We start from the raw sequence: 57,671 nt of genomic DNA, 5'->3' as shown, positions 1-57,671 counted from the left end.
TTTGAGCAAACAAGAGCTGTACAAGAGTTTAATTTGCTACAAAAAATGTCTCAGGAGGGATTACCTATCCCTCGTCCTATTGCAGTAAAAATTACTAAAAAATGTTGTTTTTATTCAGCCGATATTTTAATTGAAAAAATCGAAAACGCTCAAGATCTTAGTCAATTTTTACAACAAAATAGGTTATCTTCACAGCAATACATTGAGATTGGAAAACTGATTAAACAACTTCACCAACACCAAATTCACCATAGTGATTTGAATATCCATAATATTTTATTTGATGAAAACAATAATCAGTTTTGGCTCATTGATTTTGATAAATGCGGTATTCAGCAAGGGGATGATTGGAAGAGTAGTAACCTTGAAAGATTACTACGATCTTTTAATAAAGAAGTACAACGCTTGAATATTCGTTTTGATAAACAAGATTGGCAGAGTTTGTTGGTTGGGTATAAGAGTTAAAGCGTCCCTCCAACACCTTTAAATTTTTCCACAAAAGTGGCTATTTTCTGGAAAATAGCCTGTTTTTTTGTTAAATACTTAGGATTTAAAGGGCTCATTTTGGGTAGAATATCATTTAATTCAGTCCCATTTTCACTGGCATACTCACGTTTTAATGACGTTTTAATATAACGTTTTGTGGCTTCTTCATTTAGATTTTCAGCGTCAATTAGCTCGTTAGCTTCTCGTTGTTGTTCTTGTTGTGCAAATCGGAAGAATACTTCAATAATCATTGTTTTATCTATTATTTCATCTAAATTAGTGTGATTGATAAAATCAACGATTAAACTTTCTTTTGCACGATGCCCAAGACTTGAACGAATTATACGACGAATTTCTGATATTAAAGCAGGTTTATTTTGAGTTATTTTATGCTGTTCAAAAATCAGTTCTAAAATATAGTCTAAATTTATTTCTTGTGACTTCAATAAATCAACTTCAAAGGTAACATCATCCCAATCAATAGTAAGTTGCTCTTGTTTAGAATTTGATTTTTCTTGACGCAACCATTCTCTAATATCGTTATAAGTTGAACGATAATCTTGGATTTCACGCTCTGTTGGAATAAGTGTATTCTGCATTTCTATTAGCTTTTTATGAGATACGCCATATTTACCTTGGCATTCTTCTACTAAATTTACATTGCTAGAATCAAGAGTTTGTGCTTTTTGTAATGCACTAAATTCATCATAATTTTGCAAAATATTTTCTACACGTAAGTATTCACTAAATAGTTTTACAAATTCTTTTTTGTCTGCTTCTGTTTTAATTTTTTCAGGAGCGGGAAAATGTTGTTTTAATTCTTCAATAATGGCTAAATAACCACGCTGGAATTTTCCTGTAAGATTATCTTCATAGCCTTGCATATACTCTTTATAGCTTTTTTCAAGAACAACATTTTTGGTGTTCTTATCACCAAATAGAGTAATGGCATCAATGGTAGCTTTCTCTAAATTACGGAAAGTAACAATATTTCCAAAAGATTTAGTTGCATTATAAATACGATTGGTTCGTGAATAAGCTTGTATAAGTCCGTGAAAACGTAAATTTTTATCTACAAATAATGTATTTAAAGTGACCGCATCAAACCCCGTTAAAAACATCCCGACCACAATGAGTAAATCAATTTCTTGATTTTTTACTCGTAAGGAGAGATCTCGATAATAATTTTGAAAAGATTTGCTCTCTACACTGAAATTAGTTTGAAATTTACGATTATAATCATCAATCGCCATTGTTAAAAATTCTTTACTACTTGTATTCATTGCCGTGACGTCAAAACTTTCATCTGCAATATTGCCCTTTGCATCTTGCTCTTCATTAGGTGTGAATGAAAAAATAGTCGCTACTTTTAGTGGCTTATGGGCAGTTTTTTGTAATCTTTTAAATGCGTCATAATACAGTTTTGCAGCCTCAACAGAACTTACTGCAAACATTGCATTAAACCCTTTTGATTGTGTGGTAAAGCGGTGGGTTTTTTGATGAAAATTACTTAATATATAATTTGTGATTTCATTGATCCGTTGAGGATGGAGGAGTGCTTGTTTATTTTCATAAGTTGTTAATTTTTGCTCATCTATTTCATTTTCAAGCAACTGGAACTGTGGGCGAACATTGTTATAATCTACTTTAAATTTTAAGACTTTTTCATCGCGAATAGCGTCAGTAATAGTATAAGAATGTAATTCGCATCCAAATACACTTGCAGTCGTTTCACTGCCAAGCGCATTCTGTGGGAAGATTGGAGTTCCAGTAAAACCAAATTGATAATATTTTCTAAATTTTTTCTTAATGTTTTTTTGTGCTTCACCAAATTGGCTACGGTGACATTCATCAAAAATAAAGACAACCTGCCTTTTATAAATATCTAAATTATCTTCACTTTTTATTAAATTATTGAGTTTTTGAATAGTGGTAACGATAATTTTATTATCATCTTTTTTTATATTTCGTTTTAGCCCTGCCGTGCTTTCACTACCATTGACACTATCTGGTGAGAAATTTTGATACTCTCTCATTGTTTGATAGTCTAAATCTTTTCTATCAACCACAAAAAATACTTTATCAATAAATGTTAAATCTGTTGCTAATCGAGCTGCTTTAAAACTTGTTAATGTTTTGCCCGATCCTGTAGTGTGCCAAATGTAACCGCCACTTTCCGTATTACTCCAATTTTTGGCATTGTAAGAGCTTTCAATCTTCCATAAAATGCGTTCTGTTGCAGCAATTTGATAAGGTCGCATAATTAAAAGGGTGTTATTAGTATCGAAAACACTGTATTTTAACAATACCTTTAAAAGCGTATTTTTTTGAAAGAATGTCGCTGTAAAATCTTTTAAATCCTTAATAAGTTCGTTGTTTGATTTTGCCCAGTTCATTGTAAAATCGAAACTATTTTTATCTCGTTTTGTGGTATTGGCAAAATAGCGGGTATCTGTTCCGTTTGAAATGACAAAGATCTGCAAAAATTTAAAGAGAGAATGTTCACTATTAAAACTTTCCTTGGTGTAGCGATGAATTTGATTAAAAGCCTCTTTAATTGCCATCCCACGTTTTTTCAGTTCAATTTGAATAAGTGGTAAGCCATTGATTAAAATAGTGACATCATAGCGATTAGTATGCTCACCTCTTTGTTCAAATTGATTGATAACTTGTAAGGTATTGCGTGTTATATTTTTCTTATCTAACAAATAAATATTTTGGATATGTCCATCATCAAAAACAAAATCATAAATATGGTTATGATGAATTTTGCAAGTTTTATCAATAATCGTATCGCTTGGTTTGTCTAAATATTCACTTAAAAAGCGTTGCCATTCATCATCACTAAAATTCATCTTATTTAAGTTTTGTAATTGTTTACGAAGATTAGCGAGTAGTTTATCGTTTGAATTTAAATCTTGGCGGTATTCGTATCCTTGATTAACAAGATCAGAAATCAATTCTTTTTCTAAATCACTTTCAGTTTGGTAGCTTCCAGATTGTTCAATAGGGCTATATTTATCTAAAATGATAAAGTTTTTTGATTCTGTGATGGGTTTTGTTGTAGTCATATTTTTACCTTTATACTCTTTTAATCATCATCTAATTTAGATTGATACATTTTATTTAATTTTTCTACTAATCCTTTTAAAACTTTTTTATCATTTTCTGATAATTCAACGGTTTCTTCACTAGAATGTTTAGAATGACTAGAAAAATTAATAATTCTTGCTTCATAAGGGTTTGGTAAACCATCATTATTCTGAGGTAACAGTTCTCCCCAAGTTTGATAACCTAAAAACGTGGATGTCTTTTCTAAAATATTCCTTAAGAAATTAAAATGATATTTTTTTAATTGATTATTTTCAATCGCTTTTTCAATTTCTTTTTTTAAATAAAGGTGATAAGAAAAAGGTGAGTCATTCTGTTGTTGTATCAGTTCGTATGTACCGTCTTCTCGTTTGTTTAATTGATATTTATATAATTCTTTCTTTTTATATTTGTTAGGCTTATCATCGCGATTGAGTTCATTGTGTAATATATTATAAAACAAAGGATTGTGTGTTGTAATAATAAATTTGATTTCTGATTTACTTGATTTAATGAGTTGTGCTAAATCTACAGCTAATTGAATTAGATGGTTTTCATCTAAAGAGCTAACGGGGTCATCAATAAAAATATATTCTAATTCATCGAACTGATTTGTTGAACGGTCTTCTGGTTCAGCCGTATTGAGTTCTGATATAACTAATTGAATCAGAGTATAAAAAATACTCCAGATGAAATTACTTTCTTCTCCTTTCGATATTTTAATATTTTCTTCTAATGAATCATCGCCACGAGTAAAGGAGAACGTAATTTTTGAAAAATTTTCATCAAAACGAGGTGTTAATTTATCGTTAGTATAATATTGAAAATTATCAATGACATTTTGATCTTGCCCTTGCTCTTTCAACACCCATTCAGTAAAAGTATTTAATTGGATATTTAGTATAGGTTCGGCATCATTATTTAAATCATTATTCCAATAAAATAAATCTTCAGTAAAGGCATTGTAGTAAAGAATTTTTGTACGAGCTAACTGAATTTGCTCCACATTTTCATCAGTATTATGTTTGGGAAAAATAAGTTGTTTAAATTCACGAGAAAGCCGTGTTTTTCCAGAACCATTAAAAGCATAGATTAGCTGTACTTTTTTCTCTTTGTTTTTTAAGTGTTGGGCAATATCTTGTAATGTACCTTGTAATTCTAATTCATCCATATTTATCCTTTGCTCTAAAATTTATTTTTTATTTCTAATTGAATCAAATAGTAATAGGCGGTTACATCCTAATCAGAATTTGCAAAAAACTATAATAATCTTACCGCTTACTTATCAAAGTTTAATAACAAATCCCTATAATATTCATACTGTTTTTGTCTAAGATCAATTTCTTTTGGCAACCCTTCGGTAATTGAGTTGGTTAAGCGGTCAAATTTATCTAAAATTTTGACAATCCGTTCTTGCTCATCAAGTTTGGGAAGGGGGATTTGTGATTTTTTTAAAGTTTTCATAGAAATACTTTTTACTGTACCCCCTTCTGCTTTTTTTAAAAATTCACTTCTAATATGTGAACTAGTAAACAAGAACCTTAAAAAATCTGAAAGTATTAAATCTGCTTTAGGTTTAATTGCATAAACCCCTTCTTTAATATTCCAATTTGTTGGTGCCTCTTTTATCACGGCAGTTTCTCCAATCGTTCCTGTTCCAGAAAAAAGGATATCTCCAATTTCTAAATTCGAACGATTATTGCAAAGTTTTAATGCTTCATCATTTATTCTATCTGTTTTTTCAGTTGGCGATATAGAGCCATTACGAATTTCTTTAATAGTGATATAAAAGTTTATCGCATCTTCCGTGTTTAATTGAAAAAAACGGCGTGGATTTAATCCAGTATTAAGAGAGTAAATAACATCTCCCAATCGAACCCATTCACATTGATTTCCCCCCCCCTATCAATTCTCCAAGGTTCAATAGCCTATCTCTATAGTAGTTATACTGTTGATCGCGCAACGCAAGCTCTTTCGCAAGCTCATAGCATATATTTGTCATTCTGTCAAGTGTTTTTGCTATTTCTTGTTGCACATCAAGTGGCGGGATTGGGATTTTTAAATTTGAAAAATTGCTAATCCATTGGCGTTTATGATCCGTATTTTTACCAATATTTGGTAAAGTATTTATCCAATGATAAATATATCTTAATAAATACTGCTCTTCATCAACTGACGAGATTATTTTCATTGCAGAAGATTTTACTTTAAAATCAAAATCTACCCATTTATTTGCCGTTGTGAAATCATCAAAAATAATAACAGGATTTTCTGTGGCCTGATAAAGTCCATCTGTTTCATCGGTATAGCCTAAAATAAATGTTTTTCCAGCGGTTAAAACTGGCGTTTTAAAACTATCATTATAATTTGTTGTTTTTACTAGATAGGGGGTGGGTTGTTGGTAGTTAGTTATCTCACCAAGTCTTTTCCACTCAACTTCTCGCCCTTGTAATAATTTTTCTATATAGTTATGTAACATTTTATTTTCTCATTTAATATTTGATAAATAGATCAAATAAAGCGTAGTTGATATAAAAATTTTCTCGCCCAATTTTTTCTTTTTTCAATAATCCAATTCGGCATAATTCATCAAGGTAACGCTTTGCTGTTTTATCACTGACACCAAGATGATTTTGAATAAAGGCTATTTTTGAATAAGGGTGCATAAATAATTGATTGAGCAAATCTTGGCTATAAATTTTCGGTAATTCACTGCGGAATTGATTTTTGAAATTTTGCATTAAAATTTTAATTTGTTTGACTAATTCAATGGTTGATTGAGCTGTTTCAATAATTGCATTAAGGATATATTGCACCCAATCTTCCCAGTTTTGAGAATCTCTAACTGCTTGTAAAAGAGTATAATAGTCTGATTTATTTTCAATAAGGTAGCGACTTAAATATAATATTGGAATATCTAATAAATTTTCCTTTACAAGATAAAGAATATTTAAAATTCGTCCAGTTCTGCCATTACCATCATAAAAAGGGTGAATACTTTCAAATTGATGATGAATAATCGCCATTTTAGTTAAAGGATCAAGTTCAAAGCGATCTTCTGTATTGATAAATTCAATCAAATTTTCCATCAATAAAATAATGTCATTTTTATGTTGTGGTGGAGTATAAACAACTTGTCCTGTGTAGGCATTTTTTAATGCTGTTCCTGATATGGCACGTAGACCTGCATTATTATGCTCTAATTGTTCTTGAACCATCAAAAGTGTGTTGAGACGAATAATTTGTTCTTGTTTAATGAGATTAAATCCACTATTTAACGCATAACTGTAGCGTTGTACTTCTTTAACCGCAGGATTGAATGTGGAAAATTCTGATAAATCTGCTTGGTAAAGTTCATCTTGCGTTGTAATAATATTTTCAATTTCACTACTGTGTTTAGCTTCTTGTAGAGAGAGTGTATTAATTAAAATAGTTTGATTAGGAATAGACTGTACAACACCTTTTAACTCTGCAAGAGAACGGTGTGCTATCGCAAGTTTTTTTAGTATTGCTTTTGTTTCAATTTTCTCAAAAATCTCATCAAAGGGTAATGGTTTTACTGGACAATCAGGGGTTAAATTCATATCTTTTCCTAAAATTATCTCTTTCTTCCTATATTCTTACAATAACGGAAGAAAATCAATGTTTTCTTCCGTTATTGTGTCTATATATAGAAGAAAATATCATTTTTCTGCCTCTATTTCCGCGACAATCTTATCAATTTCATTACGCAAAGCGGTAATGTTTTTCACTGTTTTTGCAATTTCTTCATTTAGCTCATCAATATTGATTACTTCTTTGGTATCTTTTGCTTCAATATAAGAGTTAACAGATAAATTGTAATCATTTTCCGCAATTTGATTATTTTCAACAGATTTTGTTAGATGCTCAATATCTTTTTTCTCACTAAATAATGTTAAAATTTGTTCAATATGTTCATTGGTTAAGACATTATTATTTGTTTCTTTTTTAAAAATTTCAGTGGCATTGATAAATTGGGTTTTAGTGTTCGTTTTATGTTTAGAAAGTACTAAAATATTTACCGCTATACTTGTGCCATAAAATAAATTAGGTGCAAGTGCGATCACGGTTTCAACAAAGTTATTATCCACTAAATATTGGCGAATTTTTTTCTCTGCACCACTACGATAAAAAATACCTGGGAAAGTCACAATAGCAGCTCTTCCTTTGGCAGATAAATAATTTAAGCAGTGCATAACAAAAGCAAAATCCGCTTTTGATTTTGGTGCAAGCACACCAGCAGGGGAAAAGCGATCATCATTGATTAACGTTGGATCGTCATTACCAATCCAATTGACAGAATAAGGAGGGTTAGAGACAATCGCATCAAAGGGTTTATCATCTTTAAATTGAGGTTTTAAAAGCGTATCGCCCAGTACAATATCAAACTTATCATAGTTAATATTGTGTAAAAACATATTCATTCGTGCCAAGTTATAGGTTGTATGGTTAATTTCTTGACCAAAAAATCCCTCTTCAATAATATGATTATCAAATTGTTTTTTTGCTTGTAATAAAAGTGAACCACTACCGCAAGCAGGATCATAAATTTTATTCACATTTTTCTGACCTAATAGTGCAATTTTAGCAATCAATTTTGATACACTTTGTGGAGTAAAAAATTCGCCTCCTGATTTTCCAGCATTAGCGGCATAATTTGAGATTAAAAATTCATAGGCATCACCAAAGAGATCGATTTGATTATCTTGAAAATCCCCAAAATCAAGATCAGCCACTCCTTTTAATACTGAAACTAATCGTTTGTTTTTATCCTCAACAGTATTGCCAAGGCGGTTAGATGTTGTATCAAAATCTGCAAATAATCCTTTGATATCGCGTTCTGAGTCAAATCCAGTCGCACTACTTTCAATACTTGAAAAAATTTGAGCAAGATGCGTATTTAAATTATCGTTCTTGTGTGCATTTTCTACAATATTTTCAAATAGTTGGCTAGGATAAATAAAATAACCTTTGGTTTTAATGGCATCAATTTTTATTTCATTAGTGATAATATCATCAGATAAATTTGCATAATGAATACTTTCATCACCGGCTTCAATAAAATAGGTAAAATTTTCACTGATAAATCGATAAAATAATGCACCTAAGACATATTGTTTGAAATCCCATCCATCAACTGCACCACGCACTTCATTTGCAATTTGCCAAATTCTACGCTGTAATGTCGCTCTTTGTTGAATGCCTACTGTCATAAAAACTCCTCAAATAAATATGGGTGAGATTATACTGTAATTATAAGAAAAAACGAGAGCTATCTACGAAACTATATAGATAGAAAATCTAGGTAAGGAGGAGGTGTTAAATTTTAACCATCTGATGATTTTTAAATTTAGTATATAAGGTTTTTAATGTTATTTGGTTTGGTAATACTAACTCAGGCTCTAACTCATAAAGTGGCACAATCACAAATTCACGATTGTGCATATCGTAATGGGGAATGATTAAGCGGTTACTTGTGATCACTTTTTTACCAAAAAGCAAAATATCTAAATCAAGGGTACGCTCACCCCAGCGACGTAAACGGACTCGTCCTTGTTGATTTTCGATATTTTGTAAATAATCCAATAATTCCAATGGTTGCAACTCTGTATCAAAACTTGCAACCGCATTGATATAATCAGGTTGATCTTGTGGTCCAAGGGGTTTACTTGTGTAGAAAGAACTTACCTGAAAATTTGCAAATTTTTGTAAAGATCGTACCGCTTGTTTAAGTTGAACAAGCGGATTATTGAGGTTTGAACCCAAAGAGATGTACACTTTTTCCATTATTCTATGCTTGTTTTAGGTTTACTATTTTTGTAATAACGTTTACGGCGAGGTTTACGTTTTTTCTTCTCATCATCATTATGATGAGGGTGAACATTTTTGATTTGTTCTGAACGCTGTACTTCATTACTTAGTTGAAATTCGTGCCACCACGCACTCAGCTCAACTAAATCCCCTTTTTCAATTTCAGCTCGCATTACTAACAAATCAAATCCTGCTCTAAACTTAATATGTGCAAGGGTTTGATAAGGACGTTTACCCACACGTTTAGTCATTTTAAATTGTAGATGCCAAATATCTCGAATGACTGCTGTATGACGACGATGTAAGCCAATGGTTTTACAGGTTTCTGCTAAAATCTCATTGGCGGCGAGCATCATTGCATCGTGAGTATTCAGTCCTCCCTCATTTTTGAGTTCGTCCATTTTTTCACGCATCGGATACCAAAGTAGAGCAGCATATAAAAATGCAGGATTGATACGTAAATTATCACGAATTCGCTCATCAGTTGATGTAAGTGCTTTGGTTATCATTCGTTCTGCATTCGAGTCACTATCTTTAGTGAAAGAACTAGAAATAGTAGGGAATAATACTTCAAATAAATGATATTGCTGTAGTAATTCATAGGTTTTTACGCCATAACCTGCTTGCAATAGTTTTAATGATTCATCAAATAGACGTGCAGCTGGAATATTTTGTAATAAATGAGCTAATTGACGGACAGGCTGCTCTGTGGGTTTATCTAAAAACATATCCAGTTTTGCCATAAAGCGAATGGCTCTAAGCATTCGAACAGGATCTTCTTGATAGCGAGTGGTTGGATCGCCAATTAAACGTAATTTACCCTCTTTGAGATCTTGAATGCCGTTAAAAAAATCAAAAATTAAGTTATGCTTAACATCAAAATAAAGAGCATTAACGCTAAAGTCTCGACGTTTTGCATCTTCTTCTAATGAACCATAAACGTTATCTCGCAATAACATTCCTTGATCATTTGTTTTAGAAATTTGATTATTTAAGTTTTGATCATGTCCCGCTCTAAAGGTTGCGACTTCATAAACTTCTCGTCCATAAACAATATGTGCAAGTCGAAAACGGCGACCAATTAAACGGCATTGTCGTCCAAAAATACGTTTAATTTCTTCAGGGCGGGCGTTGGTTGCAATATCAAAGTCTTTTGGGGTTTTTCCCAATAAAATATCGCGAATACATCCGCCAACTAAATAAACTTCAAAATTATTTTGAGAGAGTTTATTTACGATAGAAAGTGCATTTTTTGAAATGTTGTGTCTAGAAATGCCATAATTTTGGGCATTAACCGTAATATTTTTATGTAAAATATGTGAAGGCATATCACTTTTCTGATGTGTTTCTTTTTTATTTGGTTTTTGTGTATTTGATGTTTTTAGCGCACAAGAATCCATCTCTTTTATTTTTTTATTTGAAATAAAAGAGTTGTTGTGAGATTTGTTTTTCTTAAAAAGAAAAGATTTAATATAATTAAAAATAATTCACCTCGTTACTACTAGTCTAGCGTCCCATATGTTTTTCACGAATTTCTGCTAATGTTTTACAATCAATACATAACTCAGCCGTTGGACGAGCTTCTAAGCGGCGTAAACCGATTTCTACACCACAGGCTTCACAAAAACCATAATCATCTTCTTTAAGTCTTTGTAATGTAAGTTCAATCTTTTTTAATAAACGGCGTTCACGATCACGATTTCGTAACTCAAGGTTAAACTCTTCTTCTTGAGTGGCACGATCTGATGGATCGGCAAAATGAGTCACTTCATCTTGCATTTGTGTTTTGGTTCGTTGGGCTTCATCCATAATTTGAGTATGCCAAGCGGTTAAAATTTTATGAAAATGTGCAATTTGTGCTTCACTCATATATTCTTCATTTTTTTTAGGTTTATATGGTGAAACGCCAGCAATTGTGAGTAAACTTAATGAAGATGCTGATGGCTTTTTTGCCATAATTTAACTCCTTTTTAATAATTAGTTATATATAACAATGGGTTATATTCTTTTATGTCATTTCTTTTGAAATTTATAATATTAAGGTTATTTTTAAGGTCGCTACAAATACCAAAAAAACACGTATTTAGCAAATGTTTTTTTTAATTAGTAGGAAAAATTTGGAAAACAAAAAAGATCTATTTATGTTACAATTAGCCTTCAAATGTAAATTTAATCATTGACAATGATGAGAATAATTTGCCAAATGCTTTATAGCTTTATAGCTTTATAGCTTTATAGCTTTATAGCTTTATAGCTTTATAGCTTTATAGCTTTATAGCTTTATAGCTTTATAGCTTTATAGCTTTATAGCTTTATAGCTTTATAGCTTTATAGCTTGTAAATAATATAATCCGAAGGATAAATATGATTAAAAATAAAAAACTTATATTATTAATATTAGTCAGCATTATGGCTTTTCCCTTATCTGTGGTGGCAAATACCGATCAAGTATTACCAAACTTAAGTTTAACAAAACAGCAAATACATACAGAAAATAGATTAGCTAAATTTCAGCGATTAATGAAAAATCCTCAACTTTTATCTGATGTGGGGGCTTATATTCGCAAAAAAATGAAGAATAATAGATTACAATCTTTAAATCAATTAAAGAAAGTATATATTCTTGCTAATTTAGAGCCACTTTGGACAGATCAAAAAACAGAACAGATGTTTTTGAGAGATTATATAGTATTTGCTGCAAGTGGTGTTTCGAAAAGTGCTTTAGTAACATTAAAACAAATTATAGAAAGTCCAAAAGGAAGTATGCAACGGGATATTTTATTAACAGATGCACTTCTGGACTATGTGTATTACAGCAAAAATGTAAACAATAATATCAATTCATGGCTATATCAATCGAGTACTTATCAAAGACGAGATCTTAGTGATCAAGTATTATTACAATGGGTTGATTTGGCTAAAAGTAACTATGGAGAGTTATTTATTTCTAAATATATTCCAAGTGATAATAGACTATATATGGAGATTATTAATAAAATAGCGATGGAAGTGGAAGGTGAACAGTCGATAGATAATATGACTATTGCTAAGTTAGCATTAAATGCACAGCGTTTACGGCTTATTCCAAATTTTGATAATGGCTTGTATGTGAATATTCCTGCATATCAACTGGACTACTATAAAAATGGCGCATTGGCATTACATTCTGTTGTGGTCGTTGGTCGTAAAAAACGCCAAACACCTATCTTATTTAGTCAATTAAGTGATGTGGTAGTTAATCCTCCTTGGACTATTCCTCCAACAATTTTAGAAGAAGATGTGATACCTAAATTTGCTAAAGATCCAAATTATGGCAGTAAAAAAGGGTTTGAAATTATCAGTTATTCAGGAAAAACAGTAGAGCCAAGCGCTATCGACTGGGAAAACTACAAGGGTGAAAATGCGAAGAAATTTCCTTATATGGTTCGTCAAAAACCAGGAAAACGAGCAGCTTTAGGTCGTTATAAATTTAATATGCCAAGTGCTGATGCGATATTTTTACACGATACTCCTCATAAAAATGTTTTTTCAAGAAAAAAACGAGCATTAAGTTCAGGCTGTGTTCGAGTACAGAAAGCCGCACAATTAAGTGAAATTTTATTATCTGAAGCTGGTTGGGATATTTCTAAGCAGAAAGCGGTATATCGAAGTGAGAAAACCACTTTTGTTAAAATCAGATCGGAAAATCCTGTCTATCTTTATTACGTTACCAATTGGGTTGAAAATGGTGTCGTACGAAGTGTACCAGATGTTTATAGACTAGATCCTAAACTTAGATCAAATAGTATTGATTTGCATTCTATAAATACTTTGTTAGAATAGTTGCCAACCGTTTAAAAGTTCCAAAATTTTTTGGAACTTTATCTATTTTTAAGATACTAACATAGAGTTTTTTGTAATTTTTATTAATGAAAAGGAGGAATTGTGGAACAAGTTGATAATAATCGTCGTCGCTGGCTTTCGTTAGGAGGGATTGTCTTAGGTGCTACTTTAGTTCCCTCAACAGTGCAGGCTCATTTATCAGGATCAAAACCACATTCTCTGCGTTTTCATAATATTAATACGAATGAATATCTTGTTTCAAAATTTCATAATGGTAAGCATTTTGTCAAGAAAGAGCTACAGAAACTGAATTATATTCTTCGTGATCGTAGAACAGATCAAGTCACCAATATGGATCCCAAGTTATTTTTGAAAATCGATCAAATTCAAAAAAAATTAGCCTTGCAAAATGCAGAAGTTAAAATTATCTGTGGGTATCGTACTGCTAGAACAAATGCAAAAATGCGTCGTCGTAGTCGAGGTGTGGCTAAAAAGAGCTATCACATTAAAGGACAAGCCATTGATTTAAGAGTAACAGGTGTACCGCTGTCTCGTTTGTACCAAGCAGCTTTAAGTTTGCATAATGGCGGAGTGGGTTATTATCCTCGTAGTAATTTTGTTCATATAGATACTGGTCCTGTACGTACTTGGCGTGGTAGATAAGCGGTGACATTTTATGTTTAATTTGCAAATTATTCCTGTTGGAGCCTTTCAACAAAATTGTTCTGTCATTTGGGATAACCAGAAGAATGCGGCTATTGTTGATCCGGGTGATGATGGCGAGCGTTTAATTCAGTATATTGAGCAAAACCAATTAAATTTAACCAAAATTTTAATTACTCACGCCCATCTTGATCATATTATGGCAGCAGATCAACTTCGTCGGTATTTTGGTGTGGAAATTTATGGTTCACAACAAGCAGATCAACCTCTTTTTGAACAATTAGGGCAAATTACGGAAGAGTATGGCTTTCCAAGAGTTGAGGGCTTTTTACCGGATCATTGGCTAAATGAAGGTGATATCGTTGAATTTGGAGAATTGAAATTTGATATTCGCCATTTACCTGGACACGCACCTGGGCATATTGGTTTTTTTGATTTTCAAAATAAAATTACTTTTAGTGGTGATGTGTTATTTAAAAATAGTATTGGTCGAACAGATTTATATATGGGAAACCTTGAGCAATTACTTCATTCCATTAGAACAAAAATGTTTGATTTAGATGATGATTTTATTGTTATTGCAGGTCATGGTGCTCATACGACTATCGGTAAAGAAAAACAAACTAACCCTTTTCTAAAAAAATAAGGTACAATTCACCTTTCAACTCTCACGAATATAGTAGAAATAGAATGCATAATACAGAAAATTTAATTGAGGTCAAAAACCTGACTTTTAGCAGGGGCGACCGTCTGATTTATGATAATCTCAATCTTTGTGTAAAAGCAGGAAAAATAACGGCTATTATGGGACCATCAGGCATTGGTAAAACAACATTACTTCGTCTGATTGGTGGACAGCTTCAACCTGAATCAGGTGCAATTTTATTTGATGGTGAAGATGTTTGTAAAGCGAATAATAAAACGCTTTATGAAATGCGTCAGCGAATGGGGATGTTATTTCAATCAGGGGCATTGTTTACTGATCTTTCTACTTTTGATAACGTAGCTTACCCTATCAGAGAGCATACTCAACTTTCTGAAGAATTAATAAGAAAAATGGTATTAATGAAACTTGAGGCTGTTGGATTAAGAGGTGCAGCATATTTAATGCCATCTGAATTATCTGGCGGAATGGCTCGTCGAGCAGCGTTAGCACGAGCAATTGCACTCGATCCTGAATTAATAATGTATGATGAACCTTTTGCAGGACAAGACCCTATCAGTATGGGCGTGATTGTAGAATTAATTAAAAAGCTTAATGAAGCATTGAAATTAACTTCCATTGTCGTTTCACACGATGTAAATGAAGTGTTAAGTATTGCGGATTATGCTTATATTGTGGCAGATAAAAAAGTCATTGCGGAAGGCTCTCCAAAAGCGTTAATAGAAAGTGAAGATCCTAGAGTAATACAATTTCTTGCAGGTAATGCAGATGGACCAGTACATTTTCATTATCCAACGAATAAAACTTATACAGAGGAGCTATTTCAGTGATTAATTTTATTTCATTATTGGGTTCTTCCGTTGTACGATTTTTTCGTGAATTTGGGCGTGCTAATTTTATGCTCTGGGGAGCATTAGTTGGAAAGCCACAGTTTAGAAAAAATACGCCTTTAGTTATTAAACAGTTATATGTTTTAGGGGTACAATCTTTGCTCATTATAATGCTTTCTGGTTTATTTATTGGAATGGTATTAGGCTTGCAGGGGTATGTCGTTTTAGTCGATTTTTCTGCAGAAACCAGTTTAGGACAATTAGTTTCCTTATCATTATTAAGAGAGTTAGGACCTGTAGTTACGGCATTACTTTTTGCTGGTCGAGCAGGATCAGCATTAACGGCAGAAATAGGTTTAATGAAAGCAACAGAGCAACTTTCTAGTTTGGAAATGATGGCGATTGATCCACTAAGACGAGTGATAGCCCCTCGTTTTTGGGCGGGGATAATTTCAATGCCAATTTTAGCTATTATTTTTACTGCTATTGGAATTTGGGGTGGTTCTCTAGTCGGTGTTGATTGGAAAGGGGTTGATTCTGGTAGTTTTTGGTCTGTGATGCAAAATAGTGTGACTCTCACAGATTTATTAGATGGTTCAATTAAAAGTATTTTTTTCGCTTTTGCGGTGGTATGGATAGCCTTATTTAATGGTTATAATGCGTTACCAACATCAGAAGGGATTAGTCAAGCGACAACAAAAACAGTAGTAAATGCGTCATTAGTTGTATTAGGGTTAGATTTTATCTTAACTGCAATAATGTTTGGTGGTTAGATTTAAAAGGAAAATAAAATGAGACAATCATTAAAATATGAGTTTTGGGTAGGATTATTTGTACTTATTGGATTAGGTGCATTGGTGTTTTTAGGATTACGAGTTGCAAATGTACAGGGGTTTTCTTCTGAAAAAACTTATACTCTTTATGCAACTTTTGATAATATAGGTGGACTAAAAGTACGGGCACCTGTGAAAGTCGGTGGTGTTGTTGTTGGACGAGTATCAGAAATTAATTTAGATACTGAAAATTACACGCCTAAAGTAACTTTAGCGATTAATGAAAAATTCAATAATATTCCAGATACGAGTTCGTTGTCTATAAAAACAGCAGGTTTACTCGGTGAACAGTATATCGCGCTTAGTATTGGTTTTGTCCTTGATGGAGAAACCGCAACATTAAAAGAAGGTGATACTTTCTTTGATACTAATTCAGCAATGGTACTCGAAGATTTAATTGGACAATTTTTATATGGTGACAAAAAGTCGGACAGTTCAAAAAATGAACCAGATTTAGATGCACAATAACATAATTATTTATTATAACTCGGAGGTTAACAAAACTATGATAAAAGTAATGAAAAAACTAATTTTTACAACAGTTATCACGTTATCAACACTTTTTTCTGCTCAAACATTTGCAAATACAAACCCTTACGTATTAATGCAACAAACAGCAGACAAATTATTTAGTGATATCAAAGCAAATCAAAATAAAATTAACAAAGATCCAAATTATTTACGCACTATTGTTCGTAATGATTTAATGCCTTATGTTCACGTGAAATATGCAGGACTAAAAGTATTAGGAAAATATTTAAAAAAAGCAGATTTACAGCAGCGAGATAGATTTTTTAATGTGTTTGGACAATTTATTGAGCAATCTTATGCTCAAGTGTTGACGCAATACACTAATCAGAAGGTTGAAATTGAAGCAGAAAAGCCGCTTGATAATAAATTGATTGTAGGTATCCGTGTGAATATTTTAGCAAATGATGATAGAAAACCCATTGAATTAAACTTTAAATGGCGTAAGAATAGTAGAACTGGTGAATGGCAAGCTTATGATATGGTGGCTGAAGGTATCAGTATGATTACGACTAAGCATAATGAATGGAGTGGAATATTGCGTCAAAAAGGGATTGATACTTTAATTGCAAATTTAGAAAAATCTACTCAGAAACCCATTACATTGAGTAAATAGTAATTTTATGAAATCACAAAAAACATTGCAATGGGATATTCAAGCGAGTAATGATGATGTAATGGTTGTTTTATCTGGTGATTTAACAAGAAACACGTTGTCCCCTTTATGGGAGCAACGTGCTTCTTTTTTACAACCAGAATTAAAACAATGTATTTATTGGGATCTTAAGCATCTTCAACAAATAGACTCTGCAGGGTTAACTCTCTTCTTAGAATTATTGCATTCTTATGCAAAAAACAATAAAAATTATATTATTAATATACCAAATAGTATTACTAATCTTGCACAACTATTTGATTTGCAAGAATGGTTAGCACAATTTACCACTCAATCTTAAACTAGAGCAGTAATTATGGAATTAAAACAAATAGAAAATCTTTTAAATGAAGCGTTGGAACTTGACGAAATTCACGTACAGGGTGATGGTTCACATTTTGGTGTTATTGCAGTAAGTGATAGTTTTGCTTCACTTTCAAAAGTAAAACAACAGCAGATGATTTACGCACCGTTAACCGAACTTTTTACTACTAATGTTATCCACGCATTAACCATTAAGACCTTTACAAAAGAGCAGTGGAAAAGAGAAAAATTGCTTAATATGCCAAGCTAATTGTTGGTATTAAGCGGTAAGATTTAATTAAAAATTTACAAATGTTATAAAATATTCAATCAAAGGAATTCAAATGGAAAAGTTTTGTGTTAAAGGACCAGTTAGTTTAAATGGTGATGTGCGAATTTCTGGGGCAAAAAATGCTGCATTGCCAATTTTATTTGCAACAATTCTTGCGACTAAGCCTATAACATTAACGAATGTACCAGATTTAAAAGATGTAGATACCACATTTAAAATTTTACGTGAATTAGGCGTGGTAGTTGAGCGTGATGAACAAAATGCAGTAAAAATTGATGCAAGCAATATTAATCATTATATTGCCCCTTATGAATTAGTAAAAACAATGCGAGCGTCAATTTGGGCATTAGCACCACTTTTAACCCGTTTTCATCAAGGGCAAGTTTCTTTACCGGGTGGGTGTACTATTGGAGCAAGACCCGTGGATATGCACATTTCAGCATTAGAAAAAATGGGGGCAACTATTATTCTTGATCAAGGTTATGTTAAAGCACAAGTGAATGATCGTTTAATGGGTTGCCGTGTCTATATGGATAAAGTCAGTGTTGGTGCGACTCTTTCTGTAATGATGGCTGCAACTTTAGCTCAGGGTACAACTATTATTGAAAATGCGGCACGTGAGCCTGAAGTGGTTGATACCGCAGAATTTTTGAATAAAATGGGTGCTAAAATTGAGGGTGTTGGTTCTGATACTATCACTATTGAAGGGGTAGAAACTTTGCTAGGATGTGAACATAGCATCGTTCCTGATCGTATTGAAACAGGTACATTCTTAATTGCTGCAGCGGTTTCTAAAGGAAAAATTACTTGTCATGGTACCAAGGCTCATACCCTTGATGCGGTGATCGAAAAGCTACGTGAAGCAGGAATGGAGGTTGAAGTGAGTGAAAACTCAATTACTCTAGACTCTCATGGTAAACGACCAAAAGCGGTGAATATTCGCACAATGCCACACCCCGCCTTTCCTACAGATATGCAAGCTCAATTTACTTTGTTAAATGTGATTGCAGAAGGGACTAGTACAATTACAGAAACAATATTTGAAAACCGTTTTATGCATATTCCCGAGTTGAATAGAATGGGAGCCAAAGCAGAAATTGAAGGTAATATGGCGATTTGTCACGGCGTTGAACAACTATCTGCAGCACAAGTGATGGCGACAGATTTAAGAGCTTCAATTAGTCTTGTTTTGGCAGGTTTAATTGCAAATGGAGAAACGGTAGTCGATCGTATTTATCATATTGATCGTGGTTATGAGCATATTGAAGAAAAGTTACGTAATCTTGGTGCAAATATAGATCGAATTGCCGAATAATATTATCATATCAATTTAAATTTTTAATAAAAGTAATCTTTCTAGATTGCTTTTTTATTTTAAAAAATTTACATTTTTTTATCATTTTTCATCTTTCCCATTAAAAAAACTATTGCAGTTCATAAAAAAACTTGTATAGTCATAGGCTCATAATTAAAAAAAGAAGACAAAATAGTCTTTAAAAAATAATAATTCAAACACAACATATAGGAGTAAAACTCAATGAGAAAAATGACAAAATTCTCTTTAATGACATTAGCAATAGCATCTACTACTGCTTTTGCAGCCCCTAAAACTTTTGTTTATTGCTTAGAAGCGTCGCCGTCTTTTTTAAGCCCTCAGTTAGCAACTGATGGTGCATCATTAGATGCGGCAAGCCGAACAATTTATAACCGTTTAACCACTTTTGAAGCAGGAACGACGAAAGTGATTCCTTCTTTGGCGGAAAAATGGGAGGTATCTGATGATGGCAAAACTTATGTTTTTCATTTACGTAAAGGGGTAAAATTCCACAGTAATAAAAATTTTAAGCCCTCTCGTGATTTAAATGCAGATGATGTCTTATTCTCTTTTAATCGTCAATTAGATCCAAAGCATCCTTATAATAAAGTATCTGGAGGGAACTATGAGTACTTTGTGGGAATGGATATGGCAAGTATTATTGATAAAGTGGAAAAAGTTGATGATTACACAGTGAAGTTTAGCCTAAAAGTACCAAATGCCCCTTTCCTAGCAAACTTAGGGATGGATTTTGCTTCTATTTTTTCAAAAGAATATGCAGATAAAATGCTAAAAGCAGGAACGCCTGAAGAGGTTGATACACAACCAATTGGAACAGGACCATTTAAATTTGTTTCTTACCAAAAAGATTCAAATTTACGTTACAAAGCCTTTAAAGATTATTGGAAAGGTAAGGCAAAAATTGACCGCTTAGTGTTTTCAATTACCCCTGATGCCTCGGTGCGTGATGCAAAATTAACTAAAGGGGAATGTCACGCAGCACCTTATCCAAATCCAGCAGATATTGAAAAATTAAAAGCAGATCCAAAAATAACCTTACTTTCAAAACCGGGATTAAACATTGGTTATCTTGCTTTTAATACTGAGAAAAAACCTTTTGATAACTTAAAAGTACGTAAAGCATTAAGCTATGCTGTTAATAAAGCGGCCATTATTGAGTCTGTGTATCAAGGTGCAGGGCAAGCAGCGAAAAATGCTATTCCGCCAACAATGTGGAGTTATAACGATGATGTTAAAGATTATGAATATAATCCACAGAAAGCAAAAGAGTTGTTAAAAGAAGCTGGCTTTAAAGATGGTTTTGATGTTGAACTATGGGCAATGCCAGTGTCTCGTCCATATAACCCGAATGCTCGTCGTATGGCGGAGATTATCCAAGAAGATTGGAAAAACGTGGGTGTGAATGCCAAAATTGTCAGCTATGAGTGGGGTGAATACTTAAAACGTATGCGTCAAGGTGATCACCAAACGGGCTTAATGGGTTGGACAGGTGATAATGGAGATCCAGATAACTTCTTAAATACACTATTAAGTTGTTCTGCAAAAGAAAAAGGATCTAATTATGCAAAATTCTGTAATAAAGAATTTGATGATTTAGTACTTTCTGCTGTTCAAAAAACAGATCCAGCAGAGCGTACTGCACTTTATAAAAAAGCACAGCAAGTATTTAAAGATCAAGCACCTTGGTTAACTATTGCTCATTCAACAACGTATTTCCCTGTGCGTAAAGAAGTAACAGGTTATGTTGTGAGTCCATTTGGATTACACGATTTTTATAATGTTGATTTAAAATAGTTATTGAATCTTGTTATTCAAGCGGTAAGATTTTATATAAAATTTGCAAAAATCGATTATAATCTTACCGCTTCATTTTTATTTAATTTAAGTTGAGAAAATATAAATGTTAAAGTTTATTTTAAAACGCTTACTTTCTGTTATTCCTACTTTTTTTGCAATAACATTGATTACTTTTGCTTTAGTGCATTTAATTCCAGGTGACCCGATTGAAATTAGAATGGGAGAGCGAGGGCTGAGTCCTGAAGTTCATGCTCAAATGATGCATCAACTTGGGTTAGACCTTTCATTACCTCAACAATATTTTAATTATTTAAAAGGTATTTTTCAGGGAGACTTAGGTAATTCATTTAGAAATAATGAACCTGTTTTAAAAGAATTTTTTACACTCTTTCCTGCAACTGTTGAATTAGCATTTTTTGCGTTATTGTGGTCATTAATTGGTGGAATTGTTTTAGGTGTTATTGCTGCGGTTAAAAAAGATTCGTGGTGGTCTCATTTAATTAGTTCACTTTCATTGACAGGTTATTCGATGCCAATTTTTTGGTGGGGATTGATTTTAATTTTATATGTTTCTATTCCTCTTGATTTACCAGCATCAGGGCGATTACCTGCAGAGTATTGGATTGATACAGATACAGGATTTATGTTAATTGACACGTGGAATTCTGATGAAGAAGGGGCATTTTTTGCTGCGATTAAATCTTTGATTTTACCTTCAATTGTACTTGGAACTATTCCACTAGCGGTAGTTACTCGGATGACTCGCTCATCAATGTTGGAAGTGTTAAGTCAAGATTATATTCGTACTGCAAAAGCGAAAGGGCTGACGCAATCTCGCATTATCATTAACCACGCATTGCGTAATGCGTTAATTCCTATTATTACAGTAGTTGGATTAATTGTTGGGCAGCTATTATCTGGAGCCGTTTTAACTGAAAATATTTTTTCGTGGCCAGGTATTGGAAAATGGGTAATTGATGCCATTAACTCTCGCGATTACCCTGTGTTACAAGGTTCAGTATTAATTATTGCAATGGTAATTGTTTTTGTGAATTTGATGGTTGATTTATTATATGGCGTGGTTAATCCTCGTATCCGTCATAGTTAATTTTAGGGAGAAAAAATGTCTAGTACAGTTATTGATAACACGCTTCCTCCAGCAAAATCCCTCTTAAGTGAGTTTTGGATTAATTTTCGAAAAAATAGAGGAGCAGTAATAGGATTTTACTTTATTGCTTTCGTTTTTCTTATTTGTGTATTTGCTCATTTTGTTGCTCCTTTTGATCCTATTGAGCAAAATCGCAGTGCATTATTGTTACCGCCCGCCTTTTTTGAAGGAGGAGATTGGACTTATATCTTAGGTACTGATGATATTGGGCGAGATATGTTATCTCGTATCATTTATGGTGCGAGATTGTCCGTATTTATTGGTTTATTTATTGTCGTTTTATCCTGTTTATTAGGCGTGCTTTTTGGATTATTGGCAGGGTTTTATGGTGGTTTGCTTGATGCAGTAATTATGCGATTTGTGGATATAATGCTGGCAATTCCTAGCTTATTGCTAACCATTGGGGTGGTAACAATTTTAGGACCATCACTCTTTAATGCCGCAATTGCCATTGCAATTGTCTCAATACCGAGTTATGTACGCTTAGCCAGAGCATCTGTAATGAGTGAAAAAACACGAGATTATGTAACCGCTTCTCAAGTAACTGGTGTGAGTATATTCCGTTTAATGTTTATTATTATTCTACCAAACTGTCTTGCTCCACTTATTGTTCAAATGACAATGGGTATTTCTAATGCGATTTTGGAGCTTGCCGCACTGGGATTTTTAGGTATTGGTGCTCAACCTCCAACACCAGAATTAGGCACAATGTTGGCAGAGTCTCGAGGTTTTATGCAATCAGCTAACTGGTTGGTTACTATACCAGGGATTGCAATTTTATTACTCGTATTAGCTTTCAACCTTATGGGAGATGGTTTACGTGATGCGTTGGATCCAAGGTTGAAATAATGATTAAAGATAATTTTTTCTAAATTAGAATAGGTGAATTGAGCATTCACCTATTTTATTTTTTTAATATACAATATTAAAGATGAATAATACGCTTAAGTTTTATCTCGTGTTACTATATAATGCCTAACGATTTTAGTTGTTTAAAGAGGGTTCTTGCAAAATGATACAGTTTACTAATGTGAATAAAGCATATATTGGTGCAAGAAGACCTGTATTGCAAGATATTAGCTTTCATCTTCCCGCTGGAGAAATGGCATATTTAACGGGTGTTTCTGGGGCTGGAAAAAGTACATTATTAAAATTAATAATGGGAATGGAGCGAGTAAATGGCGGAAAAATCTTATTTAACGGACACGATATAACACGTTTACCTAAAAGAGAGCTTCCTTTTTTAAGACGACAAATTGGAATGGTTCATCAAAATTATGCCTTATTAACAGATCGAACTATACTAGATAATGTTGCCCTACCTTTGATTATTATGGGCATTAAGCAATCTATTGTGCAAAGAGAAGCAAGAATAGCTTTAGAAAGAGTTGGATTGGAAAATAAAACACATTATTTCCCAATGCAATTATCTGGAGGAGAGCAACAGAGAGTCGATATTGCTAGAGCAATAATTCATCGTCCTCAGCTTTTGTTAGCTGATGAACCGACAGGGAATTTGGATGAAAAGTTATCATTTGATATTCTTCGTTTATTTGATGCATTTAATCAATCAGGTACAACTGTTTTGATTGCAACCCACGATACCAATATAATAAATCAAAGTTCTAAAGTTTGTTTAGGACTTGAAAATGGTCATTTAAAAAGAATAAGTTAAGGAAATAATAATGTTTCAGTTATTTAATATTTTTAGTGTACAAACCCGCTATATTTGGCGAGTTGTTTGGCAGGATCTATTGCAGCGTAAACTTGGAACATTATTAACCGTTTTAGTTATTTCCGTTTCTTTAACTATTCCAATGGTGGGATATTTATTGTGGAAAAATACGCATAATGCAGCAACACAATTTTATCCAGAACAAGAATTAACAATTTATTTGCATAAAAATTTATCTAAAAGTAGTGTTAATTTGGTTGTGGAAAAAATCCGTCAGTTTGAAACAGATAAAATGGATAGCTTAGAGTTTATTTCTCGTCAACAAAGTTTAGATGATTTTCGAAAATGGTCAGGCTTTGGTAAAGCGTTAGATATTTTAGATGATAATCCATTACCTGCCATTGTTATCCTTAAACCCAAAAAAGTGTTTAGTGGTATAGAACATATGTTGTTATTTAGAAATGAACTTCAAAAAATTAAAGGAATACAAGAAGTTCGTCTTGATAATGAATGGTTAGAAAAATTAACGGCTCTTACTTGGTTAATTGCTAAAGTGGGCGTTATTTGTGCATTATTGATGTCAATTTCTGTTTTTTTGGTTATTGCTAATAGTGTTCGTACTGAGGTTTCTAATAATAAAGCAACGATTGAAGTTATGCAGTTAGTGGGAGCAACTAAGTATTTTATTGCTCGTCGTTTTATTTATACTGCAATGATTTATGGGTTACTTGGTAGTATTTTAGCAATATTACTTGCTTTAGTTGTAGCTAGCTATTTTTCAAATGTGGTGAGATATGTTGCTGATCTTTTCGTGGTGAAATTTGAATTAAATCATTTCAATTTTAGTGAAATCTTTTTCGTTATTGTCTTTTGTATCTTTATTGGTTGGTTATCCGCCAAGGTTGCAACAAAAAATATTTAATTTTAATGTACTGAGCATCCTTCATTCCTCTTTTTGAATGATTACATAAGTTAAAAATTCCCTCTTTTACTCACGAAGATGAGTTAGATAGGGCACATAATTTTATGGAATTCCTATTTTAACGTATAAAAAGTAATATTAGTGATAAGAAAAAGTTATCAATAATGCTTGATCGTTTTGCCATTTATTGTTAGAGTTCTGACCCAAGAATAAAAAATTAGGAGATTTCTAACTATGGAATATATTCATCAATTTTTCGATACCATTAATGATCTAACTTGGGGTTGGGCATTAATTCCAATGTTAATTGTATTTGGTTTACTATTTACTACTGTAGGTGGTTTTGCTCAATTTAGATATTTTGGGCGTATGTTTAATGTTTTCAGATCTGAAAAAGAGAGCCACGATCCTGATGCGGTGAGTTCACGTCAGGCATTGCTAGTTTCTATCGGTGGTCGCGTTGGTGGTGGTAATATTGCAGGTGTTGCTGTTGCTATCAGTTTAGGTGGTCCAGGTGCTGTATTTTGGATGTGGGTTGTGGCACTTATTGGAATGATGACCAGTATTGTTGAATGTTCTTTAGCTCAGCTTTATAAACGTAAAGAAGCAGATGGTACATATCGTGGTGGTCCTGCTCATTATATTTTACACGGTTTAGGTAAAGATTATCGTTGGTTAGCGGTTATTTATGCTATTGCGTTAACACTTTCTTTCTCTATTGGTTTTAATGCTTTCCAAGGTAATACCGTTGCAGGTGCTGCATTAGATAGTTTAGGTATTGATCGTCTTTATACTGGTATATTCTTAGTTGTATTTGGTGGATTAGTTATTTTTGGTGGAATTAAACGCATTGCGAAAGCTGCGGATGTTATTGTGCCATTAATGTCATTAATTTATCTTCTACTTGCTATTGTTGTGATTGTAATGAATATCACAGAAGTACCAGCATTGATTGTTAGCGTAGTAAAAAATGCATTTGGTATTGATTCTGTTGTTGGTGGTGGAATGGGTGTCGCGATTGCACAAGGGATGCGTCGAGGTTTATTCTCAAATGAAGCAGGTTTAGGTTCAGCACCAAATGTAGCAGCAACAGCGAAAGCAAATCATCCTGTGAGCCAAGGTATTTCACAAGCTCTGTCAGTCTTTATTGATACTATGTTAATTTGTAGTGCAACGGCGTTTATTGTTTTATTAGGAGATGTATATCAACCAGGTGTTGAAATTGATGGCGTAGTGTTAACACAGCAGTCATTGGTTGGTCACTTTGGTAACTGGGTAAGCTACTTATTAACATTCTCAATTTTACTGTTCTCATTTAGTTCTATTATTTATAACTACTATATGGGTGAAAATGGGGTAAGTTTCCTTGCTGGAAGTGCTGAGAAAGCAAAAGTACCTGTATTTATCTTACGTTTAGCGGTAATTGGAATCTTATTCTTGGGTGCAGTAGCGCCTGGTGCGACAGATGTATTCTTCTTCTCTGATCCTTTAATGGGAGTATTAGCATTGACTAATTTATTAGCATTAATAATGCTTTTCCCTCGAGCAGTAAAACTGTTGAAGGATTACAGAAATCAATTAGATGCAGGTATTGAAGAACCTATCTTTGATGCTCAGCAATATGAACGTTTAGATATTGATATAGACGCTTGGGAACGTCATAGTGATAAAAATATAGTCATTAAATAATTATTATTTTATTTAAGAGAAAACCCAGCTAATTTTAGTTGGGTTTTTTTAGATTAAGCGGTCACTTTAAGATCAAAATTTACCAAATTTATTTTTCTTTTTTTTTATAAAAAGAGTAGACTACGGATATCTTTATTTGTTACTTAAGGAAATGAAATGACTGAGATAACTCTGCCACCACAATCGATTTGGCAACAAATTTTTACTAAAAATATGTTACTTTGTATTTACACTGGTTTCTGTTCTGGTTTGCCATTATTTGTCTTAATTCAACTTATTCCTGCGTGGTTTACTTCCGAAGATCTTAATATTAAAACGATTGCAGCTTTTACATTAATTTCTTTACCTTACACTTTTAAATTTTTATGGGCAGCATTATTAGATCGTTATCCTTTTCCTTTTTTAGGGCGTCGTCGAGGCTGGATCTTTATTTCTCAAATCGTGCTTATTGTGATTTTAGGTAGTTATGGTTTTTTTGATCCTAAAAAAGATATTGCATTGATTTCAGTTCTGTCACTATGTTTTGCATTTGCCTCCGCTACTCAAGATATTGTAATTGATGCTTATCGCCGTGAAATTTTAACCGATAATCAACTTGGATTAGGAAATTCTATACACGTGAATGCTTATCGTGTTGCAGGTTTAATCCCAGGTGGTCTATCATTAGCACTAGCAGATCATATGCCTTGGGAAAGTGTTTTTATGATTACCTCTGCATTTTTAATACCTGGATTATTAATTACGGTATTTTTTAGTGATGAGAAAATTTTTCCCAAAACTGAACACAACAAACCTTTTTACACTGCCTTTGTTGACCCTTTTAAAGAGTTTTTTACCCGTAAAGGCGTATATGGAGCAATTGGTTTAATTTTATTTATTTTCCTATATAAATTAGGTGATTCTCTTGCAACGACTCTTCAAACTAAATTTATTTTAGATATGGGGTTTACCAAATCTGATATTGCTCTAGTGGTTAAAACAACCTCTTTTTGGTGCAGTATTGCAGGAGGTATCATTGGTGGAGTGGCGATGATTAAACTAGGAGTAAACCGAGCATTATGGATATTTGGTGCGGTACAAATTATTACTATTCTTGGTTTTGTTTATCTCGCAAGTTTTGGTCATTTTGATACGGAAACAATAGGTGCAAACGAATTGATTAAATTAGGTGTTGTGATTTCAGGAGAGTATCTCGGTGTAGGATTAGGAACCGTTGCGTTTGTTGCTTTTATGGCAAGAGAAACCAATCCTATGTATACCGCAATGCAGTTGGCTATTTTTACGAGTTTATATGCTCTTCCAAGTAAATTGCTTGGAGCAGGTACTGGATGGGTGGTTGAACAAATTGGTTATTATCACTTCTTTATCTGCTGTTTCTTTATTGCAATTCCAGGAATGATTTGTTTATTCTGGGTTGCTCCTTGGAATGATAAAAGAGTAAGCTTTGAGTAGTTTTAATTTACAATTTTTATTCAAATTAACTTGATTTTATAGCGTCTAACTATTGAGGTAATATGAAATTATCAGTAGGCTTGATACAAGCTATCTTAGCATATTCTATATGGGGGCTTTTTCCTCTATATTGGGCTTTGCTCAAGTCTATTCCTGCGACAGAGATCATTGCTCATCGCATTTTATGGTCATTTGTTTTATTGCTGATAGTGATTATTGCTAGAAATAAACTTATTCAAGTTTTTCATAGCGTTAAAACTAAAAAAAATATATTAATTCTATTGATTACCTCGTTATTAATCAGTGGTAATTGGTTGATTTATATTTGGGCTGTGACGAATGGACATATTTTAGAATCAAGTTTAGGTTATTATATTAGCCCTTTATGTAACGTATTATTAGGTATCATATTTTTAGGTGAACGATTACGCCCCTTACAGACTATCGCTGTTTTTCTAGCACTATTTAGTGTTATCTTTTTAACTATTGTTTATGGACAAATTCCTTTTATTGCTCTCGGTCTGGCAAGTACTGTTGCAATTTATGCTTTATTACGTAAGAAGGTAAGTTTAGATACCCAAACTGCAATGTTTATTGAAACAGGGTTAATTGTGATACCTGCAGCATTGTATATATTATTTGGAAATCATAGCCAAGCAATTTTTAATGGTTCTTTGAGTACGCAATTATTATTAATATGTGGTGGTATTGTCACTTTATTGCCGTTAATGTTAATGACCAATAGCTTAAAAACACTTCAATTATCAACAATCGGATTTTTGCAATACATTAGTCCAACACTACAATTCTTCTGCGGTTTAGTGGTATTCGGTGAAGCGTTTGATATGTATAAATTTATCGGATTTATTTTTATTTGGATTGCTATGCTGATTTATTCATTTGATGCGTTGCTTTATCAGAAGAAAGCTAATTTTACTCAGCGAATAAAGGATAAATAATTTACTGTTGATATATTTTTTATTGATTTTCGAGTAAACTATCCCTCAGATTTTCAAAATACAAAGAAAGGATAAATAATGTCATCACAATTTGTTTATACGATGCATCGAGTGGGCAAAATTGTTCCACCTAAGCGTCAGATATTAAAAGATATTTCATTAAGCTTTTTCCCTGGTGCAAAAATTGGGGTATTAGGTTTAAATGGTGCGGGTAAATCAACCTTACTTCGTATTATGGCGGGCGTTGATAAAGAATTTGAAGGGGAAGCGCGAGCACAACCTGGCATTAAAATCGGCTATCTACCACAAGAACCTAGATTAGATCCTGAGCAAACCGTACAAGAAGCGGTTGAAGAAGCCGTAGCAGAAGTTAAAAATGCATTAACTCGTTTAGATGAAGTTTACGCACTTTACGCTGATCCTGATGCTGATTTTGATAAATTAGCCACAGAGCAAGGTAAATTAGAAGCGATTATTCAAGCTCACGACGGACACAATTTACAAAACCAATTAGAGCGTGCAGCTGATGCGTTACGTTTACCTGAATGGAATGCAAAAATTGCTAACTTATCAGGTGGGGAACGCCGCCGAGTGGCACTTTGTCGCTTATTGTTAGAAAAACCTGATATGTTATTGCTGGACGAACCAACCAACCACTTAGATGCTGAGTCTGTGGCGTGGTTAGAGCGTTTCTTACACGATTATGAAGGTACTGTTGTAGCAATTACCCATGACCGTTATTTCTTAGATAATGTTGCAGGTTGGATTTTAGAGCTTGACCGAGGTGAAGGTATTCCTTGGGAAGGCAATTACTCAACGTGGTTAGAGCAAAAAGAGAAACGCTTAGCCCAAGAGCAAGCAACAGAAAGTGCTCGTCAAAAATCCATTGAAAAAGAGCTTGAATGGGTACGTCAAAATCCAAAAGGTCGCCAAGCAAAATCAAAAGCACGTATGGCTCGTTTTGATGAATTAACATCAAGCGAATACCAAAAACGTAATGAAACCAACGAACTCTTTATTCCACCTGGTCCACGTTTAGGGGATAAAGTGATTGAAGTGCAAAACTTAACCAAATCTTATGGCGATCGTACCTTGATTGATGATTTATCTTTCTCCATTCCGAAAGGGGCAATCGTTGGGATTATCGGTGCGAACGGTGCAGGTAAATCCACATTATTCCGTATGCTTTCAGGTAAAGAGCAAGCAGATAAAGGCTCAGTAACTTTAGGTGATACCGTTGTTTTAGCCTCAGTGGATCAGTTCCGTGATGAAATGAATGATACCAAAACCGTATGGGAAGAAATTTCTAACGGACAGGATATTTTAACGATCGGGAACTTTGAAATTCCAAGCCGTGCTTATGTTGGACGCTTTAATTTTAAAGGCGTAGATCAACAAAAACGTGTCGGTGAACTTTCAGGGGGGGAACGTGGACGTTTACATTTAGCAAAATTATTGCAAGTGGGTGGAAACGTATTATTACTCGATGAGCCGACGAATGATCTAGATATTGAAACCTTACGAGCCTTAGAAAATGCAATTTTAGAATTCCCTGGTTGTGCAATGGTGATTTCACACGACCGTTGGTTCTTAGACCGTATTGCAACCCATATTTTGGATTACGGCGATGAAGGTAAAGTAACGTTCTACGAAGGAAACTTCTCAGACTACGAAGAGTGGAAGAAGAAAACCTTTGGAGCAGCAGCGATTGAACCAACACGTATTAAATATAAACGTATCACAAAATAATTAAATCAAGTAGAGACAGGGCATGCCCTGTCTTTTTCGATGTAATTATATTTTTGCAAAAAATCATAAAAATCTAACCGCTTAATTTAACTAAAAAATCATTATGAAAAAAATTCAACGACAAGTTGTACTTGATACCGAAACAACAGGTATGAACTTTAATGGAAAGCCATATATTGGGCATAACATCATTGAAATTGGGGCTGTAGAAGTGATAAATCGTCGCCTAACAGGACGAACGTATCACGTCTATATAAAACCACCACGTGAAGTGGAAGAAGAAGCAATTAAAGTTCACGGTATTACCAATGACTTTTTAAAAGATAAACCAAGCTTTGCTGAAATTGTGGATGAATTTGTTGATTTTATTAAAGGTGCAGAGCTTGTTATTCATAATGCCCCCTTTGATGTCGGCTTTATGGATCACGAATTTTCATTTTTAAAAAATCCGCCACCTAAAACGGCTGAAATGTGCAAGGTTACTGATACGTTATTAATGGCTCGTAAAATGTATCCAGGAAAACGAAATAGTTTAGATGCCTTATGTTCACGACTAGGAATAGATAATACTAAGCGTGTACTTCACGGCGCATTACTGGATGCTGAGATTCTCGCTGATGTTTACCTGATGATGACAGGGGGGCAAATAGCGTTATTATCTGAAAATGAAGAAACCAAAAAAACAACAGAAGAAAAAAATTTATTTGAACATACTCCACTTGATACCAGTGGGCTAATCACCCTTGAACCAACAAAAGAAGAATTAGATGCACACCTAGAATATTTAACTTTAATTGATAAAAAATCGAAAGGAAATTGTATTTGGTTAGCAGAAAATAAAGATGAAACAGCAGAGTTACATTAAAATCTGAGTTAAAAACAGCCTTTTTGACTATTTTAACAACATTTAAATATAGTTTTGAAAAAAAGATTTGACGACGTAGTATTAAATCATTATTATACACCTCGTTCACAGCGGAGTGGTAGTTCAGCTGGTTAGAATACCTGCCTGTCACGCAGGGGGTCGCGGGTTCGAATCCCGTCCATTCCGCCAATTATTTATATGAAACCCACATAAAATTTATTTTATGTGGGTTTTGTTTTTCAATAACTTGCATTTATTTCCACCAAAGTACCCCTTTAGATATCCTTATTTTTAATGCTAGAAAGATATTATTTATGATAAATATAGCCAAAGTATTATAATTTGACATAGTTAAAATATTCCTGAAATAAAAAGTTAATATCATCACATCTTAACTTCTTCCTAATAGACTTGGCTTGAGCCCACTTTTTTTCAATGGGATTCAAGTCAGGACTATAAGGTGGAAGAAATTCTAAAATGACACCTTTATCTTGGATAGCTGTTATCATATCCTGACGTTTATGAAACGTCGCATTATCCATCACTAAAACAGAATCAGGCTTCACCTTAGGTAATAAATCCTGTTTTAGCCAAGCATAAAACGTGTCTGAATTAATATTGCCTTCAAATAAGGATACCGTTAGAAAAGTAAAACCTATAATTGCACCAATCACATTAATTCGCCCTTTTGCATGCCAATCTTGATGTCCATAACATCGCTGTCCTTTCCTACAATAGCCATGTGTTCTAGGCATATCTTTTGCAAAGCCACTTTCATCTAAGTAAATAATTGTTTTTCCTTGCTTAGAAAAATCATTCATTTTTTCCTGAAATTTGATACGAGCATCTTCGTTTGCTTTGGGATGTTTTAGTGTTTTTTTTATAGCTAATACCCGATCGTTTAAGGGCAAAACCAATTGCCCTTTGAGTTACACCAAAACGTTCCGCTCTTTCATACTGATAAGCATCAGGATATAACTCAACATCTTTGAGTAATGCGTCCATATCAATCTTTGTTGCAGGCTTATTACGAGTTGTACAAGGCTCAATTTTCTTTTTCCAACGGAACAACGTTCTGATACCAATATTAAAATATTGACTTGTTTCTTCAAAGGTTAAACCTTTCTTCGCCTTTATTTCAAATACTTTTCGGCGGAAATCTAATGAATAGCTCATATTTTATACCTTAAACAGTTGGTAGTTTATATTATGCCATATAATTTTACTTTTGCTATAAATATCTTAGTCTTTAACTATTGTAAATTTTACAAAGGTATAAATAAGAGCGTTTTACCTAAAAAAATTATTTTTAAAATTGTAGTGATGTATTAGTTACTACATAATTTTGATTTTTATTCCCTATTGTTATGTATTTAGGTACTTAACAACACCACCATATTAAAATACCCCTTTAATTGAATATAACTTTAATTTATGATCAAATACTCCTTTATATAAAAGGAGACATAAAATGGCATTTATTGAGCACTTTAATCAATTAGAAGATAGTCGTTCACATATTAACAAAAAACAGGATTTACTCGATATTATATTTTTAACAGTAACTGCAATTTTATCTGGAGCTGAAGGCTGGAAAGGGATTAAATTATTTGGTGATGAAAAACTTCAATGGTTACGTCAATTTAGAGCATTTGAAAATGGTATTCCAGTCGATGATACGATTGCTAGGATTGTAAGTTCCCTAGACCCACAAGAGTTAACTCATTGTTTTATGCGTTGGGTTAATGAAATACGAGAAGCCAATGGACAAAGTGTCATTGCATTTGATGGAAAAACACTTCGTCATTCCTTTGATGGTGATAGAAAGACAGCATTACATAGTGTTTCAGCCTATGCAACAGACCAGAAATTAGTGCTGAGTCAAAGTAAATCTAAAGGTAAAAAGAATGAAGTTGAAACGGTTTTAGAGTTGATTGAAATCCTAGAAATAAAAGGAAATATTGTTACTGCTGATGCTATGCATTGCTTAAAAAAAGTGACAAAAGCAATTGATAAAAAAGGCGGTGATTATGTCCTTCAAGTAAAAGATAATCAAAAAAAACTACTGCAAGAAATAGAAAGTTTTTATCATAAAACTCGTCGAGATACACCCTTTTTAATTGAACAAAATAAATTTGAACAGATTGATGGTGAACATGGGCGATTAGAAGAAAGAACTTATACACAATTAGCTGTAACTGACTGGTTAGAACAAACAAATGGTTGGTCAAATTTAAATTCAATTATAGAAGTTGTTAGAAAACGAACAATCAAAGAAAAAAAGAGTGAAGAAGTCTCTTATTATATAAGTTCTTTGCCTGTTGCACCTGAGATAGTTGCAAAAGCAATAAGAAGTCATTGGAGTATTGAAAACAGTTCACACTGGGTACTTGATGTAATTTTTAAAGAAGATGAATCAAGAATTCGTCGAGAAAATGCCCCTGAAAATATGGCGATATTTAGGCGTTTTGCGATGAATTTAGCTCGTTTAAGTCCAATCAAAGATAGTATGAAGAGTAAACTACAACGAGCTGGATGGTCAGATAAAATAAGAGAACAACTTATATTTGGTTAATTATTGTTCAAGTATGATTTTGCCCTGGAGCTATTTTAAAATAGAGTTATCATAATTACTTTAAATAAGATAGAATTTGATATGTTGATTAATAACCAAATTAAGTAAGATGATGAAACTAATATTAAAACTAGCAATTCCTCTAATAAGTATTATTTATAGTGGTCAAATAATTGCACGCAATATCCCAAGTACAAATCCTGAAGAGATTTTTAAACGTTCAGAACAAAGACAGCAAAGTATTAATCAACAATTAATGCCCAATATGGATACACAAGGAAGTTCACTTTCTGTTATTACATTAAGTAGTGATACTCATCATTCCGCTATTTGTTTTCCAATAGATAAATTAAGAATTAATATTCTGGACGAAAAGAAAGTCATTCCATCCCTTTCTAAATATATTACTCAAGCAATAAAGTTAGAAGATCTTAATTCTCAAAAGTTAGATAAATTTGTTTTTAAACTTTCTGATAAGGAAGGACAGAAACCCTGTTTAAATGTGGGGCAGATAAATCAAATAAGTATTAACTTACAGAATAAATTAATAAAAGGTGGTTGGATTACCAGTCGTATTTTAGTTCCAGAGCAATCCTTAAAAGAGGGTGATTTATTATTTACTTTGGTAATAGGGTATCTTAATGATGTGATTGTTTCAGATAATAAGGCTAATACTTTTACTGCATTTCCTAGTGGTAAGGGAGATATCCTTAACTTACGTGATTTAGAGCAGGGATTGGATAATATGCGTCGTCTGCCTACTGTTTCAACAGAGATAAATATTATTCCGAGTAAAGAGAAGAATGCGAGTGATGTTGAAGTTAAATGGCAACAAAAAAAGAATCCTGTTCGTCTTAATATTTCTATTGATGATAGCGGTGGCAAATCAACAGGAAAATATTTAGGTACAATATCTGCAGCTTGGGATAATCCTTTACACTTGAATGATATTTTATCTGCTAGCTATACACATAATTTATTAGCAGGTCAAAAAGCAACAGATCCTAAAGGGAATGTAGATAGGGGTAAAACATACAGTTATTCTCTGGGATATAGTATTCCTTTTGGCTATTGGTTGGTTGATATAAATGCAAATCACTATTTTTATGATCAAGTAGTAGCAGGAGTAAATCGTAATTATCACTATACAGGTGACAGTGACCAAATGAGTGCTGATCTATCTAGAGTGTTGTATCGAGATGATAAGTATAAGCTCACTTTTGGTATTGGAGCGTGGTTTAAGGAAAGCAGAAGTTATATTGATGATGCAGAGATAGATGTTCAACACCGCAAAGTAGGTGGCTGGAAAGCGAATATTACACAGCGTAGTTATTTTAAAAAAGGCGTACTATCTAGTTCATTAACATATAAACGTGGTACACGAGCTTTTGGAGCAATAGCCGCTCCTGAAGAATTATTTAATGAAGGAACGGCTAAAGTAAAAATCTGGATAGCAGATATTAATTGGGAGATGCCTTTTAAGTTAGGGAAAGAGAAATTTGAGTGGCATAGCCAGTTACATGGACAAGTAAATCAAACAAAGTTGACTTCTCAAGATATGTTTTCTCTCGGCGGGCGTTATAACATCAGAGGGTTTAGTGGTGAAAAAACATTATCAGCTGAGAGAGGGTGGTATTTTAGAAATGATGTGGCGTGGCAATATAAAGAGAGTCATCAACTGTACTTAGGGGCAGATATTGGTCGATTATATGGTCCATCTACAAGGAATTTACAAGGAAATAGGTTAAGTGGGGCAGTATTCGGTTTGAAAGGTCAATTTAACAAATTAGGTAAATGGCATTACGATGTTTTTATTGGGAAACCGATTTATCAACCTAAGGGATTTAAAGCTGATTCAATAGTGACAGGTTTTAATATTAACTATTCTTACTAGGGGGATATTGATGAATACTATTCGTGTTGTTTGTCCTGTTCGTTTTCCAGATAAGGATTGGAGTGAGTCTGAAGTATTGGGAAGCATGGTTTGGTTGTGGCATCATGATACTCTTAGACAAGACGCAACGTTACCAGAAATTATAGGTTTTCTAATGCCACCCATTAAACTTAGGCAGTTTATCCTTTTTTATGATGCTGATAGACCAATAGGCTATATTAGTTGGGCAAATTTTAATGCCTCTACTGAATCTTTATATAGGCAATCTCATTTTAATTTATTAGAGAATGAACAGTATTGGAACTGTGGTGATAGGACGTGGATAATCGATTATTTTGCTCCTTTTGGCGATCATAAAAAAATATTCAATTTATCAAGGAAAATATTTCCACGATCAGTTGTTCGCTTTTTGAAGCACAAAGAATTACAGAGTAAAGAAAATAAGGTATTTCTTCATAGAGGTATAGATGTTAGCCGTGCTGAAATGTATAGCTGGGATAGAAAATATCCCTTAGGCATAGAAATAGAATGAATTAAGGAGAAAAATTATGAATAAGCGTTGTTATAAAGTGATATTTAGTCGTACATTACATTGTTTAGTGGTGGTATCTGAATGGGCTAAGGCATCTGGTAAAAGTCGTGATAAGCTCGTAACAGGGGTATCTGCAAATATCAAAAAAGTATCTTATATAATGCAACGCTTATCTGCGAGTATTTTACTTGGTCTAGGCTTAGCTACATTAAGTTTCCCTTCTTCAGCTGTTGGTATTTCAGAAGATGTACGTGCACCTCGTAATCAACAACCAATGATAGTGAAAGCGGCAAGTGGCGTTACTCAAGTTAATATTCAAACACCTACCTCGGCGGGCGTTTCAATGAACCAATATAGTCAATTTGACGTTGATAATAAAGGGGCTGTTCTTGCTAATAACCGTAAAGCGACTAAAGCTCGGATTGCGGGTTGGGTTGATGCTAACCCTTATTTAGCTAAAGGTGAAGCTGATGTTATTGTTAACCAAGTTAATAGTAATGATCCTAGTCAATTAAATGGCTATATTGAAGTTGCAGGTAAACGAGCAGATGTAATTATAGCCAATTCTGGTGGTATTACAGTTAATGGTGGTGGCTTCTTAAATGTTAATAAAACAATCCTAAGTACAGGGAAAACTCAGCTACACAATGGTAAAGTAACAGGACATCAGATTGAGAAAGGTAAGATTACTATTAATGGTAAAGGTTTAGATGTTCGTGATGGTAATTATACTGCTTTACTTTCTCGTAGTGCAGAGATTAATGCAGGTATTTACAAAGGTGATGGTAAGTTAGATGTTATTACTGGTGTGAATAGTGTTAATAGCAAGGGGAGTATTACCAATAGCAAGTCAGAGTTAGGTGATGCTAAGCATTTAGGTGTTGCTGTTGATGTTAGCCAACTCGGTGGAATGTATGCGGGAAGTATTCATTTGGTTGGTACAGAAAAAGGTGTGGGAGTAAATAGTGCTGGTCAAATACAGGCTAACGTACTTACTCTTAGTGCTGATGGAACCTTAAGTAATCGCGGTAAAATACTTACAGAATCTAGTAAAATAGATAGTAAAGGACTGAATAACAGTGGTGATATTAATTCAGGGAAATTACAGGTATCAACAGGGGCAATAAACAACAGTGGTAGTATTATTCAAACTGGTACACAGACATTAACTATTACTGCTCAGAATTTAAAAAATAGTGGTGGTGTTGGTATTAGCCATAGTAAGGATAATCAATCAGATTCCACTTCAAACACCTCAAATAAACCTTCTCAAAAATCAAAAACATTCAAAGATGGAGTTATAAAAGCGTCAGGCAGTATTAATAATACTGGCACCATTACTGCTGGAGGAAATGTTGTATTAGGATTACAAGATGGACTTGATAATAGCGGTAGTATAAAAGTAGATACCGCGACACTTAAGGATGGTATATTAAGCAATAGTGGTGATATCTTTGTTCAAAATGCAAACCTTACAGGTACTGAGTTATTAAACCATAATGGCTCAATCAATCTTGCAAAAACAGATACATTTAACTTTAATCAAAAAATAGATAACAAGGGTAAAATCACAGTAGCAGATGATATTAAATGGAATACAGATAAATTTAATAATGCTTATACAGGCACTGTTTATACCAATAAAACTTTTACCTTAAATGGAAAAGATTCATCTAATTTAGGTAAGATTATTGCTGATCAAGGTGTAGAGGTTGATAGTACAAAAATAACAAACCAAGGTAGTATTGAAACAAAGAATAAGCTATCTATTACGAGTGATAGTTTAATAAATAAGAAAGAGGGTAAATTAACAGCTTCACAGATTAATGTTGAAAGTAGCAGCATTGATAATGCAGGTAGTATTTCGCAATTGAATAATGCATCGCTAGCAGTGTCTACTGAGCACTTGAATAATTCAGGTAATATAGGTAAGGTGCCGACAAAAGAAGCGTCTAAGAATAGTAATCAAGTAACAAATAATACAGCGATTAACAGCAGTGACGATGGTGCGAATAGCATAATTAAAGCCAAGCAATTAAGTAATACAGGTGATATTGTTAATAATGGTAAGTTAGATGTAACCGTTTCCCAAAAAACAAAGAATACAGGCAATATTATAACAAATACCCTAACTACTAATGATATTGATAATAGTGGAGAAATAAATACCGATCTTGCTAATTTGTCAGGAAATAGTTTTGATAATACGGGAAGTATATTAGCAGAAACGATTAGAGCATTTAATTATACAGAACATATCAATAATGATGGGAATATTGTCACCAAAAATGATGTAAAACTAAAGACTGAAGCGTTTGATAATAGTGGTTCTTTAAGTAGTGCTTTATCAATTGTGAGTGAAGGAAATCAGTGGAAAAATAGTGGTAAGGTTGTTGCGAAGAATAACATAAGTCTGACTAATAATGTAACAGAAAATAAAGGAAAAATATTATCAGGTAAGCAGTTAATACTTGATACAAAGCAACTGACCAATAAACAAGATGCACATATTCAGGCAAATTTACTTAATATAACCACAGAAAATTTAGATAACAGTGGTGATATTGCTCAAACAAACAATAATAAACTGACTGTTAAAGCAGATAAGATTGAGAATAAGAAAGATGGGGTGTTGGGTAAAGCTTTACCTGATAATAAACCACCAGTAGATAATACATCTACGCAAAAAAATGATAAATTAGCCGATGCTACACTTTTAACAGGAACAATAACGGTTAGTAATACACTGACAAATACAGGTAAACTAACAGGTAATAATGAAGTTGTTCTTTCTTCAAATAGTCAGCTATCAAATCAAGGTAAGATAAATGTAACCCAGTTTACTCATACATCAGGAACATTAGATAATCATAGTGGTGAACTAGTTGCAGAAAAAGTGTCTGCATTTGGAGATGTATTTAACAATGAACAAGGTAAGTTACAAGCTCAAACATTCGAGAATATTGACTTTTCTAACAGTATTAATAACCGTGGTGGTAAAATTATAGGTCACAATGATTTTGTGATGAAGACTGCTGATTTAGATAATACACAGTTAGGAGAGGTATTAGGAGCAAATAATCTTAGTGTTGTAACAGATTCTATTAAGAGTGATGGTCGTATAGAAAGTAATAAGAACTTAGTTATTACAGCCAATAAGGTGTTAAGTAATCAAGGTAACATTAATGCAGATAAGCACCTTACTATTACCTCAACAAAAGTTTTAAATGAGAATGAATCAGCAAAAATATCCGCACAGACATTACAAATAAAAACAGATAATCTCATTAATGATGGTGAAATTAGCCAAACAGGTGATGCTTTATTAGCAATTAATGCTAAGAATATAGCTAATAATGAAAAGGCTTCTCTTGGTTCTGCATTTACTCATTCTTCTACTGTAGAAAAAAGAACAACAGATTCAAAGACAGATGGTAAGAAAACTGAGCCTAGTACGGAATCTAGTTATATCAATGTCACAGATTCAATTATCAACAATAATATTATTGCAGCGGGTGGTAAAACATCAATTTTAGCAACATCTAAACTAGATAATACAGGAACAGTTAAAAGTAGTGATTTAAATGTTAAGGGAGCTCTGAGTAATAAAGGTACAATTGTTGCTGATAATGTCACGATTAATGTTGATCAATTTGATAATCAAAGTGAAGTATCTGCACAGAAATTTGATGTACTTAAAGCAACAAATTTTATTAATACAGGAAAAGTACTTGGTAAAGATAGTTATATACTTAATGTAAAACACATTAAAAATACAGGTAAGAATAGTCAATTAGCAAGTGATAATGAATTAACGATTAATAGTGATACTATTGATAATGAAGGAGCAATAGTTGCTGATAACAATACAATTAATGTTATAACATCGTTAGAAAATAAAGGTGTTATCCACGCAGCAAAAAATATTGCCATAACAGGTAAAGAAGCAAGTGTTACTAATAGTGGTAATATCCAAAGTGCCAGTTCATCTCTTACAGTACAGGCTAACTCACTCCAAAATAAGGCGGGAGGGCGTCTTTTTGCAACTCAAAATGCAACAATTGATGTAGCCGAAAAAATCAGTAATAGTGGTGATATCCTTGCAAATAACACACTAAAACTATCTTCAAAATCATTACAAAATAGTATGCCAGCTACATTATCAGGTAAGAATTTGGTAATTAAATCAGATGATATATTAGATAATGCAGGCAATGTAAATGCAAAATCACTTTCTATTATTACCAATGAATTAAGTAATACTGGTACCATTAAGCAAACAGGAGTGGGAGACTTATCTATTCAAGCAGGTAGTGTGGAAAATACTGCTGAGGCAACTCTAGGTCAGTATGTAGAACAAAAGACTACTGAAACCACAAATAATGATAATAATACAGCAATAATACCAACTGACAATATTGGTAATATAACTGTTCAAGGAAAACTGAGTAATAAGAATCAGTTAATAGGTAATGGAAAAGTTAATCTAACATCAGCAAGTGATGTGACTAATCAGGGTGAGGTTAATCTCACTAATTTTACACTAAAATCAGGTGTGCTGGATAACCACTTAGGAAAGATCCATACTGAGCAAGCAAGCCTTCTTGGTACAGATTTAAATAACCAACAAGGTAATTTCATTGCAAATATATTTAAAGCATTTACTTTTAGCAACCACATTAATAATAAAGGTGGGGAAATTTTAGGTAAAGAAAACTTTATTATTAATACTGACGGTAAGTTTGATAATACAAATTCGGGTGTAATATCAGGAGAAAAAGGTTTATCAATAATAGCAAATGCGTTAGAGAGTGATGGGAAAATAGTTAGTGGTAAGCAATTATCTATTGATACAACTTTAGGTAATGAAAACAAAGTCACAAATTCAGGTGTGATGAGTGCTGATACAACTACAAAAATTTCAACAGAAAATCTTAGTAATCTAGGTGATAAGGCTACTATTACAGGTTCACTATTAGCACTAACTACAGATAGTTTGCTAAATTCAGGTAGCATAAGTCAAACCAGTAATCGTGATTTAGAGATTACCTCAGGAAATGTTAAAAATACATCTAATGCTAATCTTGGTGTAAAGATTTCTAACAAACCTTTGTCATCGCAATCAACATCTCCAGCGGCTACAGGGAAAATAGAAACACCAATTTCTTCTGATAAAGGTTTTATTACAGTAACAAATCTATTAAATAATATTAAAGATATTATTGCTTATGGTAAGACTCAATTGATAGCAAAAAATGGTTTGGATAATGCAGGGCGTATTCAAACGGAGAATCTTACTCAATTCCAAGGTGAATTAAGTAATACAGGTATTATTCATACAAATAATGCTTCCTTAGAAGGCTCTATTCTGACAAACACTGCTGAACTGACTGCAAACAAGTTTCATAAATTAGATTTTACTGCTTTGACAAACAGTGGATTACTTTTGGGTACTAAAGATTACATTATTAATGCTGATACATTAAAAAATATTGGTAGTGATAGTCAAATATCAACAGCGGAAAAGCTGACGATTAATAGTGATAGTATAGACAATGAAGGCAGTGTGGTTGCGAATACACAAGCAATAAAGGTAAGTACTGAACTGGAAAATAAAGGCTCTATTTATGCTGATAAATCAGTAGCGATTAATAGTGATAAACAGGCTGTAATAAAAAATAGTGGCGTTATTCAAAGTGGTCACTCGCTTGAGATTAATGCTAAAAATCTCAGTAATAAAGCAACATTGTCTGCTGGTAGCACTGTTAATATTGATATAGCAAAGCGGTTACATAATAGTGGAACAATTAATTCACAAACATTAAACATTACTGCAGAAAGCCTTGGGAATACAGGGAATATTCAGCAAACAAGTACAGGTAGCCTAAATATTGAGTCAGGTAAAACAGTAAACAAAAAAGATGCAGTTTTAGGTCAAGCACCAAAAACAAATAATAATGTTACATTAGATCCTTCATCTAAAGATACAAATACAAGTGTATCACCTGATAGTAAAATTATGGTTACAGGATTATTAGATAATGCAGGGTATATCACAGGTAATGGAAAAGTATCATTAAAGACTAAACATGGATTACAAAACCAAGGAAAAGTGACATTAGATTCCTTTACTTTAAACTCAGGTATATTAGATAATCGATCAGGAAAATTAAATGCTCAAACAATAAATGTTGATGCATCAACATTACTCAATAACAATGGCTTACTCACCGCTAAGAAATTTATACAATTATTATTTAAAGATAGTATTGATAATAAAGCAGGTACAATTAGTGGGCAAGAAAGTTTCACTATTAAGACTGATGGTAAATTTGATAATACTGAGGCAGGTAAGGTGTTTAGTGGCGATAACCTTATTATCAAAGCAGATACACTCGGTAATGCAGGAAAAATATTTAGTACTAATAAGTTATCTTTAGCAATTAAAAAAGCATTAAGTAATCAGAAAAATATTAGTGCTCAGCAGTTAGATATTCACTCTGATAGTTTAGTTAACCAAGGAATAATTTCCCAAAGTAGCAAGGGAAATATAGTAATTGAAGCGGGCAATATTATTAACCGCAAGAAAGGAATGTTAGGTGCTATTGTAGTGCCAAAAAATACGTCTAGTAAAAATAAGGGTGGTAATACTGGCTCTGATGATGTGTCTGGTGTTACTGCAGATGGTTCGGTTATTGTTAATAAATTACTGGATAATTCGGGAAGCATTGTGACGAGTGGTAGTGCTCGTATTACAGCAAATACGGGTATTGATAATCAAGGGGTAATTAAAGCCAGTCAATTAACCTCTAAACAGGGTAAGTTTACTAATACGAATAAAGTATTTGCTGATACAGCTATTCTTAACAGTACAACATTGACAAACAGTGGTGAAATATCAGTAAAAACATTTAAAAAAGTTAAAGCAGAACAATTGATAAATAGTGGCACTGTTATTGGTGAAGAAAGCTATAAAATTAATGCTGATACTTTGATTAATAAAGGAAGTGGAAGCTCTCTTGCTTCTTTAGCTACATTAACCAGTAAGGTTAAAACATTAACGAATGAAGGTCTTATTGAGGCGGATAAGCAAACAATAAATGTTACTGATAAATTAACCAATACAGGCACCATCAATGCGAATAAAGAAATCTCTATTGATGGTGGCACAACCGCAATAATTCAGAATAAAAAGCTGATCCAAAGTAAAGAATCAGGTCTTACTATCAAAGGTCAATCACTTGAGAATTCAGCTTTAACTACTATTTATGCTAAAGGTGAGCTAGGTATAACAACTGCACAACAAATTGAAAATGCAGGTGCAATTAATGGTGCTGATAAATTAACACTTAATGCAGAATCATTAGTCAATCACAAAGATGCAGCAATCCAAACACAAAAAACAGATATTGATGTAACTAAGCAAGTGGTTAATGATGGATTGATAAGTGCTCAGAAAACACAAAAGATTGAAACCAATAAATTAATAAATACAGGTACATTCGGGGCGACAGAAGAGCAAAATATCAATGTAAGCCAGTTAGATAACCGAAATGTGATAAAAACTGGAAAACTAAATATTACCAGTGATATTTTAAAAAATAGTGGTGATATTACACAAACAGGAAATCGCAATTTAAATATTTCTGCTGCAATTTTAGAAAATCACAAAGATATTGGTCATGAAAAGGCAGATTCTGCTTCTTCATCAAAAGATCAAGCAGGTACTACAACGCCTACTGCTGAAGCAGGACGTATTATTGCAGGTAAGTTAATCAATAAAGATACGATAGATGCAGGTGGTCGCATTGATATTAAAACCACCACGGCATTAAATAATAGTGGAACATTATTAGTTGATGATTTGAACGCTGATGGTGAGTTATTTAAGAATAGTAAAACATTAACAGCGAACAATATTACCAGTAAGGCTAAAGATATTCAGCAATCAGGTACACTTAATACTAAGATATTTGACATTAATGGTCAAAATCAAACAGTGGTGAGTAATACAGGTACCACAAATGCTCATTCTGCTGATTGGTCAAATTTAGTTGAGTTAAAAAATACAGGAAAAATTCTTGTTGCAAAAGACTTGGAACTTGGTGCAACGCTTTTCAGCAACTTAAAAGATGCTATTGTAAAAACACAGGGTAAATTAGGTTTCTCAGGTCAAAAAGTTGATAATAAAGGGCAACTTATTAGTCAGTCCCAAACATTTGATATCAGTAATCGTATAGATAATAAAGGTATTATTGCTTCCGCTCAATTACAGAAAATTATGGGTGGGGCAGTATTGCATAACTCATCTAATGCAGAAATTGATGCAGGTCAGATGGATTGGAAATTATCATTGTTAAATAACCAAGGTGCAATTATTCATACAGGTAGTGATACACTAGATATCAATGCGAAGAATGTTGACAATGATAAAGTTATCGGTCGTTCACCTATTGCATTGCCAAATAAGGCAGCGAAGCTAGCCAATACTTCTTCAAGTAAGGGCAAGGTTACTATAGATAAAAACACATCTATACCAACAAATAGTACAATTAGTGTATCAGATACTCTTTCTAATACTGGATTTTTAGTCAGTAATCACAATACGACATTAACTACAAATAATGAGCTTGATAATAGCGGACAAATAGCGGTTAGTACTCTTACAACGCAGGGTAATTCATTAATTAATAGCGGTACTATTAATGCAGATAAGTTATTATCAACTTCTCAGCAAGTTCAAAATACAGATAAGGGGGAAATAGTTGGCGATGATTTATCCTTTACTGGTAAAAAATTAATTAACCAAGGTACGATAGGAGCAGAGACGCAATTAACAGTTAAAGTATCTGATGTTGATAATAGTTCTGGTGAGTTATTAAGTAAGAAAAATTTATCTGTGACAGCAAAAGAATTAGATAATACGAGCGGTAAGATTCATTCTGTTGATAAAGTGATAGTTGATGTAACAGGTGGTACGCTCACTAATCGCTCTGATGGTGATATCTATGGTAAAGATGTCAGTGTTGATTTTTCCACGTTAAATAACCAAGATGGTCGTATTGCAGGACATAAAACAGTAACTCTAACAGGAACTCATTCAATCAATAATAATGATGGCGGTGAATTAATTGCTGGTGGAGAATTAGTTAAAGGCAGTAAATTAGTTGTAGGTGGTAGGTTAACTATTAATGGTGGACAAACACTCAATATTGATACTAGTACAGGAAAAATTAAGGGACAAGATACTATCATTACCGCTAAATCATTAGTTGGTGATGAGAATGTACAGGCTCGTCGAGATTTAGGTTTACATTTACAAGGTAGTTTAAATATAAATAGTGATAAAGTTGTTGATGGAAATCTTGATATTACTAGTGCAGGAAATATTACAAATAATGCAACCTTAAGTGGTGGAAAGACAGCACACCTTCAAGGTTCTGTTATTAATAATGCTGGTACGATTATTAGTAATAATAAAACTCATATTGAGGGAAGTAAACTTACTAATGAAGGTTTAATTAATAGTAATGGTGTTACACATCTTGATGTAGAAAATGAATTAATAAATCAATCAACAGGTCGTATTTATGGTGATAATGTTGCGATTGAAGCTGACACGTTAACAAATCACAAAGCAGAAAATGATGCAGGTGTTATTGGTGCTCGTAAGCAGTTATCTATAGGTGTTAAACATATAAATAATTATGGTGGTGATGAGAAAATAATCGACAGCTCTTCTGATAAAAAAGTAGCTGATAAAAATCCCCAAGATAGTTTGACAAACAAATGGAATAAGGAGAAAAAAACAGCTAAAAAACCAGCTAAAGTTAAGAAAACGAAGCAAGCACAGATTGTTTCTCAAGGAAGTTTATTCATTGGTGGAGACTTAGATCATAACTTAAATGTACAGGGTCAAGCAGATACTTTAGTTAATAAAGGTGGATTAATTGAAGCGAAAGGTGATGCTGATATTGCAGTTAAGGAACTTAAAAATTTAAATAATTATTTTGATAAGGCAGTAGATTTAGCCTCTAAAAAGACTAAGAATATTGTTAAGTATGGTGAAGTGGGGAGTTCAGAGAGGCTTGTAGAAGGTATTGATGGACATTTTAGTGAAGGAAAAAAACATATATACTTTGATTTTTATGATCCTCAAAAAACAGATTTAAAATGGAGAGGTGGACATGCTGAAAATGTTCGTTGGTGGGACTATAATGAAATTACTTATAGAGAAAAAGTTATTGCCAATAATCCAGGGAAAATTATTGTAGGAGGCGATCTACATATTGATGGTAATAACTGGCTGAATGAAACCAGTAAAATTATTGTTGGTGGTCGCTTAACTGGTAATACAGATAATATTATAAAAAATGCGGAGCCTAAAAAAGGTTATGAAACAATAGAAAAAGAAGGAACAGAGGGTCGCTATTGGTATGGAGCAACAAGGGCTGGGAAGTGGAGACATAGAGTTAGACGTAATGAGCATAATAAATCTTTTAGACCACAGCCTGTGATAACAGAGTATGATTTTAAGGAAGGGATCAGTGTCACCAAGGATAATGTTGCCCAACCTAACTTTGAGGGTACTGAAGTAACCACCAATCAGGTTTTAACAGCAAAAGCAATTACGGTTAATAATAAAGGGGTTTCGTTTAAGACATTAGATAAAATAGATGTTCTCTTACCTAAGAGTAACTTATTTATTGTAGATGCTAATGATCCTGATGTACTTATTAAAACGGATCCAGATTTTGTAGGTCATATAGGCTCAGTAAGTTCAACAAATAAGGTGTCAATCAGTAAGAATGATACACAGTCTGTCAAAAAGGAGCATATTGATGACTATGGTAGTGAATCAAGCAAGGCAAAATCAGTCCCTGTAAATAAAGTTAAACTTAAAGATACTGATAAAGCTATTGCGGGTAAGATAACTGCTATTACTGATAAACCTTTGGTAGTAGATGATGTGAACACTGCATCAGTCTCAGATGATGATATTGTTTTATCTGCAAAAGAGGTAAATAAATCACAGGCAACTAAGATTAATAAAACTGAAATTAATGGTAATACTAAAACTATAGAAAGTATTGAACCTATTAAGTCTGGAAAAGTTAATTTAGATGATATTACTGTTGCATTACAAGAGAAAGCGACAGCACGATTAAAAGGTATCGAAAGCTCAATTGATCCTGTTGTTACTCTACAGGGTGATGCCCCACAAGTTGTTACATCAGTGAGTGCTAATCCACAGTTTAATGCTCCGTATGTACCTGCTAAGTTAGAAAATAATCCTGCCTTAAAACCCGATATGCACAAACGTATCGGTGATATGTATTATGAGCAACGTTTAATACAAGATCAAATTACAAAACTCACAGGGCGTCGTTTTGCGTTAGGGTATTACAATGACTTAGAGCAGTATAAGGCCTTAATCAATAATGGTGTTGAGTTTGCAGAGCAATATGATGTTAAATTAGGGGTTAAACTCTCTCCGAGTCAGATGAAACGTTTGACCACAGATTTGGTGTGGTTAGAAAATCAAGAAATCACCTTAACTGACGGTACAAAACAAACCGTTACCGTCCCTAAAGTATATCTCCGCAGTCGCAATACTGATGTGAATACAGCAGGCAGTTTAATCAGTGCTAAGTATATTGACTTAAAGAGTGGTGATATTGGTACGCAAGGTGCTATTGTTGGTTTTGATGGTAATAAACTACGGGCTAATAATTTTGATATTACAGGTAAGGTTGTGGGAGGCTCTGTTAATATTGATGCCACCAACAAAGTGACTATTAACGGTGGTTCTGTTACTGCCGAAGATAAGTTGTTTGTAAAAGGTAAGACTGTTGATATTAAAACAGCCACATCAAGCTATGGTAATGGCAGTGAGTTAGGTAGTGGTACGGTGATTGACCGTGTAGCAGGTTTACATTTAACTGGTTCAGATAAAGCTGATGTAGTGAATGCGATTGTTGTACAAACAGAAAATGATATTAATTTGAAAGGAGCAAAAATCACGAATAATGCTCAGAATAAAGGTATCACACAATTAATTGCTAAAAATGGTTCAGTAAATATTGATGCGGTCAAAACGTCAAGAAAAGAAGGCTTTGGCAAGCTAACCGATAAAAATCATCGCCGATTATCGATTGAACAAGAAGTAGGTAGTCACATTAATTCAAATACTGATGTTGTTATTAAGGCGGGCGATAAGGTAAATATCCGTCAAGGTGAGATTAATAGCACTGCTGGTCATATTGGCATTCGTGGTGAAAAAGGGGTAGAGATTAGTGAGGGGCGTGATAAAGAAAGAATTAAAGGTGCGACCTATGATAAACATAAAGGATTTTTATCGTTATCAACCACTAAAACAATAAGAAGATATGATAATCAAAATAATGTTGCTATTTCATCAAATATCACGGGAAAAACAGTTGCTGTTCAAAGTGGTAAAGATGCAGATATTAATATTACAGGGAGTAATATTCTTAGTGATGATGGTACCTCAGTAGAAGCAGGTGGTAAGGTTACTATTGAAGCCGCTAAAAATTATTCTCGTCATAATGACTTTAAACAAACCAAAAAATCAGGGTTTACGGCTAGTTTATCAGGCGGTGTTGCTAGTATTGGTTATGGGAAGTCTAGATCAAGCCTTGATCAAAAAGGTGCTAGTACTTCTTTAACAGGAAGTATCATTAATAGTCGTAATGGTAATAATACTGTTATTGCAGGTGATGATTTAAATCTTATTGCTTCTAAGGTTTCGGCTGGAGGTGATGTTAGCTTACGAGGTAAGAACGTTAATTTACTCACTGGAGCGGAAGAAAATACGTTAAATATGAAAGCACACAGTAAAAGCTCAGGGTTTTCAGTGGGGTTAACATATTCACCAGCAATGGCATTTGTGAATGCTTATAACGAAAATCGTAAGAGTGGTAGCTTTAGTGATAGTACTGTTGGTAAAGTGATGCAACAGGGTACAGGATTGCTCAAGGCAGGTATGGCAGCCGCTACTCCTGTGGTGGTTACTGCTGGTCATCATAAATCATCAGCGTATAAGAATACCAATGTATCAGATGGTTTATCCAGTGAAGTGAATGCAGGAGGTAAGTTAACTGTTGTTGCCACAGAGGGAAGTATTACTAGTTTAGGAAGTTCATTATCCGCAGGTAGTGATGCACTACTTTCAGCCTACAAAGATATTACATTAGGTTTTGCACGTTCAAGTACAAATCAGACAGCAGATAATAAGAAAAGTGGTTTTAGCGTTGATAATCGAAATTGGATATCTCCTGCAGGAATTTATCGTGATAAAGGTGACGGTCAGGGACAGTTAGACTCTGCAACAGGTACGGTATTATCGGTTGGAGGAAAATCAACACTTCAAACTCAAACAGGTGATATAGATATCGTAGGAAGCAGTGTTGTCTCTGAAGGCGATAATATTATCAATGCAGCTGGGGATGTTAATATCGTCTCAACACAAAATAGCAAGAGTCAAAGTGAGTCTCATAAAAGTAAGGGTATCGGTAGTGCTCAGATATCCGATACAGAACGCTTTGATGGTTATATGAGTGGTAGAAGTAATGCAAGTGATCAAAGTGTAGAGCAAGTGCGTAGCCTTGTAGGGAGTGAAGCAGGGAATGTACATATTCAGGCAGGTGGTCATTATAGACAGCAGGTAGCAGACGTACTTGCCGATAAAGATATTAGTGTTAGAGCTAAAAGTATCAATATTTTAGAGGATATGAATAGTGGTAATAGTCATCAATCTTCTAAGGACTTAAAAATAGGGCAGTTTACAAAGGTGAGTTCACCCTTAATTGACTTGGTTAATGCTGTTGATGAAGCAAGAAAAAGCAAGGCAAATGATAGAGTGAAAAGCCTACAAGGACTAGCGGTAGCAAGTCGAGGATATCAAGCATACGATACAGTAAAAAATGGTGGTGCATTAGTAAAAGTGGAAACAGGGGTTGGTTTTAAAACAGCGAAATCACAGCAAGATAGTCAATATGCACTTTCACAAAGCAATAAACTGAATGCAGGTGGTAATGTAAGTTTAACGAGTACAGAGGGTAATATTCACTTACAAAATACCAATGTTAATGCAGGCAATTTGATAGCGTTAGATTCAGCGAAAGAGATTTTACTTGAATCAGGGCAAAGTCATAAAAAAGCTGATGGCAGTAATAGTAGTGCGGGCTTAAGTGTGGGGGTTGGAGCTTCAGTTGGTGCTCAAACAGGGGTATATGTTTATGGAGAAGCAGGTTGGAGTCAGGGAGAAAACCATCTTGATAGCAATACTCATCGTAATACCACATTAACATCAGATAAGCTAAGCCTTACCAGTAAAGGAAATACCACACTGAGAGGGGCAACGGCTAAGGCAAATCGTATTGATGCAGATATTGGTGGAGAGCTAACAATAGAAAGTCCACAAGATGTTGTTAAACAATCCAGTGAGCAAACAGGAGTGGGAGCACGAGTACAGCTTTCATTAGGTACCGCTTGGGAAGTATCAGGTAATGCGAGCCATTCAGAAGGGAAATCTAATCACCAGCAAGTGAATGAACAATCAGGATTATTTGCAGGTGATGGTGGTTATCACGTTACGGCTGAAAACGTTGACCTTAAAGGTGGAGCGATTGCGAGTACGAATGCCAAAAATAGCGAGCTTATTACAAATAAAATCACTTTCTCAGATGTACAAAATCAGAGTGAAAGCAGTGCGGTGAGTGCGAGTCTTTCAGGAAAAACAGGTGAGAATGAAAATGGACAAGATATCACGAGTGTGAGTCCTAGCTTACCGATGAAAAATGGTAATAATGACAGTTCTGTCACGAGAGCCACATTAACAGAGGGCAAAATCACCTTAAATAAAGATACCAACCCAACACAAACCACTGCAAAAGCGTTAGGAATTAACACCGAGCTTACCAATGCCAATGTTCAAACAGAGACACCAAACGATGTGGGTGAAATGTTGAAAGAGCAAAGTACGATTAACAGTGCCATTGGTGATGTAAGCAGTGCAGTGAATACCTACACACAATCAAAACAAAAAGAAGTTGCAGAAAAACTAAAAACCGCTAAAACCCCACAAGAAGTGGCTGAAATTAAAGCGGAAGTAGAAAGTTGGGGTGTGGGTGGAAGTAATAAGCGAGCTGTTGATACGGTTACCACCTTATTAACCACCGCACTTGCAGGTAAATCACCGACTGAGGTTGCCGCTGCAACAGCTTCCCCCTATTTAAATGAAACTATTCACAAGGCGACAGAGGGTAATAAGACCGCTAACTTATTAGCCCACGCAGTGCTTTCAGCGGTGGAATTTAAAGTCGCAGGTTTAGACCCAACGGTAGGGGCATTATCAGGTGTCGCAGGAGAGGGAACAGCAATGGTTCTGGCTGAGAAAGTGTTTAATAAACCAGCAAATCAACTCACACCAAAAGAGAAAAATATTCTTATTACGGCTTCCACACTAGCAGGCTCATTAGCAGGGGCGACTGGTGGCTCAGTAGAAGGTGCTAATGCTGGTGGAGTGAGTGCGAAGACGGCGGTTGAGAATAATAATTTAGCAACGACGATGGCTAAAAGAAGTTATCCTGTTATTAGAAAGGTTATTTGTAGCCAAAAGTGTCAAGAAGCTATTATTGGATTAGGAATTGGTTCTGCTATTGTTTTATCTAGTTCAGAAATCGAAGAGGCAGTGAGCGTTGCTATTTCACAAGATCCTAGGAAAATATCTAATTTAACAGATTTACAAAGACAGTATTTAAATGAACAAATTTTAAATAAAAAAGGAATATTTATAGGAAATCAGCAGGTATGGATCCCAAATACTAGTGGTGGATTTACTCCAGTTGATCCAGAGCTAGTTGTAACTACATATGGTGGAAAACAAATCATTGATCCAAGAATTTTTGTAGATAATACAGGTGGAATTCAATATCCTGATGATTATGAAATACCAAATAATACAGCAGGAGATATAGATCTTAATACTCTAGATGTTCCTAACCATACAGGTGGAGATCAGTTAGTAAATAAACCTGATCTACCATTAGCTTTAGAAAAAAGTAATGATGAGAAATATTTTACAAAACCTAAAACTGAAGAAATCACTGGTTTTGAAAACTTAGTTAAAGCTAGGAGAAAAACGCTATTGCAAGGAGGAGCAGGTAAACGTGCTAGATGGAAAGATCAAGATGGAAATATTTATGAATGGGATTCTCAACATGGTGCATTAGAAAAATATAATAAACGAGGTAAGCATTTAGGAGAGTTTGATTATAAAACAGGTAAGCAATTAAAATCTGCTGATAAAAAAAGGAGAGTAGAGCCATGATTAGAAAAATTGTAAGAAATATCACAATTTATCATATTGATCATGATGATGTGGTAGAGGAAATTATTATTACAAATGAACAATTTGAATATTTGAAAAGTAAAATTAATAATACAGGAGATCCTAATGTGTATTATATTTATGACATAACTCTAAAAGATTGCTTAAGTGCAGGAATAAAAATTCCCAATAAATATTATACTAATTATGATTTTCAACTGGACTATGAATAAAAAACTGCTGTCCTGTCCGCACTACGGTGTCCTGTCCGCACTACGGACAGCTCTTTCTTTAACTATGATTGAGTGATTTTTAGTCTAAATCTGCCTGCTTTTTTATAAATTAAGCAGGCGATTTTTTATTTCTAGCAAATTTTTTTAGATTTTAATCACTGATTTTTAAAAGTTACTTTAAAAACCTAAATTTTAACTATAATTATACCCTGTTCTCTGCGGACAGTTAAAAGTTGCAAATTTTAGTATAAATCATACCGCTTATTTATGTCTGTTTTTATTGTTTTGATACCAAACTTCATTTGGTGTTTTCCCTTTCAAATTTTGATGAGTGCGTTGGTTGTTGTACCAATATTTAAACAGAGTTAAAAAACTGTTTAACGTAAAATAACTTTCAATATAATGCGTTTTAATCATCGGCTTAAGTGTGCCAAATAATCTCTCTATTCTGCCATTGCACCACGGTGAAGCTACAGGTGTAGTTTGTTTTTTGATATTGACTAATTTTAAAAAAGTTTTAAACACAAAACTATTAAAAATAATTTCATTATCTGTGCGTACCTTTTGAGGTTTGCCATATTTTGCAATGGTTAGGCATAGATAACCGAGTAACATCCAACTGGATTTATTTTTGATAGGTTGCAAATAAAGTAACTTACGAGAGCCGTGATCGAGAATACCCAGTAGCATTTGAGAAGAGTAAAAACTTAAATCCATTGCCCAAGTATGGTTGATTGCCACTGCTAGAGGTAATTTTTGCTTTATTTTATAACGTTGTTGCTGGATCTGATATTGATGTTTTTGAATTGTGTTGGCAACAAAAGTTTTACCAACTGTTTCAGATTTATGTAATTGATTAAAGGTATTCGCTATTTTTCTACAGCCAGTATTTTTACCCATAATAGCTTTAAGGTAAATTACTTCATTAATAACCCATTGTGGTTTAGGTCTGTTTTTGTATTGTGTGTTTTGAATGAGGGGTATTTGTTTGGTTTTAGTATAATAAACTTGTTGTTTTAAATAGTTATATTCGATAAAAATGATAAGAAAAAACAGTAGAAAGTAGAGGTGTCCTGTCCGCACTACGGACAGCTCTTTCTTTAACTATTATTGAGTGATTTTTAAAAGTAACTTTAAAAACCTAAATTTGAACCATAATTATACCCTGTTCTGTGCGGACAGTTAAAAATTGCAAATTTTTATTTAAATCATACCGCTTATTTACGCCTATTTTTATTGTTCTGATAGCAAATATAGATAGAGTTAAAAAGTAATTGAAAGTAAAATAACTTTCAATATAATGTTTAATAATCAATATGTTCTTTCACAAAATAATAACCTAAACACAGGTAGCAGATGTAGTTTCCGATAAAGATATTAGCGTTATTGATAGTAACACACATAGCAATACCACATTAACATCAGATAAGCTAAGTCTTACCAGTAAAGGAAATACCACACTGAGAGGGGCAACTGCCAAAGCAAATCGTATTGATGCAGATATTGGTGGGAAGCTAACAATAGAAAGTCCACAAGATGTTGTTAAGCAATCAAGTGAACAAACAGGGGCAGGCGTACGAGTACAGGTTTCACTGGGAACAGCTTGGGAAGTATCAGGTAATGCGAGCCATTCAGAAGGGAAATCTAATCATCAACAAGTGAATGAACAATCAGGATTATTTGCAGGTGATGGTGGTTATCACGTTACGGCTAAAAATGTTGACCTTAAAGGTGGCGCGATTGCGAGTACGAATGCCAAAAATAGTGAGCTTATTACAAATAAAATCACTTTCTCAGATGTACAAAATCAGAGTGAAAGCAGTGCGGTGAGTGCGAGTCTTTCAGGAAAAATAGGTGAGAATGAAAATGGACAATATATCACAGGTGTGAGTCCTAGCTTACCAATGAAAAATGGTAATAATGACAGTTCTGTCACAAGAGCCACATTAACAGAGGGTAAAATTATCTTAAATAAAGATACCAACCCAACACAAACCACTGCAAAAGCACTGGGAATAAACACCGATATTTCAAAAGCAAATGTTCAAACAGAGACACCAAATGATGTGGGTGAAATGTTAAAAGAGCAAAGTACGATTAACAGTGCAATTGGTGATGTGAGCAGTGCAGTGAATACCTACACACAATCAAAACAAAGAGAAGTTGCAGAAAAACTGAAAACCGCTAAAACGCCACAAGAGGTAGCACAAATAAAAGCAGAAGTAGAACGCTGGGGTGTGGGTGGAAGTAATAAACGAGCGGTTGATACAGTGACAACTTTATTAACCACGGCACTTGCAGGAAAATCACCGACTGAAATTGCCACTGCAACGGCTTCACCTTATTTAAATGAAACTATTCACAAGGCGACAAAGGACAACAAGACTGCAAACTTATTAGCTCACGCCGTACTTTCAGCGGTGGAATTTAACGTAGCAGGCTTAGACTCAGCCACAGGTGCATTATCAGGTGTAGCAGGTGTCCTGTCCGCACTACGGACAGTCTTATCTTTAACAACAAATGAGTGATTTTTAATCTAAATCTGCCTGATTTTTTATAAATTAAGCAGGAAATTTTTTATTTCTAGCAAATTTTTTTAGATTTTAATCACTGATTTTTAAAAGTTACTTTAAAAACCTAAATTTTAACTATAATTATACCCTGTTCTCTGCGGACAGTTAAAAGTTGCAAGTTTTTATTTAAATCATACCGCTTATTTATGCCTGTATTTGTTATTTTGATACCAAACGTCATTCGGTGTTTTTCCCTTTAAATTTTGATGAGTGCGTTGGTTGTTATACCAATATTTAAACTGAGTTAAAAAACTGTTTAACGTAAAATAACTTTCAATATAATGCGTTTTAATCATCGGCTTAAGTGTGCCAAATAATCTCTCTATTCTGCCATTGCACCACGGTGAAGCAACTGGAGTAGTTTGCTTTTTGATATTTACGAGTTTTAAAAATGTTTTAAACACAAAACTATTAAAAATAATTTCATTATCTGTGCGTAACTTTTGAGGTTTGCCATATTTTGCAATGGTTAAACAGAGATAACCGAGTAACATCCAACTGGATTTATTTTTGATGGGTTGCAAATGAAGTAATTTACGGGATCCGTGATCGAGAATACCCAGCAGCATTTTAGAAGAGTAAAAACTTAAATCTATTGCCCAAGTGTGATTGATAGTGACTTCTCGAGGTAATTTTTGTGTTATTTTATAGCGTTGTTGTTGAATTTTATATTGATGTTTACGGATAGTATTTGCCACAAAAGTTTTACCGACAGTTTCAGAGTTATGTAAGCGGTTAAAGGTATTCGCTATTTTTCTGCAACCAGTATTGTTTCCCATTATCGCTTTAAGGTAAATAATTTCATTAATTACCCATTGAGGTTTGGGCTTGTTTTTGTATGGTGTATTTTGAATGGAGATTATTTGTTTGGTTTTAGTATAATAAACCTGTTGTTTTGAATAGTGATATTCGATAAAAATGATAAGAAAAAACAGTAGAAAGTAGATGTAAATAAGTAACATTGTTAGTTTTTATTTATGACTATTGTAGTGAAGTAAAATACATTATTATTTTTTAAAATAATATAGATTGTTGAATACAACCAAAATCTGCTATGGTATTATTTTTAGTAGTATCTAAAATCACTGAAATGGATTATAACTTGATAAGTTAAACAAAAGCATAAATATATGAACTTATTTCTTGTAGAAAAACAGCAAAACTTAGATAGTTATTGTGTAATTGGAGTAAAACCAGATATGCACAAACGCATTGGTGATATGTATTATGAGCAACGTTTAATACAAGATCAAATTACAAAACTCACAGGGCGTCGTTTTGCGTTAGGATATTATAATGACTTAGAGCAGTATAAGGCATTACTTGATAATGGTGCTGAGTTTGCAGAGCAATATGATATAAAATCAGGGGTTAAACTCTCGCCTAGTCAAATGAGACGTTTAACTACCGATTTAGTATGGTTGGAAAATCAAGAAATTACCTTAGCTGATGGCACAAAACAGACGGTTACTGTACCTAAAGTTTATCTACGCAGTCGCAATACTGATGTTAATACAGCAGGCAGTTTAATTAGTGCTAAATATATTGACTTAAAAAGTGGTGATATTGATACTCAAGGTGCTATTGTTGGTTTTGATGGTAATACGCTAAGAGCAAATAATCTTAATATTACAGGTAAGGTTGTGGGTGGCTCTGTTAATATTGATGCCACGAACAAAGTAAATATTGACGGTGGTTCTGTCACTGCTGAAGATAAGTTATTTGTAAAAGGTAAGACCGTTGATATTAAAACAACAACATCAAGTTATGGCAATGGTAGTGAGTTAAGTAGTGGTACAGTGATTGACCGTGTAGCTGGTTTACACCTAACAGGTTCAGATAAAGCTGATGCTTTGAATGCGATTGTTGTACAAACAGAAAATGATATTAATTTGAAAGG

Annotated in this window: 41 protein-coding genes, 1 tRNA gene and 1 pseudogene (2 of these 43 cut by a window edge); 30 read left to right on the top strand and 13 right to left on the bottom strand. The window is 33.6% G+C overall.

Annotation, left to right across the window (positions count from 1 at the left end):
• A protein-coding gene (locus tag U9966_RS09760) for a 3-deoxy-D-manno-octulosonic acid kinase (protein WP_306346384.1) crosses the window boundary here: on the top strand, window positions 1-465 show its 3' portion. Its footprint begins 240 nt before the window's first position; 465 of the gene's 705 nt are visible here — the last part of the coding sequence; its start codon lies off the left edge, out of view; the stop codon is at window positions 463-465.
• Here the strand turns inward: U9966_RS09760 and U9966_RS09755 are convergent.
• From U9966_RS09755 to dksA, 9 genes are all read right to left on the bottom strand, one after another.
• Window positions 462-3,557, bottom strand: coding sequence for a type I restriction endonuclease subunit R (locus U9966_RS09755; protein WP_306346383.1), 3,096 nt, complete (start codon window positions 3,555-3,557; stop codon window positions 462-464). The genes U9966_RS09760 and U9966_RS09755 overlap by 4 nt on opposite strands.
• A gap of 20 nt (window positions 3,558-3,577) precedes the next feature.
• On the bottom strand, window positions 3,578-4,747 hold the full coding sequence (locus U9966_RS09750; RefSeq protein ID WP_211598034.1) for an AAA family ATPase: 1,170 nt from the start codon (window positions 4,745-4,747) through the stop codon (window positions 3,578-3,580).
• Between the two features lie 107 nt (window positions 4,748-4,854).
• Window positions 4,855-5,448 carry a restriction endonuclease subunit S gene (locus U9966_RS09745; protein WP_306346382.1) on the bottom strand — a complete coding sequence of 198 codons (594 nt, stop codon included), beginning with the start codon at window positions 5,446-5,448 and terminating at the stop codon, window positions 4,855-4,857.
• Between the two features lie 10 nt (window positions 5,449-5,458).
• Window positions 5,459-6,055: a restriction endonuclease subunit S gene (locus tag U9966_RS09740; protein ID WP_306346381.1), complete on the bottom strand. Its 597-nt coding sequence runs from the start codon at window positions 6,053-6,055 to the stop codon at window positions 5,459-5,461.
• Window positions 6,056-6,068: 13 nt separating this feature from the next.
• Window positions 6,069-7,160, bottom strand: a complete 1,092-nt coding sequence (locus U9966_RS09735) for a Fic family protein (protein WP_306346380.1) — start codon at window positions 7,158-7,160, stop codon at window positions 6,069-6,071.
• Between the two features lie 99 nt (window positions 7,161-7,259).
• Entirely contained in the window at window positions 7,260-8,810 is a 1,551-nt protein-coding gene (locus U9966_RS09730) for a type I restriction-modification system subunit M (protein ID WP_306346379.1), read from the bottom strand.
• A 106-nt stretch (window positions 8,811-8,916) separates the two neighbouring features.
• Entirely contained in the window at window positions 8,917-9,384 is a 468-nt protein-coding gene (folK, locus tag U9966_RS09725; RefSeq protein WP_306346378.1) for a 2-amino-4-hydroxy-6-hydroxymethyldihydropteridine diphosphokinase, read from the bottom strand.
• A complete protein-coding gene (gene pcnB, locus U9966_RS09720) occupies window positions 9,384-10,808 on the bottom strand; it encodes a polynucleotide adenylyltransferase PcnB (protein ID WP_306346377.1) in 1,425 nt (474 codons plus the stop codon). Before pcnB ends, folK begins: the two co-directional genes overlap by 1 nt.
• 106 nt (window positions 10,809-10,914) lie before the next feature.
• Window positions 10,915-11,364, bottom strand: a complete 450-nt coding sequence (gene dksA, locus U9966_RS09715; RefSeq protein ID WP_306346376.1) for an RNA polymerase-binding protein DksA — start codon at window positions 11,362-11,364, stop codon at window positions 10,915-10,917.
• Between the two features lie 408 nt (window positions 11,365-11,772).
• Here dksA and U9966_RS09710 point away from each other — a divergent pair, with 408 nt between their 5' ends.
• The 21 genes from U9966_RS09710 to U9966_RS09610 all read left to right on the top strand — a co-directional run bounded on the left by U9966_RS09710 (window position 11,773) and on the right by U9966_RS09610 (window position 31,799).
• On the top strand, window positions 11,773-13,230 hold the full coding sequence (locus tag U9966_RS09710) for a L,D-transpeptidase family protein (protein ID WP_306346375.1): 1,458 nt from the start codon (window positions 11,773-11,775) through the stop codon (window positions 13,228-13,230).
• A 102-nt stretch (window positions 13,231-13,332) separates the two neighbouring features.
• Window positions 13,333-13,893, top strand: a complete 561-nt coding sequence (mepK, locus tag U9966_RS09705) for a peptidoglycan L,D-endopeptidase MepK (RefSeq protein WP_306346374.1) — start codon at window positions 13,333-13,335, stop codon at window positions 13,891-13,893.
• 13 nt (window positions 13,894-13,906) lie between these two features.
• Entirely contained in the window at window positions 13,907-14,539 is a 633-nt protein-coding gene (locus U9966_RS09700; protein WP_306346373.1) for an MBL fold metallo-hydrolase, read from the top strand.
• Window positions 14,540-14,583: 44 nt separating this feature from the next.
• Window positions 14,584-15,387 (top strand): ATP-binding cassette domain-containing protein, encoded by an 804-nt coding sequence (locus U9966_RS09695; protein WP_306346372.1) that lies wholly within the window; start codon window positions 14,584-14,586, stop codon window positions 15,385-15,387.
• Window positions 15,384-16,160 carry a lipid asymmetry maintenance ABC transporter permease subunit MlaE gene (gene mlaE / locus U9966_RS09690; protein ID WP_306346371.1) on the top strand — a complete coding sequence of 259 codons (777 nt, stop codon included), beginning with the start codon at window positions 15,384-15,386 and terminating at the stop codon, window positions 16,158-16,160. The genes U9966_RS09695 and mlaE overlap by 4 nt, the downstream gene beginning before the upstream one ends.
• 18 nt (window positions 16,161-16,178) lie before the next feature.
• On the top strand, window positions 16,179-16,688 hold the full coding sequence (mlaD, locus tag U9966_RS09685) for an outer membrane lipid asymmetry maintenance protein MlaD (RefSeq protein WP_306346370.1): 510 nt from the start codon (window positions 16,179-16,181) through the stop codon (window positions 16,686-16,688).
• A gap of 37 nt (window positions 16,689-16,725) precedes the next feature.
• Window positions 16,726-17,364, top strand: a complete 639-nt coding sequence (gene mlaC, locus U9966_RS09680; RefSeq protein ID WP_306346369.1) for a phospholipid-binding protein MlaC — start codon at window positions 16,726-16,728, stop codon at window positions 17,362-17,364.
• Window positions 17,365-17,371: 7 nt separating this feature from the next.
• The gene (locus tag U9966_RS09675) at window positions 17,372-17,704 is read left to right on the top strand and encodes an STAS domain-containing protein (RefSeq protein ID WP_306346368.1); all 333 of its coding nucleotides are present in this window, start codon (window positions 17,372-17,374) and stop codon (window positions 17,702-17,704) included.
• Between the two features lie 15 nt (window positions 17,705-17,719).
• The gene (locus U9966_RS09670) at window positions 17,720-17,977 is read left to right on the top strand and encodes a BolA family protein (protein WP_306346367.1); all 258 of its coding nucleotides are present in this window, start codon (window positions 17,720-17,722) and stop codon (window positions 17,975-17,977) included.
• A gap of 73 nt (window positions 17,978-18,050) precedes the next feature.
• Window positions 18,051-19,313: a UDP-N-acetylglucosamine 1-carboxyvinyltransferase gene (gene murA, locus U9966_RS09665; protein ID WP_306346366.1), complete on the top strand. Its 1,263-nt coding sequence runs from the start codon at window positions 18,051-18,053 to the stop codon at window positions 19,311-19,313.
• Window positions 19,314-19,535: 222 nt separating this feature from the next.
• A complete protein-coding gene (locus tag U9966_RS09660; protein WP_306346365.1) occupies window positions 19,536-21,128 on the top strand; it encodes an ABC transporter substrate-binding protein in 1,593 nt (530 codons plus the stop codon).
• A 106-nt stretch (window positions 21,129-21,234) separates the two neighbouring features.
• Window positions 21,235-22,239, top strand: coding sequence for an ABC transporter permease subunit (locus U9966_RS09655; RefSeq protein ID WP_306346364.1), 1,005 nt, complete (start codon window positions 21,235-21,237; stop codon window positions 22,237-22,239).
• Between the two features lie 15 nt (window positions 22,240-22,254).
• Window positions 22,255-23,148 (top strand): ABC transporter permease subunit, encoded by an 894-nt coding sequence (locus tag U9966_RS09650; protein ID WP_306346363.1) that lies wholly within the window; start codon window positions 22,255-22,257, stop codon window positions 23,146-23,148.
• A 163-nt stretch (window positions 23,149-23,311) separates the two neighbouring features.
• Complete coding sequence (ftsE, locus tag U9966_RS09645) at window positions 23,312-23,974, top strand: cell division ATP-binding protein FtsE (RefSeq protein ID WP_306346362.1); 663 nt, start codon at window positions 23,312-23,314, stop codon at window positions 23,972-23,974.
• Window positions 23,975-23,984: 10 nt separating this feature from the next.
• A complete protein-coding gene (gene ftsX, locus U9966_RS09640) occupies window positions 23,985-24,896 on the top strand; it encodes a permease-like cell division protein FtsX (protein WP_306346361.1) in 912 nt (303 codons plus the stop codon).
• 234 nt (window positions 24,897-25,130) lie between these two features.
• A complete protein-coding gene (locus U9966_RS09635; protein ID WP_306346360.1) occupies window positions 25,131-26,585 on the top strand; it encodes an alanine/glycine:cation symporter family protein in 1,455 nt (484 codons plus the stop codon).
• A gap of 156 nt (window positions 26,586-26,741) precedes the next feature.
• Complete coding sequence (locus tag U9966_RS09630; protein WP_306346359.1) at window positions 26,742-28,037, top strand: AmpG family muropeptide MFS transporter; 1,296 nt, start codon at window positions 26,742-26,744, stop codon at window positions 28,035-28,037.
• A 62-nt stretch (window positions 28,038-28,099) separates the two neighbouring features.
• Window positions 28,100-28,996, top strand: a complete 897-nt coding sequence (rarD, locus tag U9966_RS09625; RefSeq protein ID WP_306346358.1) for an EamA family transporter RarD — start codon at window positions 28,100-28,102, stop codon at window positions 28,994-28,996.
• Window positions 28,997-29,074: 78 nt separating this feature from the next.
• Window positions 29,075-30,745, top strand: coding sequence for an energy-dependent translational throttle protein EttA (gene ettA / locus U9966_RS09620; protein ID WP_306346357.1), 1,671 nt, complete (start codon window positions 29,075-29,077; stop codon window positions 30,743-30,745).
• Between the two features lie 97 nt (window positions 30,746-30,842).
• The gene (gene dnaQ, locus U9966_RS09615) at window positions 30,843-31,610 is read left to right on the top strand and encodes a DNA polymerase III subunit epsilon (RefSeq protein ID WP_407675211.1); all 768 of its coding nucleotides are present in this window, start codon (window positions 30,843-30,845) and stop codon (window positions 31,608-31,610) included.
• Window positions 31,611-31,722: 112 nt separating this feature from the next.
• Window positions 31,723-31,799, top strand: a tRNA-Asp gene (locus tag U9966_RS09610).
• A gap of 146 nt (window positions 31,800-31,945) precedes the next feature.
• Here the strand turns inward: U9966_RS09610 and U9966_RS09605 are convergent.
• Together U9966_RS09605 and U9966_RS09600 are read right to left on the bottom strand one after the other, a co-directional pair.
• Complete coding sequence (locus U9966_RS09605) at window positions 31,946-32,521, bottom strand: IS630 family transposase (protein ID WP_322631704.1); 576 nt, start codon at window positions 32,519-32,521, stop codon at window positions 31,946-31,948.
• Window positions 32,424-32,786: an IS630 transposase-related protein gene (locus U9966_RS09600; protein ID WP_322631703.1), complete on the bottom strand. Its 363-nt coding sequence runs from the start codon at window positions 32,784-32,786 to the stop codon at window positions 32,424-32,426. Before U9966_RS09600 ends, U9966_RS09605 begins: the two co-directional genes overlap by 98 nt.
• Window positions 32,787-33,081: 295 nt before the next feature.
• Here U9966_RS09600 and U9966_RS09595 point away from each other — a divergent pair, with 295 nt between their 5' ends.
• The 5 genes from U9966_RS09595 (at window position 33,082) to U9966_RS09575 (ending at window position 53,198) form a co-directional block, all read left to right on the top strand.
• Window positions 33,082-34,185 carry an ISAs1 family transposase gene (locus tag U9966_RS09595; RefSeq protein ID WP_306347776.1) on the top strand — a complete coding sequence of 368 codons (1,104 nt, stop codon included), beginning with the start codon at window positions 33,082-33,084 and terminating at the stop codon, window positions 34,183-34,185.
• Window positions 34,186-34,294: 109 nt separating this feature from the next.
• A complete protein-coding gene (locus U9966_RS09590) occupies window positions 34,295-36,079 on the top strand; it encodes a ShlB/FhaC/HecB family hemolysin secretion/activation protein (protein ID WP_306353493.1) in 1,785 nt (594 codons plus the stop codon).
• Window positions 36,080-36,089: 10 nt separating this feature from the next.
• Window positions 36,090-36,611, top strand: a complete 522-nt coding sequence (locus tag U9966_RS09585) for a toxin-activating lysine-acyltransferase (RefSeq protein WP_306347778.1) — start codon at window positions 36,090-36,092, stop codon at window positions 36,609-36,611.
• Between the two features lie 16 nt (window positions 36,612-36,627).
• Window positions 36,628-52,965, top strand: coding sequence for a hemagglutinin repeat-containing protein (locus U9966_RS09580; RefSeq protein ID WP_306347779.1), 16,338 nt, complete (start codon window positions 36,628-36,630; stop codon window positions 52,963-52,965).
• Window positions 52,962-53,198 (top strand): hypothetical protein, encoded by a 237-nt coding sequence (locus U9966_RS09575; RefSeq protein ID WP_306347780.1) that lies wholly within the window; start codon window positions 52,962-52,964, stop codon window positions 53,196-53,198. The genes U9966_RS09580 and U9966_RS09575 overlap by 4 nt, the downstream gene beginning before the upstream one ends.
• Before the next feature lie 261 nt (window positions 53,199-53,459).
• On the opposite strand, the gene U9966_RS09570 is transcribed toward U9966_RS09575, so the two are convergent.
• Window positions 53,460-54,098, bottom strand: a complete 639-nt coding sequence (locus tag U9966_RS09570; protein WP_322631702.1) for an integrase core domain-containing protein — start codon at window positions 54,096-54,098, stop codon at window positions 53,460-53,462.
• Between the two features lie 476 nt (window positions 54,099-54,574).
• Here U9966_RS09570 and U9966_RS10255 point away from each other — a divergent pair.
• Together U9966_RS10255 and U9966_RS09565 are read left to right on the top strand one after the other, a co-directional pair.
• A pseudogene (locus tag U9966_RS10255) lies at window positions 54,575-54,757 on the top strand (hemagglutinin repeat-containing protein); the annotation flags it as partial.
• A gap of 99 nt (window positions 54,758-54,856) precedes the next feature.
• Entirely contained in the window at window positions 54,857-55,726 is an 870-nt protein-coding gene (locus U9966_RS09565) for a hypothetical protein (RefSeq protein ID WP_306347845.1), read from the top strand.
• A gap of 185 nt (window positions 55,727-55,911) precedes the next feature.
• Here the strand turns inward: U9966_RS09565 and U9966_RS09560 are convergent, their stop codons facing one another.
• Window positions 55,912-56,550: an integrase core domain-containing protein gene (locus U9966_RS09560; RefSeq protein ID WP_306347846.1), complete on the bottom strand. Its 639-nt coding sequence runs from the start codon at window positions 56,548-56,550 to the stop codon at window positions 55,912-55,914.
• 351 nt (window positions 56,551-56,901) lie between these two features.
• Here U9966_RS09560 and U9966_RS09555 point away from each other — a divergent pair, with 351 nt between their 5' ends.
• Window positions 56,902-57,671, top strand: the beginning of a protein-coding gene (locus U9966_RS09555; RefSeq protein WP_306354456.1) for a hemagglutinin repeat-containing protein. The gene runs 868 nt beyond the window's last position; only the first 770 of its 1,638 coding nucleotides appear in the window; its start codon is at window positions 56,902-56,904; its stop codon lies off the right edge, out of view.

It is taken from the genome of Pasteurella atlantica, from assembly GCF_963693435.1.
In the GTDB taxonomy this organism is placed as follows: Bacteria; Pseudomonadota; Gammaproteobacteria; order Enterobacterales; family Pasteurellaceae; genus Phocoenobacter; species Phocoenobacter atlanticus.
This window is presented reverse-complemented; position numbering and strand designations above follow the sequence as displayed.

Excerpts from the sequence above, each read along its gene's own strand:
- U9966_RS09740 (WP_306346381.1), bottom strand. The coding sequence starts at position 6,055 with ATGTTACATAACTATATAGAAAAATTATTACAAGGGCGAGAAGTTGAG.
- U9966_RS09630 (WP_306346359.1), top strand. The coding sequence starts at position 26,742 with ATGACTGAGATAACTCTGCCACCACAATCGATTTGGCAACAAATTTTT.
- U9966_RS09595 (WP_306347776.1), top strand. The coding sequence starts at position 33,082 with ATGGCATTTATTGAGCACTTTAATCAATTAGAAGATAGTCGTTCACAT.
- U9966_RS09710 (WP_306346375.1), top strand. The coding sequence starts at position 11,773 with ATGATTAAAAATAAAAAACTTATATTATTAATATTAGTCAGCATTATG.
- mlaC (WP_306346369.1), top strand. The coding sequence starts at position 16,726 with ATGATAAAAGTAATGAAAAAACTAATTTTTACAACAGTTATCACGTTA.
- U9966_RS09660 (WP_306346365.1), top strand. The coding sequence starts at position 19,536 with ATGAGAAAAATGACAAAATTCTCTTTAATGACATTAGCAATAGCATCT.
- U9966_RS09590 (WP_306353493.1), top strand. The coding sequence starts at position 34,295 with ATGATGAAACTAATATTAAAACTAGCAATTCCTCTAATAAGTATTATT.
- ftsE (WP_306346362.1), top strand. The coding sequence starts at position 23,312 with ATGATACAGTTTACTAATGTGAATAAAGCATATATTGGTGCAAGAAGA.
- U9966_RS09585 (WP_306347778.1), top strand. The coding sequence starts at position 36,090 with ATGAATACTATTCGTGTTGTTTGTCCTGTTCGTTTTCCAGATAAGGAT.
- U9966_RS09735 (WP_306346380.1), bottom strand. The coding sequence starts at position 7,160 with ATGAATTTAACCCCTGATTGTCCAGTAAAACCATTACCCTTTGATGAG.
- pcnB (WP_306346377.1), bottom strand. The coding sequence starts at position 10,808 with ATGGATTCTTGTGCGCTAAAAACATCAAATACACAAAAACCAAATAAA.
- murA (WP_306346366.1), top strand. The coding sequence starts at position 18,051 with ATGGAAAAGTTTTGTGTTAAAGGACCAGTTAGTTTAAATGGTGATGTG.
- folK (WP_306346378.1), bottom strand. The coding sequence starts at position 9,384 with ATGGAAAAAGTGTACATCTCTTTGGGTTCAAACCTCAATAATCCGCTT.
- U9966_RS09695 (WP_306346372.1), top strand. The coding sequence starts at position 14,584 with ATGCATAATACAGAAAATTTAATTGAGGTCAAAAACCTGACTTTTAGC.
- U9966_RS09750 (WP_211598034.1), bottom strand. The coding sequence starts at position 4,747 with ATGGATGAATTAGAATTACAAGGTACATTACAAGATATTGCCCAACAC.
- U9966_RS09600 (WP_322631703.1), bottom strand. The coding sequence starts at position 32,786 with ATGAGCTATTCATTAGATTTCCGCCGAAAAGTATTTGAAATAAAGGCG.
- U9966_RS09580 (WP_306347779.1), top strand. The coding sequence starts at position 36,628 with ATGAATAAGCGTTGTTATAAAGTGATATTTAGTCGTACATTACATTGT.
- U9966_RS09570 (WP_322631702.1), bottom strand. The coding sequence starts at position 54,098 with ATGGGTAAAAATACTGGCTGTAGAAAAATAGCGAATACCTTTAATCAA.
- U9966_RS09560 (WP_306347846.1), bottom strand. The coding sequence starts at position 56,550 with ATGGGAAACAATACTGGTTGCAGAAAAATAGCGAATACCTTTAACCGC.
- U9966_RS09635 (WP_306346360.1), top strand. The coding sequence starts at position 25,131 with ATGGAATATATTCATCAATTTTTCGATACCATTAATGATCTAACTTGG.
- U9966_RS09730 (WP_306346379.1), bottom strand. The coding sequence starts at position 8,810 with ATGACAGTAGGCATTCAACAAAGAGCGACATTACAGCGTAGAATTTGG.
- U9966_RS09700 (WP_306346373.1), top strand. The coding sequence starts at position 13,907 with ATGTTTAATTTGCAAATTATTCCTGTTGGAGCCTTTCAACAAAATTGT.
- dksA (WP_306346376.1), bottom strand. The coding sequence starts at position 11,364 with ATGGCAAAAAAGCCATCAGCATCTTCATTAAGTTTACTCACAATTGCT.
- mlaD (WP_306346370.1), top strand. The coding sequence starts at position 16,179 with ATGAGACAATCATTAAAATATGAGTTTTGGGTAGGATTATTTGTACTT.
- ettA (WP_306346357.1), top strand. The coding sequence starts at position 29,075 with ATGTCATCACAATTTGTTTATACGATGCATCGAGTGGGCAAAATTGTT.
- rarD (WP_306346358.1), top strand. The coding sequence starts at position 28,100 with ATGAAATTATCAGTAGGCTTGATACAAGCTATCTTAGCATATTCTATA.
- U9966_RS09650 (WP_306346363.1), top strand. The coding sequence starts at position 22,255 with ATGTCTAGTACAGTTATTGATAACACGCTTCCTCCAGCAAAATCCCTC.
- U9966_RS09575 (WP_306347780.1), top strand. The coding sequence starts at position 52,962 with ATGATTAGAAAAATTGTAAGAAATATCACAATTTATCATATTGATCAT.
- U9966_RS09675 (WP_306346368.1), top strand. The coding sequence starts at position 17,372 with ATGAAATCACAAAAAACATTGCAATGGGATATTCAAGCGAGTAATGAT.
- U9966_RS09670 (WP_306346367.1), top strand. The coding sequence starts at position 17,720 with ATGGAATTAAAACAAATAGAAAATCTTTTAAATGAAGCGTTGGAACTT.
- U9966_RS09755 (WP_306346383.1), bottom strand. The coding sequence starts at position 3,557 with ATGACTACAACAAAACCCATCACAGAATCAAAAAACTTTATCATTTTA.
- U9966_RS09655 (WP_306346364.1), top strand. The coding sequence starts at position 21,235 with ATGTTAAAGTTTATTTTAAAACGCTTACTTTCTGTTATTCCTACTTTT.
- ftsX (WP_306346361.1), top strand. The coding sequence starts at position 23,985 with ATGTTTCAGTTATTTAATATTTTTAGTGTACAAACCCGCTATATTTGG.